This is a genomic window from Chromobacterium sp. CV08 (assembly GCF_051129845.1).
GTDB lineage: Bacteria > Pseudomonadota > Gammaproteobacteria > Burkholderiales > Chromobacteriaceae > Chromobacterium.
On sequence record NZ_CP150453.1, the window covers coordinates 2,417,421 to 2,475,091 of the forward strand.

General features: G+C 68.7%; 42 protein-coding genes (2 of these 42 cut by a window edge). 18 read left to right on the forward strand and 24 right to left on the reverse strand.

All coding sequences use genetic code 11. The features are described 5' to 3' along the window. From WNM05_RS11355 to WNM05_RS11380, 6 genes are all read left to right on the forward strand, one after another. Window positions 1-5,296, forward strand: the 3' portion of a protein-coding gene (locus tag WNM05_RS11355) for an amino acid adenylation domain-containing protein (protein ID WP_434635108.1). 1,151 nt of this gene lie to the left of the window's left edge; only the last 5,296 of its 6,447 coding nucleotides appear in the window; its start codon lies off the left edge, out of view; it ends in the stop codon at window positions 5,294-5,296. Window positions 5,297-5,316: 20 nt separating this feature from the next. Further along, window positions 5,317-15,138, forward strand: coding sequence for an amino acid adenylation domain-containing protein (locus tag WNM05_RS11360; protein WP_434635109.1), 9,822 nt, complete (start codon window positions 5,317-5,319; stop codon window positions 15,136-15,138). Continuing rightward, window positions 15,135-19,334, forward strand: coding sequence for a non-ribosomal peptide synthetase (locus WNM05_RS11365; protein WP_434626621.1), 4,200 nt, complete (start codon window positions 15,135-15,137; stop codon window positions 19,332-19,334). The genes WNM05_RS11360 and WNM05_RS11365 overlap by 4 nt, the downstream gene beginning before the upstream one ends. A gap of 355 nt (window positions 19,335-19,689) precedes the next feature. Continuing rightward, window positions 19,690-20,349 carry a hypothetical protein gene (locus WNM05_RS11370; protein ID WP_434626624.1) on the forward strand — a complete coding sequence of 220 codons (660 nt, stop codon included), beginning with the start codon at window positions 19,690-19,692 and terminating at the stop codon, window positions 20,347-20,349. A gap of 8 nt (window positions 20,350-20,357) precedes the next feature. After that, entirely contained in the window at window positions 20,358-20,795 is a 438-nt protein-coding gene (locus tag WNM05_RS11375; protein WP_434626626.1) for a hypothetical protein, read from the forward strand. 103 nt (window positions 20,796-20,898) lie between these two features. Beyond that, window positions 20,899-22,272, forward strand: coding sequence for an MFS transporter (locus tag WNM05_RS11380; RefSeq protein WP_434626629.1), 1,374 nt, complete (start codon window positions 20,899-20,901; stop codon window positions 22,270-22,272). Window positions 22,273-22,277: 5 nt separating this feature from the next. Here the strand turns inward: WNM05_RS11380 and WNM05_RS11385 are convergent, their stop codons facing one another. Further along, window positions 22,278-23,072 carry a siderophore-interacting protein gene (locus tag WNM05_RS11385; RefSeq protein ID WP_434626632.1) on the reverse strand — a complete coding sequence of 265 codons (795 nt, stop codon included), beginning with the start codon at window positions 23,070-23,072 and terminating at the stop codon, window positions 22,278-22,280. Next, complete coding sequence (locus tag WNM05_RS11390; RefSeq protein WP_434626635.1) at window positions 23,069-23,683, reverse strand: PadR family transcriptional regulator; 615 nt, start codon at window positions 23,681-23,683, stop codon at window positions 23,069-23,071. Before WNM05_RS11390 ends, WNM05_RS11385 begins: the two co-directional genes overlap by 4 nt. Before the next feature lie 207 nt (window positions 23,684-23,890). Here WNM05_RS11390 and WNM05_RS11395 point away from each other — a divergent pair, with 207 nt between their 5' ends. Then, window positions 23,891-25,525: a methyl-accepting chemotaxis protein gene (locus tag WNM05_RS11395; RefSeq protein ID WP_434626638.1), complete on the forward strand. Its 1,635-nt coding sequence runs from the start codon at window positions 23,891-23,893 to the stop codon at window positions 25,523-25,525. Between the two features lie 22 nt (window positions 25,526-25,547). Here WNM05_RS11395 and WNM05_RS11400 read toward each other — a convergent pair whose 3' ends face one another. Then, a complete protein-coding gene (locus WNM05_RS11400; RefSeq protein WP_434626640.1) occupies window positions 25,548-25,901 on the reverse strand; it encodes a CZB domain-containing protein in 354 nt (117 codons plus the stop codon). 195 nt (window positions 25,902-26,096) lie between these two features. Further along, complete coding sequence (locus WNM05_RS11405) at window positions 26,097-28,133, reverse strand: site-specific recombinase (RefSeq protein ID WP_434626643.1); 2,037 nt, start codon at window positions 28,131-28,133, stop codon at window positions 26,097-26,099. A gap of 179 nt (window positions 28,134-28,312) precedes the next feature. Here WNM05_RS11405 and WNM05_RS11410 point away from each other — a divergent pair, with 179 nt between their 5' ends. The 3 genes from WNM05_RS11410 to WNM05_RS11420 are packed head-to-tail and all read left to right on the forward strand — an operon-like array spanning window position 28,313 to window position 30,262. Next, window positions 28,313-28,909 carry a TetR/AcrR family transcriptional regulator gene (locus WNM05_RS11410; protein ID WP_434626646.1) on the forward strand — a complete coding sequence of 199 codons (597 nt, stop codon included), beginning with the start codon at window positions 28,313-28,315 and terminating at the stop codon, window positions 28,907-28,909. Between the two features lie 28 nt (window positions 28,910-28,937). Further along, a complete protein-coding gene (locus WNM05_RS11415) occupies window positions 28,938-29,450 on the forward strand; it encodes a DUF4442 domain-containing protein (RefSeq protein WP_434626648.1) in 513 nt (170 codons plus the stop codon). Then, complete coding sequence (locus tag WNM05_RS11420) at window positions 29,447-30,262, forward strand: crotonase/enoyl-CoA hydratase family protein (protein WP_434626650.1); 816 nt, start codon at window positions 29,447-29,449, stop codon at window positions 30,260-30,262. Before WNM05_RS11415 ends, WNM05_RS11420 begins: the two co-directional genes overlap by 4 nt. A gap of 62 nt (window positions 30,263-30,324) precedes the next feature. Here the strand turns inward: WNM05_RS11420 and WNM05_RS11425 are convergent, their stop codons facing one another. The 5 genes from WNM05_RS11425 to WNM05_RS11445 all read right to left on the reverse strand — a co-directional run bounded on the left by WNM05_RS11425 (window position 30,325) and on the right by WNM05_RS11445 (window position 37,759). Beyond that, entirely contained in the window at window positions 30,325-31,533 is a 1,209-nt protein-coding gene (locus WNM05_RS11425; RefSeq protein WP_434626653.1) for a branched-chain amino acid ABC transporter substrate-binding protein, read from the reverse strand. A gap of 287 nt (window positions 31,534-31,820) precedes the next feature. Beyond that, a complete protein-coding gene (hemH, locus tag WNM05_RS11430; protein WP_434626655.1) occupies window positions 31,821-32,909 on the reverse strand; it encodes a ferrochelatase in 1,089 nt (362 codons plus the stop codon). Between the two features lie 49 nt (window positions 32,910-32,958). Further along, complete coding sequence (locus WNM05_RS11435) at window positions 32,959-35,259, reverse strand: DNA translocase FtsK (RefSeq protein WP_434626658.1); 2,301 nt, start codon at window positions 35,257-35,259, stop codon at window positions 32,959-32,961. Window positions 35,260-35,318: 59 nt separating this feature from the next. After that, entirely contained in the window at window positions 35,319-36,422 is a 1,104-nt protein-coding gene (locus WNM05_RS11440) for an anhydro-N-acetylmuramic acid kinase (RefSeq protein WP_434626660.1), read from the reverse strand. Then, complete coding sequence (locus WNM05_RS11445) at window positions 36,422-37,759, reverse strand: M23 family metallopeptidase (RefSeq protein ID WP_434626663.1); 1,338 nt, start codon at window positions 37,757-37,759, stop codon at window positions 36,422-36,424. Before WNM05_RS11445 ends, WNM05_RS11440 begins: the two co-directional genes overlap by 1 nt. A 196-nt stretch (window positions 37,760-37,955) precedes the next feature. Here WNM05_RS11445 and WNM05_RS11450 point away from each other — a divergent pair, with 196 nt between their 5' ends. From WNM05_RS11450 to WNM05_RS11480, 7 genes are all read left to right on the forward strand, one after another. Next, window positions 37,956-38,954: a hypothetical protein gene (locus WNM05_RS11450; RefSeq protein WP_434626665.1), complete on the forward strand. Its 999-nt coding sequence runs from the start codon at window positions 37,956-37,958 to the stop codon at window positions 38,952-38,954. Between the two features lie 6 nt (window positions 38,955-38,960). Beyond that, the gene (recJ, locus tag WNM05_RS11455) at window positions 38,961-40,649 is read left to right on the forward strand and encodes a single-stranded-DNA-specific exonuclease RecJ (RefSeq protein ID WP_434626668.1); all 1,689 of its coding nucleotides are present in this window, start codon (window positions 38,961-38,963) and stop codon (window positions 40,647-40,649) included. Between the two features lie 4 nt (window positions 40,650-40,653). Beyond that, window positions 40,654-41,202 (forward strand): AAA family ATPase, encoded by a 549-nt coding sequence (locus WNM05_RS11460; protein ID WP_434626671.1) that lies wholly within the window; start codon window positions 40,654-40,656, stop codon window positions 41,200-41,202. Between the two features lie 36 nt (window positions 41,203-41,238). Beyond that, on the forward strand, window positions 41,239-42,792 hold the full coding sequence (gene rmuC / locus WNM05_RS11465) for a DNA recombination protein RmuC (protein WP_434626673.1): 1,554 nt from the start codon (window positions 41,239-41,241) through the stop codon (window positions 42,790-42,792). A gap of 61 nt (window positions 42,793-42,853) precedes the next feature. Next, window positions 42,854-43,114: a hypothetical protein gene (locus WNM05_RS11470; RefSeq protein WP_434626675.1), complete on the forward strand. Its 261-nt coding sequence runs from the start codon at window positions 42,854-42,856 to the stop codon at window positions 43,112-43,114. Window positions 43,115-43,294: 180 nt separating this feature from the next. Then, window positions 43,295-44,305: a BMP family lipoprotein gene (locus tag WNM05_RS11475; protein ID WP_434626677.1), complete on the forward strand. Its 1,011-nt coding sequence runs from the start codon at window positions 43,295-43,297 to the stop codon at window positions 44,303-44,305. Window positions 44,306-44,441: 136 nt separating this feature from the next. After that, entirely contained in the window at window positions 44,442-44,795 is a 354-nt protein-coding gene (locus WNM05_RS11480; RefSeq protein ID WP_434626679.1) for a hypothetical protein, read from the forward strand. Window positions 44,796-44,846: 51 nt separating this feature from the next. On the opposite strand, the gene WNM05_RS11485 is transcribed toward WNM05_RS11480, so the two are convergent. From WNM05_RS11485 to WNM05_RS11555, 15 genes are all read right to left on the reverse strand, one after another. After that, a complete protein-coding gene (locus tag WNM05_RS11485; RefSeq protein ID WP_434626680.1) occupies window positions 44,847-46,112 on the reverse strand; it encodes an Hsp70 family protein in 1,266 nt (421 codons plus the stop codon). Window positions 46,113-46,191: 79 nt separating this feature from the next. Next, window positions 46,192-47,271 carry a tyrosine-type recombinase/integrase gene (locus tag WNM05_RS11490; RefSeq protein WP_434626682.1) on the reverse strand — a complete coding sequence of 360 codons (1,080 nt, stop codon included), beginning with the start codon at window positions 47,269-47,271 and terminating at the stop codon, window positions 46,192-46,194. Window positions 47,272-47,344: 73 nt separating this feature from the next. Continuing rightward, on the reverse strand, window positions 47,345-48,805 hold the full coding sequence (locus tag WNM05_RS11495; RefSeq protein WP_434626684.1) for a GDL motif peptide-associated radical SAM/SPASM maturase: 1,461 nt from the start codon (window positions 48,803-48,805) through the stop codon (window positions 47,345-47,347). A gap of 58 nt (window positions 48,806-48,863) precedes the next feature. Then, on the reverse strand, window positions 48,864-49,484 hold the full coding sequence (locus WNM05_RS11500) for a DUF1842 domain-containing protein (protein ID WP_434626687.1): 621 nt from the start codon (window positions 49,482-49,484) through the stop codon (window positions 48,864-48,866). A gap of 37 nt (window positions 49,485-49,521) precedes the next feature. Further along, window positions 49,522-50,154, reverse strand: a complete 633-nt coding sequence (locus WNM05_RS11505) for a DUF1842 domain-containing protein (RefSeq protein ID WP_434626689.1) — start codon at window positions 50,152-50,154, stop codon at window positions 49,522-49,524. Between the two features lie 33 nt (window positions 50,155-50,187). Continuing rightward, window positions 50,188-50,367 (reverse strand): DUF1843 domain-containing protein, encoded by a 180-nt coding sequence (locus WNM05_RS11510; RefSeq protein WP_434626691.1) that lies wholly within the window; start codon window positions 50,365-50,367, stop codon window positions 50,188-50,190. A 184-nt stretch (window positions 50,368-50,551) separates the two neighbouring features. Further along, on the reverse strand, window positions 50,552-51,004 hold the full coding sequence (locus tag WNM05_RS11515) for a hypothetical protein (RefSeq protein ID WP_434626693.1): 453 nt from the start codon (window positions 51,002-51,004) through the stop codon (window positions 50,552-50,554). Then, entirely contained in the window at window positions 51,001-51,711 is a 711-nt protein-coding gene (locus tag WNM05_RS11520; RefSeq protein ID WP_434626695.1) for a hypothetical protein, read from the reverse strand. The genes WNM05_RS11515 and WNM05_RS11520 overlap by 4 nt, the downstream gene beginning before the upstream one ends. Further along, window positions 51,668-52,249 (reverse strand): type III secretion apparatus protein OrgA/MxiK, encoded by a 582-nt coding sequence (locus tag WNM05_RS11525; RefSeq protein ID WP_434626697.1) that lies wholly within the window; start codon window positions 52,247-52,249, stop codon window positions 51,668-51,670. Before WNM05_RS11525 ends, WNM05_RS11520 begins: the two co-directional genes overlap by 44 nt. Then, window positions 52,242-52,976: an EscJ/YscJ/HrcJ family type III secretion inner membrane ring protein gene (locus WNM05_RS11530; protein WP_434626699.1), complete on the reverse strand. Its 735-nt coding sequence runs from the start codon at window positions 52,974-52,976 to the stop codon at window positions 52,242-52,244. The genes WNM05_RS11525 and WNM05_RS11530 overlap by 8 nt, the downstream gene beginning before the upstream one ends. Further along, window positions 52,973-53,275, reverse strand: a complete 303-nt coding sequence (sctI, locus tag WNM05_RS11535; protein WP_434626701.1) for a type III secretion system inner rod subunit SctI — start codon at window positions 53,273-53,275, stop codon at window positions 52,973-52,975. The genes WNM05_RS11530 and sctI overlap by 4 nt, the downstream gene beginning before the upstream one ends. 46 nt (window positions 53,276-53,321) lie before the next feature. After that, entirely contained in the window at window positions 53,322-53,573 is a 252-nt protein-coding gene (locus WNM05_RS11540; protein WP_434626704.1) for a type III secretion system needle complex protein, read from the reverse strand. Between the two features lie 17 nt (window positions 53,574-53,590). Next, entirely contained in the window at window positions 53,591-54,757 is a 1,167-nt protein-coding gene (locus WNM05_RS11545) for a PrgH/EprH family type III secretion apparatus protein (protein ID WP_434626706.1), read from the reverse strand. Between the two features lie 175 nt (window positions 54,758-54,932). Further along, window positions 54,933-55,373, reverse strand: a complete 441-nt coding sequence (gene iagB, locus WNM05_RS11550) for a type III secretion system invasion protein IagB (protein ID WP_434626708.1) — start codon at window positions 55,371-55,373, stop codon at window positions 54,933-54,935. Continuing rightward, a complete protein-coding gene (locus WNM05_RS11555) occupies window positions 55,370-57,055 on the reverse strand; it encodes a HilA/EilA family virulence transcriptional regulator (RefSeq protein WP_434626710.1) in 1,686 nt (561 codons plus the stop codon). Before WNM05_RS11555 ends, iagB begins: the two co-directional genes overlap by 4 nt. A gap of 503 nt (window positions 57,056-57,558) precedes the next feature. Here WNM05_RS11555 and WNM05_RS11560 point away from each other — a divergent pair. After that, window positions 57,559-57,671, forward strand: partial view of a hypothetical protein gene (locus WNM05_RS11560; RefSeq protein ID WP_434626713.1) — the 5' end (the start) only. Its footprint extends 262 nt past the window's final position; only the first 113 of its 375 coding nucleotides appear in the window; it begins with the start codon at window positions 57,559-57,561; the stop codon falls past the right edge of the window.

The window sequence follows — 57,671 nt, forward strand, 5'->3', positions numbered from 1 at the left end:
CCCGGCCTCAGGCGACGCCGATGTGCCGCTGATGGTGGACGTGTTGTCGGTGGGCGGGCGCATCCGTTGCTACTTCCGCTATGACACGGCGGTGCTCGACGGGGAGATGGTGCAGCAGCTGGTCCGGCACTATTTCGCCTTGCTGGAGGCGTTCGCGGCCGACGACGAGCAAGCGGTGGGCGGCTTGTCGCTGCTCAGCCCGCAGGAGCGCGAACAGGTATTGCGCGGTTTCAACGCCACCGAGCGGGATTTCCCGCGGCAGGCGCTGATCCATCAACTGATCGAGGAGCAGGCGGCCAGGCGGCCCGACGCGCCGGCGGTCGAGCATGCCGGGCAGACGCTGAGCTACGGCGAGCTGAACCGCCGCGCCAACCGGCTGGCGCGGCATCTGCGCCTGCAGGGCGTCAGAGGCGACGATGCGGTGGCGCTATGCGCCAGGCGCAGCCTGGACATGGTGGTCGGTCTGCTGGCCATCCTGAAGTCGGGCGCCGCCTATGTGCCGCTCGATACCGCCTATCCGGCCGACCGGCTGGCCTATATGCTCGGCGACTGCAAGCCGGCGCTGGTCCTGGTCGACGACGAGGGGCAGGCCATTCTGGAGCCGGTCGGCGGCGCGGCGCGGATGATCAATATGGCGCGGCAGGCGCCGGCCTGGGCCGCGCTGTCCGGCGACGATCCGGCCTGCCTGCATCTCGATGCCGGCAATCTGGCCTACGTGATCTACACCTCGGGCTCCACCGGCAATCCCAAGGGCGTGATGATAGAGCATCGCGGCCTGGTCAACTATGTGCTGGACGCCATCCGCTGGTTCGAACTGACGCCGGCCGATCGCGTGCTGCAGCAGAATTCGCTGAATTTCGATCTGTCGCTGGAGGAGATGCTGCCGGCGCTGGCGTCCGGCGCCTGCCTGGTGCTGGCGACCGAGCTGTTCGGCACCGCCGAGCCTGGCGCCCATCGCAAGCAGGCGATCAGCTTCGTGCACATGACCGCCGCGCACTGGCACACGCTGATCGGCCAATGGAGCGCGGAGCCGCTGCAGGCCTTGCTCTATCTGGAAAACGTGCGGCTGATCAATGTCACCGGCGACGCCTTGTCGGCGCAGAAGGTCAGGGCCTGGGAGGCGATCCGGCCCGAGCACGCCGGGCTGATCAACACCTACGGTCCGACCGAGGCGACGGTTTCCTGCACCGCCACCCGGCTGCAGGGGGAGTCGGACGCCGTCAACGTCACCATAGGCAAGCCGTTCGCCAATACCCGCATGTACATACTCGACAGCCGGCTGCAGCCGGTGCCGCCGGGCGTGGCAGGCGAACTCTATATCGCAGGGGTGCAGGTCGGCCGCGGCTATCTGAACCGGCCGGACCTGAGCGCCGAGCGTTTCCTGTCCGACCCGTTCGACGCCGGCGCGGACGCCCGGATGTACAAGACCGGCGACCTGGGTCGCTGGCTGCCGGACGGCAGCATCGAATACCTGGGCCGCAACGACTTCCAGGTGAAGATACGCGGCTTCCGCATCGAATTGGGCGAGATCGAGGCCAGGCTCGCCGCCTGCGCCGGCGTCAAGGAGGCCACGGTGCTGGTCAGGGAGGACGCGCCGGGAGACAAGCGGCTGGTGGCCTATCTGACGGCGCGGCCGGGCGCGGCGCCGGACGCGGCGGCGCTGCGGACCGAACTGGCCAAGGATCTGGCCGAATACATGATACCGAGCGCCTTCGTCGTGCTGGACGCCTTCCCGCTGACGCCGAACGGCAAGTTGGACCGCAAGGCGCTGCCGGCGCCGGACGGCGCGCAGCTGTCCGGCCGCGAGTACGCGGCGCCGCAGGGCGAGACGGAGGAGGCGCTAGCGGCGATCTGGAGCGCGCTCTTGAACGTCGAGCGTGTCGGCCGCCACGACAACTTCTTCGAGCTGGGCGGCCATTCGCTGCTGGCGGTGCAGTTGCTGGAGAAGATGCGCCAGGCCGGCCTGCGCGGCGACATCCGCCAGCTGTTCGGCGCGGCCGACCTGGCGGCGCTGGCGGCCGGTCTGGGCGGCGGCGGCGACGAGGTGGCGGTGCCGGCCAACGGCATTCCGGCGGAGGGCTGCGCGGCGATCACGCCGGCGATGCTGCCGCTGGTGTCGCTGGACCAGGCGCAGATAGACCGCATCGCCGACGGCGTCGCCGGCGGCATGGCCAATATCCAGGACATCTATCCGCTGGCGCCGCTGCAGGAGGGGATTCTGTTCCATCATCTGCTGGAAAGCGAAGGCGATTCCTATCTGGTGCCGACCACCTTCCGCCTGGCCAGCCGCGGCCATCTGCATCGCTTCGTCGAGGCCCTGCAGCAAGTGACGGACCGGCACGACATCCTGCGCACGGCGATACAGTGGCGCGACCTGCCGGAACCGGTGCAGGTGGTATGGCGCGAGGCGCCGGTGGCGGCAGCGGTGGAGACGGTGGCGCTGGACCCGGCCGACGGCCCGCTGGACGCGCAACTGGAACGGCGTTACGACCCGCGGCGGATGCGGCTGGACGTGACGCGGGCGCCGCTGCTGCGGGCCGTCGTCGCGGAGGAGGCCAGCGGAGAATGCTGGCTGCGGCTGCTGGCCCACCACCTGATCATGGACAACACCGGTTTGGCCGTCCTGTTGGCCGAGATCGGGCAGATCCTGTCCGGCCGCGGCGACGCGCTGCCGCCGGCCTTGCCGTTCCGGAACTTCGTCGCGCAGGCGCGGCTGGGCGTCGGCGCGGCCGAGCACGAGGCCTACTTCCGCGGGGAATTGGGCGACGTCGACGAACCGACGCTGGCCTTCGGCCTGCAAGGAGGCGGCGAGTTGGACGAGAGCCGGCTACGGCTGCCGGCCGCATTGACCGACAGTCTGCGGCGGCAGGCGCGGAGGCTGGGCGTCGGCGTGGCCAGCCTGATCCACCTGGCCTGGGGGCGGCTGCTGGCGCGGGCCTCGGGCCGGGACACCGTGGTGTTCGGCACGGTCTTGTTCGGCAGGCTGCAGGGCGGGGTCGGGGCCGACCGGGCGCTCGGGCTCTTCATCAACACCTTGCCGCTGAAGCTGGAGCTGGGCGCGGCCAGCGTCGATGAGGCGGCGCGGCGGACGCAGCAGGCGCTGACGCGGCTGCTGCGGCACGAGCACGCGCCGCTGGCGCTGGCGCAACGCTGCAGCCAGGTGGCGTCCCCGCAGCCCTTGTTCAACGCCTTGCTCAATTACCGCCACGCGGAGGCGGGCGAGTCGGCGCAGGCGCTGTGGGACGGCGTCGAGGCGCTGCCGGGCGGGGAGAGGAGCAGCTACCCGCTGACGCTGTCGGTGGACGACTTCGGCGACGCCGGCCTGGCCTTGCAGGCGCAGGTGTCGCCCGCTGTCGGCGCGGAGCGGATCTGCGCGCAGATGGCGCGTACGCTGACGGCGCTGGCCGAGGCGCTGGAAGCCGGCGGAGGCATGGCGGCGCGCACGCTGGAAGTGCTGCCGGAGGCGGAGAAGCGCCTGCTGCTGGAAGATTTCAACGCGGCGCCGACGCCGTATCCGGACGATGCGCTGATCCACCAGCTGTTCGAGGCGCAGGCGGCGGCGCGGCCGGACGCGCCGGCGCTGCTCGACGGCGACGAGACGCTGAGCTACGGCGAGCTGAACCGCCGCGCCAACCGGCTGGCGCACAAGCTGGCGGCGCTGGGCGTGCGCGCAGGCGAGTGCGTCGCGCTGAACCTGCCGCGCGGGGCCGGCCTGCTGACCGCGGTGCTGGGCGTGTTGAAGGCCGGCGCCGTCTATATGCCGCTGGACGATGTGCTGAGCCTGGAGCGGCAGGAACTGATGCTGTCGGACAGCGGCGCCCGCCTGCTGCTGGACGCGGCCTGGCTGAAGAGCGCCGCCCTGGAATCGCAGCCGGACGGCAATCCGGCCGTGGCCGGGGACAGCAGCCAGCCTGCCTATCTGATGTACACCTCCGGCTCCACCGGCCAGCCCAAGGGCGTGCTGGTGCCGCACCGCGGCATCAGCCGCCTGGTGTGCGACAACGGCTACGCCGACTTCGGCGCCGACGACCGCATCGCCTGGGCGGCCAATCCGGCCTTCGACGCCAGCACGCTGGAGATCTGGGCCGCGCTGGCGCACGGCGGCCAGCTGGTGGCGATAGACCGCGACACCCTGCTCGACGTGCGCCGGCTCGGCGACGCGCTGCGCCGCCATCGCGTCAGCGTGCTGTGGCTGACGGCCGGCCTGTTCCACCAGCACGCGGACGGTCTTTGCGAGGCCTTCGGCGGCCTGCGCTACCTGCTGCTCGGCGGCGACGTGCTGGACCCGCGCGTCGTCGCCCGGGTGATGCGCGACCATCCGCCGAGGCATCTGCTGAACTGCTACGGTCCGACCGAGACCACCACCTTCGCGTTGACGCACGAGGTGGGGCCCGATGTCGACGATGGCGCGCCGCTTCCGCTGGGCCGGCCCATCGCCAACACCACCGTCCACGTGCTGGACGCCGACGGCCAGCTGGCGCCGCTGGGCGTGGTCGGCGAAATCCACATCGGCGGGCCGGGCGTGGCGCTCGGCTATCTGAAGCGGCCGGAGCTGACCGACGAGCGTTTCATCGCCGACCCGTTCAGCGCCGACGCCGACGCGCGGCTGTACAAGACCGGCGACCTGGGACGCTGGCTGCCGGACGGCAGCATCGAATACCTGGGCCGGACCGACTTCCAGGTGAAGATACGCGGCTTCCGGGTCGAGCCGGGCGAGATCGAGGCCAGGCTGGCGGCCTGCGCCGGCGTCAGGGAGGCGGCGGTGCTGGCGCGCGAGGACGCGCCGGGCGACAAGCGGCTGGTGGCCTACCTGACGGCGCAGCCGGGCGCGGCGCCTGACGCGGCGGCGCTGCGCGCCGAATTGGCGCGCGACCTCGCCGATTACATGGTGCCAGGCGCCTTCGTGGTGTTGGACGCCTTCCCGCTGACGCCGAACGGCAAGCTGGACCGCAAGGCGCTGCCGGCGCCGCACGGCGCGCAGCTGACGAGCCGAGAGTACGAGGCGCCGCAGGGCGAGACGGAGGAGGCGCTGGCGGCGATCTGGAGCGCGCTGTTGAACGTCGAGCGCGTCGGCCGCCACGACAACTTCTTCGAGCTGGGCGGCCATTCCTTGCTGGCGGTGCAGCTGCTGACGCGGGTGCGGGAGGCTTTCGACGTCGACCTGCCGATGTCGCAGCTGTTCAGCCACCCGACGATAGCCTTGTTCGAGGAATGCGTGATCGACGCCCAATTGCTGCAGTTCGACGCCGAATCGCTGCAGGCCCTGCGTGAAACCGAGCTGACTCTGGAATCCTGAAAGAATTGAAAGTCCCGACAATGAATAATAAAGACATCGCTTCCCTGTCTCTGGAAGAACGCAAACGCCTGCTGGAGCGGGCCAAGGCTTCGAAACTGCAGAAATCGGCCGCGCCGGAATCCGCGCCGCTGAGCGCCGGCCAGCATGGCGACGCCGCCGCGCTGTCGTTCGCGCAGCAGCGCTTCTGGTTCCTGTCCCGGCTGGACGGCGGCAGCCGGGCCTACCATATCCACGGCGGCCTGAGGCTCAGCGGCGAGCTGGACCGCGAGGCGCTGGCGCGGGCGCTGGCCGACGTGGTGGACCGCCACCAGGCGCTGCGCGCCCGCTTCGTCGACGAGGACGGCCGGGCGACGCAGCAGTTCGCGCCGCCGGGAACGATCGCCGCGCTGGCCTTCGAGGACCTGAGACAGCAGGCGGATCCCGAGCAGGCCTGCCGGGAGCGGGCCGAGCGCGAGGCGGCGCAGAGCTTCGATCTGCGGCGCGGTCCGCTGATCCGCGGGCGCCTGCTGCAACTGGCCGAGCGGGAGCACGTGCTGCTGTTGACGCTGCACCACATCGTCGCCGACGGCTGGTCAATGGGCATCCTGGTCGGCGAACTGAGCGCGTGCTACGCGGCCAGGCGCGGCGGGACGCCGCCGGCATTGCCGCCGCTGCCGGTACAGTATGCCGATTACGCGGCATGGCAGCGGGCGTGGATGGAAAAGGACGCCGCGCGGGAACAGGCCGCCTACTGGAAGGCGGCGCTGGCCGGCGCCCCTGCCTTGCTGGAGCTGCCGCACGACAAGGCGAGGCCGGCCCAGCAACAGTTCGCCGGCGGCAGCGTCGCCGTCGATCTGGACCAGGAAGTCAGCGAGCGGCTGCGCCGCTTCTGCCTGCGCCATGGCGTCACGCCGTTCATGGTCCTGCTGTCCAGTTGGGCCCTGCTGCTGGCCCGCCTGTCCGGACAGGACGACGTCGTCGTCGGCACGCCGGTGGCGGGGCGGAACCGCAGCGAGTTCGAGCCGCTGATCGGCTTGTTCGTCAACACCTTGCCGCTCAGGCTGCAGACCGGCGGCTGGCGCGATGCCGCGGGCTGGCTGGGCCACGTCAAACAACGGGTGCTGGAATCGCAGCGGCACGCCGACCTGCCGTTCGACCAGATCGTCGAGGCCGTCAAGCCGCCGCGCAGCCTGGCCTACAGTCCGCTGTTCCAGACCATTTTCTCGTGGCAGAACACGCCGCCCGGCCAGTTGTCGCTGCCGGGCGTGGACTGGCGGGAACTGCCGGCGCAGTGGTCGGAATCGCAGGTGGATCTGGAGCTGCACCTGCGGGAGAGCGAGGGCCGCATCGTCGGCCGCATCGTGTTCGCCGCTTCCTTGTTCGAGCCGGCCACGGTCGAGCGTTATGGCCGGTATTGGCGGAAGCTGTTGCAAGGCATGCTGGACGACGACGGCGTCGCCCCCGGCCGGATAGCCATGCTGCCGGACGCGGAGAGGCGGCTGCTGCTGGACGACTTCAATGCGACGGCGGCGCCGTATCCGGAGCAGGCGCTGGTCCATCAGCTGTTCGAGGCGCAGGCCGCCGAGCGGCCGGACGCGCCGGCGCTCTACAGCGGCGACGAGACGCTGAGCTACTGCGAACTGAACCGCCGCGCCAACCGGCTGGCGCATCGGCTGATCGCGCTGGGCGTCGGCCCGGACGCGCGCGTCGCGCTGTGCCTGGAGCGCGGCGTCGACATGGTGGCGGCGCTGCTGGCGGTGCTGAAGGCCGGCGGCGCCTATGTGCCGCTGGACCCGAGCTATCCGGCCGAGCGGCTGGCCTATATGCTGGACGACAGCGCGCCGCGCGTGGTGCTGAGCCAGCATTCGCTGCAGGCGCTGACGGCCGGCGGCGAGCGGACGGTCCTGCTGCTGGACGACGAGGCCGAGCGGGCGCGGCAGGCGGCCTTGCCGGACGGGAATCCGGCGGTGGTGGGCCTGGGCAATCGCCACGCCGCCTACGTGATCTACACCTCCGGCTCCACCGGCCGGCCCAAGGGCGTCGTCAACGAGCACCGCGGCGTCGTCAACCGGCTTTGGTGGGCGCAGGACGCCTACCGGCTGCGGGCCGACGACCTGGTGCTGCAGAAGACGCCGTTCGGCTTCGACGTGTCGGTGTGGGAGTTCTTCCTGCCGCTGCTGGCCGGCGCCCAATTGCTGATGGCGCGTCCGGAAGGCCACAAGGACCCGCAGTATCTGCGCCAGCTGATCGAAAGCCGCGGCGTCACCATGCTGCACTTCGTGCCGTCGATGCTGCAGGCCTTCGTCAGCCTGACGCCGGCCGGCAGCTGCCCGTCGCTGCGGCGCATCCTGTGCAGCGGCGAGGCGCTGCCGCACGCCTTGCAGGAGCAGTGCCTGCGGCACTTCCCGCACAGCGAGCTGCACAATCTGTACGGGCCGACCGAGGCGGCGATCGACGTCACCGCCTGGCCGTGCGTCTCCGATCCGTCGCGCCACTTCGTGCCTATCGGCAAGCCGATCGCCAATATCCGCATGTACGTCCTCGACAGCCAGCTGCAGCCGACGCCGCTGGGCGTGGCCGGCGAAATCCACATCGGCGGCGTCGGCGTGGCGCGCGGCTATCTGAACCGCCCGGAGCTGACGGCCGAGCGCTTCATCGCCGACCCGTTCAGCGCCGACGCCGACGCGCGTTTGTACAAGACCGGCGACCTGGGACGCTGGCTGCCGGACGGCAGCATCGAATACCTGGGCCGCAACGACTTCCAGGTGAAGCTGCGCGGCTTCCGCATCGAATTGGGCGAGATCGAGGCCAGGCTGGCGGCCTGCGCCGGCGTCAGGGAGGCGGCGGTGCTGGCGCGCGAGGACGCGCCGGGCGACAAGCGGCTGGTGGCCTATCTGACGGCGCGGCCGGACGCGGCGCCGGACGCGGCGGCGCTGCGGACCGAGCTGGCCAAGGATCTGGCCGAATACATGATACCGAGCGCCTTCGTCGTGCTGGACGCCTTCCCGCTGACGCCGAACGGCAAGCTGGACCGCAAGGCGCTGCCGGCGCCGGACGGCGCGCAGCTGACGAGCCGCGAGTACGCGGCGCCGCAGGGCGAGGCGGAAGAGGCACTGGCGAATATCTGGAGCGCGCTGTTGAACGTCGAGCGCGTCGGCCGCCACGACAACTTCTTCGAGCTGGGCGGCCATTCGCTGCTGGCGGTGCAGCTGGTCGAGCGGATGCGCCAGGCCGGCCTGCATTGCGACATCCGCCAGCTGTTCGGCGCGTCCGACCTGGCGGCGCTGGCGGCCGGTCTGGGCGGCGGCGACGAGGTGGCGGTGCCGGCCAACGGCATTCCGGCGGAAGGCTGCGCGGCGATCACGCCGGCGATGCTGCCGCTGGTGGCGCTGGAGCAGACGCAGCTAGACCGCATCGCCGACGGCGTCGCCGGCGGCATGGCCAATATCCAGGACATCTACCCGCTGGCGCCGCTGCAGGAGGGGATACTGTTCCACCATCTGCTCGGCGGCGAAGGCGACGCCTACCTGCTGTCGTGCCTGATGGCCTTCGACAGCGGCGAGCGGCTGCAAGGCTTCGTCGCGGCGCTGCAGCAGGTGGTGGCGCGGCACGACATCCTGCGCACGGCGATACAGTGGCGCGACCTGCCGGAACCGGTGCAGGTGGTGTGGCGTCAGGCGCCGGTGGCGGTGGAGACGGTGGCGCTGGACCCAGCCGACGGTCCGGTGGGCGCGCAACTGGAACGGCGCTACGACCCGCGGCGGACGCGGCTGGACGTGACGCGGGCGCCGCTGCTGCGCGGCTACGCCGCCGCTGATCCGGCCGACGGCCGCCATTACCTGCAACTGCTGTTCCACCACCTGGCGATAGACCAGACTTCCTTGAGCCAGATGCTGCAAGAGGTGCGCCAACTGCAGCGCGGCGATGCCGAACTGGCGCCGTCGCTGCCGTTCCGCAACTTCGTCGCGCAGGCGCGGCTGGGCATCGGCGCGGCCGAGCACGAGGCCTACTTCCGCGCCGAGCTGGGCGAGATCGACGAGCCGACGGCGGCCTTCGGCTTGCAGGACAACCGCGGCGACGGCGGCGGGCTGGACGAGAGCCGGCTGCGCTTGCCGGCCGAACTGACGGATCGTCTCCGGCGGCAGGCGCGGCGCTTGGGCGTCAGCGTGGCCAGCCTGGCCCACCTGGCCTGGGGGCGGCTGCTGGCGCGGGCCTCGGGCCGGAACACGGTGGTGTTCGGCACGGTCTTGTTCGGCCGGCTGCAGGGCGGGGCCGGCGCCGACCGGGCGCTGGGTCTGTTCATCAACACCTTGCCGCTGAAGCTGGAACTGGGCGGGGCCAGCGTCGATGAGGCGGCGAAACAGACCCAGCAGGCGCTGACGCGGCTGCTGCGGCACGAGCACGCGCCGCTGGCGCTGGCGCAGCGCTGCAGCGGCGTGGCGGCACCGCTGCCCTTGTTCAGCGCGCTGTTGAACTACCGGCACGGCAGCGACGGCGACGAGCGCGAGATCGCCGGCGACGGCATCACGGTGCTGGCCGACCAGAGCCGCACCAATTATCCGCTGACGATGTCGGTGGACGACTTCGGCGATGCGGGGCTAGCCTTGCAGGCCCAGGTGCCGGCGACGGTCGGCGCGGCGCGCGTCTGCGCGCAGATGGAGCGCACGCTGACGGCGCTGGCCGACGCGCTGGAGGCCGGCGGCGGGGAATCGGTGAGCACGCTGGAGGTGTTGCCGAACGGGGAAAGACATCTGCTGCTGGACGTTTTCAATGCGACGGCGGCGCCGTATCCGGAGCAGGCGCTGGTCCATCAGCTGTTCGAGGCGCAGGCCGCCGAGCGGCCGGACGCGCCGGCGCTCTACAGCGGCGACGAGACGCTGAGCTACGGCGAACTGAACCGCCGCGCCAACCGGCTGGCGCATCGGCTGATCGCGCTGGGCGTCGGCCCGGACGCGCGCGTCGCGCTGTGCCTGGAACGTGGCGTCGACATGGTGGCGGCGCTGTTGGGCGTCTTGAAGGCCGGCGGCGCCTATGTGCCGCTGGACCCGAGCTATCCGGCCGAGCGGCTGGCCTATATGCTGGACGACAGCGCGCCGCGCGTGGTGCTGAGCCAGCATTCGCTGCAGGCGCTGACGGCCGGCGGCGAGCGGACGGTCCTGCTGCTGGACGACGAGGCCGAGCGGGCGCGGCAGGCGGCCTTGCCGGACGGGAATCCGGCGGTGGTGGGCCTGGGCAATCGCCACGCCGCCTACGTGATCTACACCTCCGGCTCCACCGGCCGGCCCAAGGGCGTCGTCAACGAGCACCGCGGCGTCGTCAACCGGCTTTGGTGGGCGCAGGACGCCTACCGGCTGCGGGCCGACGACCTGGTGCTGCAGAAGACGCCGTTCGGCTTCGACGTGTCGGTGTGGGAGTTCTTCCTGCCGCTGCTGGCCGGCGCCCAATTGCTGATGGCGCGCCCGGAAGGCCACAAGGATCCGCAATATCTGCGCCAGCTGATCGAAAGCCGCGGCGTCACCATGCTGCACTTCGTGCCGTCGATGCTGCAGGCCTTCGTCAGCCTGACGCCGGCCGGCAGCTGCCCGTCGCTGCGGCGCATCCTGTGCAGCGGCGAGGCGCTGCCGCACGCCTTGCAGGAGCAGTGCCTGCGGCACTTCCCGCACAGCGAGCTGCACAATCTGTACGGGCCGACCGAGGCGGCGATCGACGTCACCGCCTGGCCGTGCGTCTCCGATCCGTCGCGCCACTTCGTGCCTATCGGCAAGCCGATCGCCAATATCCGCATGTACGTCCTCGACAGCCAGCTGCAGCCGACGCCGCTGGGCGTGGCCGGCGAAATCCACATCGGCGGCGTCGGCGTGGCGCGCGGCTATCTGAACCGCCCGGAGCTGACGGCCGAGCGCTTCATCGCCGACCCGTTCAGCGCCGACGCCGACGCGCGTTTGTACAAGACCGGCGACCTGGGACGCTGGCTGCCGGACGGCAGCATCGAATACCTGGGCCGCAACGACTTCCAGGTGAAGCTGCGCGGCTTCCGCATCGAATTGGGCGAGATCGAGGCCAGGCTGGCCGCCTGCGCCGGCGTCAGGGAGGCGGCGGTGCTGGCGCGCGAGGACGCGCCGGGCGACAAGCGGCTGGTGGCCTATCTGACGGCGCGGCCGGACGCGGCGCCGGACGCGGCGGCGCTGCGGACCGAGCTGGCGAAGGATCTGGCCGAATACATGATACCGAGCGCCTTCGTCGTGCTGGACGCCTTCCCGCTGACGCCGAACGGCAAGCTGGACCGCAAGGCGCTGCCGGCGCCGGACGGCGCGCAGCTGACGAGCCGCGAGTACGCGGCGCCGCAGGGCGAGGCGGAAGAGGCACTGGCGAATATCTGGAGCGCGCTGTTGAACGTCGAGCGCGTCGGCCGCCACGACAACTTCTTCGAGCTGGGCGGCCATTCGCTGCTGGCGGTGCAGCTGGTCGAGCGGATGCGCCAGGCCGGCCTGCATTGCGACATCCGCCAGCTGTTCGGCGCGTCCGACCTGGCGGCGCTGGCGGCCGGTCTGGGCGGCGGCGGCGACGAGGTGGCGGTGCCGGCCAACGGCATTCCGGCGGAGGGCTGCGCGGCGATCACGCCGGCGATGCTGCCGCTGGTGGCGCTGGAGCAGACGCAGCTAGACCGCATCGCCGACGGCGTCGCCGGCGGCATGGCCAATATCCAGGACATCTACCCGCTGGCGCCGCTGCAGGAGGGGATACTGTTCCACCATCTGCTCGGCGGCGAAGGCGACGCCTACCTGCTGTCGTGCCTGATGGCCTTCGACAGCGGCGAGCGGCTGCAAGGCTTCGTCGCGGCGCTGCAGCAGGTGGTGGCGCGGCACGACATCCTGCGCACGGCGATACAGTGGCGCGACCTGCCGGAACCGGTGCAGGTGGTGTGGCGTCAGGCGCCGGTGGCGGTGGAGACGGTGGCGCTGGACCCGGCCGACGGTCCGGTGGGCGCGCAGCTGGAACGGCGCTACGACCCGCGGCGGACGCGGCTGGACGTGACGCGGGCGCCGCTGCTGCGCGGCTACGTGGCCGCCGATCCGGCCGACGGCCGCCATTACCTGCAACTGCTGTTCCATCATCTGGCGGTCGACCACGCGACGCTGGAATTGCTGCTTCAGGAAGTCCGTCAGCTGCAGCGCGGCGATGCCGAACTGGCGCCGTCGCTGCCGTTCCGCAACTTCGTCGCGCAGGCGCGGCTGGGCATCGGCGCGGCCGAGCACGAGGCCTACTTCCGCGGAGAATTGGGCGAGATCGACGAGCCGACGGCGGCCTTCGGCTTGCAGGACAACCGCGGCGACGGCGGCGGGCTGGACGAGAGCCGGCTGCGCTTGCCGTCCGAACTGACGGATCGTCTCCGGCGGCAGGCGCGGCGCTTGGGCGTCAGCGTGGCCAGCCTGGCTCACCTGGCCTGGGGGCGGCTGCTGGCGCGGGCCTCGGGCCGGAACGCCGTGGTGTTCGGCACGGTCTTGTTCGGCCGGCTGCAGGGCGGGGCCGGGGCCGACCGGGCGCTGGGTCTGTTCATCAACACCTTGCCGCTGAAGCTGTCGTTTGACGGACTCGGCGTAGAGGAGGCGGCGCGGCGGACGCAGCAGGCGCTGACGCGGCTGCTGCGGCACGAGCACGCGCCGCTGGCGCTGGCGCAGCGCTGCAGCCAGGTGGCGGCGCCGCTACCGCTGTTCAGCGCCTTGCTCAACTATCGGCACAGCACCGAGGATGAGGCCGGCCTGCCGGGATGGGAGGGCATAGAAGTCCTGGGCGGAGAGGAGAGGAGCAACTATCCGCTGACGATGTCGGTGGACGACTTCGGCGACGCCGGCCTGGCCTTGCAGGCCCAGGTGCCGGCGACGGTCGGCGCGGCGCGCGTCTGCGCGCAGATGGAGCGTACGCTGACGTCGCTGGCCGACGCGCTGGAAGCCGGCGGCGGCATGGCGGCGCGCGCGCTGGAAGTGTTGCCGGACGCCGAGAAGCGCTTGTTGCTGGACGAGTTCAACGCGGCTTCGGTGCCATATCCGGACGATGTGCTGATCCACCAGTTGTTCGAGGCGCAGGCCGCCGAACGGCCGGACGCGCCGGCGCTGCTGTACGGCGACGAGGCGCTGAGTTACGGCGAATTGAATCGCCGCGCCAACCGGCTGGCGCATCGGCTGATCGCGCTGGGCGTCGGTCCGGACGACAAGGTGGCGCTGTGCCTGGAGCGGAGCGTCGATATCGTGGCGGCGCTGCTGGGCGTCTTGAAGGCCGGCGGCGCCTATGTGCCGCTGGACCCGAGCTATCCGGCCGAACGGCTGGCCTATATGCTGGACGACAGCGCGCCCAAGGCGGTGCTGACCCAGGCTTCGCTGCGGGCGCTGAGCGCCGGCGGCGACCGGGCGGTCGTGCTGCTGGACGAGGAGGCGGAGCGGCTGGCGGCCTTGCCGGCCGGCAACCCGCGGGTGGCCGGCCTGAACAGCCGCCATCCGGCCTATGTGATCTACACCTCCGGCTCCACCGGCCGGCCCAAGGGCGTGGTCTGCGCGCATTACGGCGTCGTCCATCTGATGCGTTCTCTGTCCGGCATCTGGCCGATGACGCCGGACAGCCGGGTGCTGCAGTTCGCCTCCTTCAGCTTCGATGCCAGCGTCTGGGAGTACGCCGGCGCGCTATCCAGCGGCGCGGCCTTGTGCCTGGCCACGCGCGAGGAGCGGATGCCGGGCGGGGCCTTGCAGGACACGCTGCGCCGCTTCCGCATCAGCCACACGCTATTGCCGTCGTCGGCCTTGAAGATGATGGACCCGGCGGCGATAGGCTACCGCATCGAGAACCTGCTGGTCGGCGGCGAAGCCTGCCCGGTGGCCCTGGCCGAATCGTGGGCCCGGGTACACCGGCTGTTCAATGTCTACGGGCCGACCGAAAGCACCATTTACGCCACCTATCACCGCTGCCGTACCGACCAGGCCGGCGTCTTGCCGATAGGCAAGCCGCTGCCGAACATCCGCGCCTACATCCTGGACGCCGATCTGCAGCCGGTCCCGCTGGGCGTGGCCGGTGAAATCCACATCGGCGGACCGGGCGTGACGCACGGCTATCTGAACCGGCCGGGGCTGAGCGCCCAGCGCTTCGTCGCCGACCCGTACGGCGGCGAGACCGGCGCGCGGCTGTACAAGACCGGCGACCTGGGGCGATGGCTGCCGGACGGCAGCATCGAATACCTGGGCCGCAACGACTTCCAGGTGAAGATACGCGGCTTCCGCATCGAGTTGGGCGAGATCGAGGCCAAGCTCGCCGCCTGCGCCGGCGTGACGGAGGCGGTGGTGCTGGCGCGCGAGGACGCGTCGGGCGACAAGCGGCTGGTGGCCTATCTGACGGCGCGGCCGGACGCGGCGCTGAACGCGGCGGTGCTGCGGGCCGAGCTGGCCAGGGAGCTGACCGAGTACATGGTGCCGAGCGCCTTCGTCGTGCTGGACGCCTTCCCGCTGACGCCGAACGGCAAGCTGGACCGCAAGGCGCTGCCGGCGCCGGACGGCGCGCAGCTGACGAGCCGCGAGTACGTTCCGCCGCTGGGCGAGACGGAGGCGAAACTGGCGGCGATCTGGCGCGCGCTCTTGGGCGTCGAGCGCGTCGGCCGCCACGACAACTTCTTCGAGCTGGGCGGCCACTCTTTGCTGGCGGTGCGCCTGGTGGAGCAAATGCGCCAGGCCGGCCTGCGCTGCGACATCCGCCAGCTGTTCGGCGCGGCCGACCTGGCGGCGCTGGCGGAGGCGATCGCGACGGACGGCGCGGCGGACCAGGACTGGTTCGCCGAATCGGACCAAGGCCCGAAGGGCGATATCGAGGAGCTCGTGCTATGAGCGTGGCCTATCTGGCATTGGAGCTGTCCCGCAACGCCATCGAGCTCGGCCTGTCCGACGACAGCGGCAATCTGGTGATACGCGGAGAGAAACAGCGGCTGACCCCGGCCTTGCTGGGGCAGTTGAAGGAAAGCAAGTCCGAACTGCTCGCCAGCCTGGGCAGCGGCGAGTACGCTGAGCTGACGGGGAACTTGGCGCTGACGGCCAGCAGCCTCAGGCGCTTCGGACTGGAGCTGGACCGTTCGCAGTGGAACGGCGTTTGCGCCGGCGTCGCCGGCGGCCTGGGCAATATCCAGGACATCTATCCGCTGGCGCCGCTGCAGGAGGGCATCCTGTTCCACCATCTGCTCGGCGGCGAAGGCGACGCCTACCTGCTGTCCTCGCTGATGGCCTTCGACAGCGGCGAGCGGCTGCAAGGCTTCGTCGCGGCGTTGCAGCAGGTGGTGGCGCGGCACGACATCCTGCGCACGGCGATACAGTGGCAGGGCCTGCCGGAACCGGTGCAGGTGGTGTGGCGTCAGGCGCCGGTGGCGGTGGAGACGGTGGCGCTGGACCCGGCCGACGGTCCGCCGGCGGCGCAGCTGGCGCAACGCTACGACCCGCGGCGGACGCGGCTGGACGTGACGCGGGCGCCGCTGCTGCGCGGCTACGCGGCCGCCGATCCGGCCGACGGCCGCCATTACCTGCAACTGCTGTTCCACCACCTGGTGGTCGACCATACCTCGCTGGACATCCTGATGGCCGAGATTCGGGATATCCAGGCCGGTCTCGGCGACGCGCTGCCGCCGTCGCTGCCGTTCCGCAACTTCGTCGCGCAGGCGCGGCTGGGCGTCGGCGCGGCCGAGCACGAGGCCTACTTCCGCGCCGAGCTGGGCGAGATCGACGAACCGACGGCGGCCTTCGGCTTGCAGGGCAACCGCGGCGACGGCGACGGGCTGGACGAGAGCCGGCTGCGCTTGCCGGCCGAGCTGACGGATCGCCTCCGGCGGCAGGCGCGGCGCTTGGGCGTCAGCGTGGCCAGCCTGGCGCACCTGGCCTGGGGGCGGCTGCTGGCGCGGGCCTCGGGCCGGGACACGGTGGTGTTCGGCACGGTCTTGTTCGGCCGGCTGCAGGGCGGGGCCGGCGCCGACCGGGCGCTGGGCCTGTTCATCAACACCTTGCCGCTGAAGCTGTCGTTTGACGGGCTCGGCGTAGAGGAGGCGGCGCGGCGGACGCAGCAGGCGCTGACGCGGCTGTTGCGGCACGAGCACGCGTCGCTGGCGCTGGCGCAGCGCTGCAGCCAGGTGGCGCCGCCGCTGCCCTTGTTCAGTTCGGTGCTGAACTACCGCCACGGCGAAGAAGCTGGCGCCGGAAGCGGCCTGGACGGCGTGGCCGAGATGGCCGGCGAGGAAAGGACCAATTACCCGCTGACGCTGTCGGTGGACGATTTCGGCGATGCAGGCCTGGCGCTGAAGGCGCAGGTGTCCGCATCGGTCGGCGCGGCGCGGATCTGCGCGCAGATGGAGCGTACGTTGACGTCGCTGGCCGACGCGCTGGAAGCCGGCGGCGGCATGGCGGCGCGCGCGCTGGAAGTGCTGCCGGACGCCGAGAAGCGTTTGTTGCTGGACGAGTTCAACGCGGCGGCGGCGCCGTATTCGGAATCGGCTGAGCGGGCCTTGATCCACCAGCTGTTCGAGGCGCAGGCCGCCGAACGGCCGGACGCGCCAGCGCTGCTGTACGGCGACGAGGCGCTGAGCTACGGCGAATTGAACCGTCGCGCCAACCGGCTGGCGCATCGGCTGATCGCGTTGGGCGTCGGCCCGGACGACAGGGTGGCGCTGTGCCTGGCGCGCGGCGTCGACATGGTGGCGGCGCTGCTGGCGGTGCTGAAGGCCGGCGGCGCCTATGTGCCGCTGGACCCGAGCTATCCGGCCGAGCGGCTGGCCTATATGCTGGACGACAGCGCGCCCAAGGTCGTGCTGACCCAGGCTTCGCTGCGGGCGCTGACGGCCGGCGACCGGGCGGTCGTGCTGCTGGACGAGGAGGCGGAGCGACTGGCGGCCTTGCCGGCCGGCAATCCGCGGGTGGCGGGCCTGAACAGCCGCCATCCGGCCTATGTGATCTACACCTCCGGCTCCACCGGCCGGCCCAAGGGCGTGGTCTGCGCGCATTACGGCGTCGTCCATCTGATGCGCTCGCAGGCCGAAATCTTGCAGCTGGGGCCGGACAGCCGGGTACTGCAGTTCGCCTCCTTCAGCTTCGATGCCAGCGTCTGGGAGCACGCCAGCGCGCTATCCAGCGGCGCGGCCCTGTGCCTGGCCACGCGCGAGGAGCGGATGCCGGGCGAGGCGCTGCTGGGCACGCTGCGCCGCTTCCGCATCAGCCATGCCTTGTTGCCGTCGTCGGCCTTGACGATGATGGACCCGGCGGCGGTGGGCTACCGCATCGACAATCTGCTGGTCGGCGGCGAAGCCTGCCCGGTGGCCCTGGCCGAGGCCTGGGCCGGGGCGCACGGGCTGTTCAATGCCTATGGGCCGACGGAGGGGACGGTATATGCGACGCTGCATCGCTGCCGAACCGAGCAGGGCGGCGTCTTGCCGATAGGCAAGCCGCTGCCGAATTGTCGAGTCTACATCCTGGACGCCGAGCTGCAGCCCGCGCCGCTGGGCGTGGCCGGCGAAATCCACATCGGCGGGCCGGGCGTGGCGCGCGGCTATCTGAACCGACCGGAACTGACGGCCGGGCGCTTCGTCGCCGATCCGTACGGCGACGAGGCCGGCGCGCGGCTGTACAAGACCGGCGACCTGGGACGCTGGCTGCCGGACGGCAGCATCGAATACCTGGGCCGCAACGACTTCCAGGTGAAGATACGCGGCTTCCGCATCGAGTTGGGCGAGATCGAGGCCAGGCTGGCCGCCTGCGCCGGCGTCAGGGAGGCGGCGGTGCTGGCGCGCGAGGACGCGCCGGGCGACAAGCGGCTGGTGGCCTATCTGACGGCGCGGCCGGACGCGGCGCCGGACGCGGCGGCGCTGCGGACCGAGCTGGCGAACGATCTGGCCGAATACATGATACCGAGCGCCTTCGTCGTGCTGGACGCCTTCCCGCTGACGCCGAACGGCAAGCTGGACCGCAAGGCGCTACCGGCGCCGGACGGCGCGCAGCTGTCCGGCCGCGAGTATGTCGCGCCGCAGGGCGAGACGGAGGAGGCGCTGGCGAATATCTGGAGCGCGCTGTTGAACGTCGAGCGCGTCGGCCGTCACGACAACTTCTTCGAGCTGGGCGGCCACTCGCTGCTGGCGGTGTCCATGGTGGCCAGGGCGGCCCGCCAGCTGGGCGCCGGCCTGGCCTTGCGGCAGGTCTATCAGGCCGCCGATCTGCGGGAACTGGCCGCGATGATCCGTCCCGACGCCGATGCCGACGGCGCGGTGGAACTGCGCGGCGGCGACGGCGTTCCGCTATTCCTGCTGCACGAGGTCTATGGCGGCATCGCCTATGCGCAGAATCTGGCCGGCCATTTGGCCGGGGACTTCCCGATTTACGCGCTGCCGGCCGGAGACTGGGGCCGCGACAACCGGGGAGGCGGCATCGCGGAGCTGGCCGCCGCGCATATCGAACGGATCCGGCGCATCCAGCCGCAGGGGCCATACCGTTTGGCCGGCTGGTCGGTCGGCGGATCGATCGCGCATGCGATGGCGGCGCTGCTGCAGGAACAGGGGGAGACCGTCTCCTTCCTCGGCCTGATCGACAGCTGCGGCGACTACGCGCCGCAACGGCGGATGCTGGAGAGCAGGCTGGCGCGCGAGCGCGATCAGGATATCGGCCTGCTTTTCCTGATGCTGGAAATGGAGTTCGGCTTCGACGAGGACAAGCTGGCGCGCCTGCGTGAACTGCCCGGCATAGACCCGATGATAGCGGAGACGCTGTTGCGGACCGGCTGGGGCAAGGGGCTGACGGTGGACGAGGTCAAGGCGATGCTGGCGACGCAGGCCGCCATCTTCCGGTCCGCGATCGCGTACCGCCCGCGGCCCTTGGCCGCCGCGCCGGTATTGTACGGCGCCTCGGCCTCGCTGGCGCAGCGCCTGGACCAGCCGTGGCGGGAATTACAGGGCGAGTCGCTGTCGGTGCGTCCGATTGCCGGCGATCACCACAGCATTCTCGAACAGCCGGCGATTGCCGGATTGGCGCGGGAAATATCGCGTAATCTGCTTCCGGCTTAAATGGAAACATGCCGGGCGGCAACGACGCCCGGCCATTATGTTTTGATGATAATTGTTCTACTGGGAATATTATTTTGCGCGATGCGGTATTTTTCCAAAAATATTCTCCGGCCGGTAGAATCATTGCCCGGTATCGCAGCGGGAGAAGGATTTGAGTGTTAATGGGTTTTCTCGATGGACGCAGGGCCTGATCGGCGGTGGAATCGCGGCGGTTTTTATCGCGGCGGTCGCGGCGCCGGCAAGCAATGGGCGCGCCTATTCGGTTTTGCATGATGGCGAAAAAGCGTTTCGAAACCATCACGCATTGGCGCCCGACGCCGTGTTCCGTTATCGATTGTTTTTACAGGACGCCAGGGTGAAGGCTGCCGATCTGGGCTTGAACGTCGTGGCCAGGGGATGGCGGCAGAGCATCGCGCTGGACAGGCGGCTGGCTTTCGCCCTGCCGGCGCTGCCGGCGGAAAGGGAGGCGACGGCCGAGCTCGTCGCCGCGCCTGCGGTGCAGAACCTGAACTGGCGGCCCGAGGTGCTGACGCCGGGCGGCGCGGCCGGGACCCGCCGGCTCGGCGACCTGCGGCTGGAGTGCCTGGTCGATGCACAGAGCCATCTGAACAATCTCGATGGCGAAAAGCTGGATTGCGCGCCGAAGTCGGCCGAGGAGGTGCGCTGCATCGACGATATGAAAACCTGCGCCCGCTACGCGCCGGTGGCGGTGGGGCAGGTGATCTGGAACGGCATCAAGAATATGGCGCAATTGAAAGTGGACGCCGATCCTTATTCCGAAAAATCGTTCAGTTATCTATTCATCGCCGATAGGCCGGTTTTTTCGATCACCCTGCAGCAGGGCAGCCGGCGCCAGGTTTTGCCGACGTCCTGGTTATACGGCAGTCCGTTGAAACGCAGCCCGTTTTTTTCCTGGCCTTATCCGAGGGAGTATTTCTATTCGCTGCCATTGGGTGACGCCTCGTGGTCGAATGACGCGCTGGTGGTTTTCGAGTACATGAATGTTTCCGAATGAGAAATAGGATGCGCAGACTGATTGGCGATGGAAAAAGAACGGCGGGGCTCGTCAAACTATTCGTCTTGTCGTCGGCGATAGGGTTGCCGGCCTGCTCTACGGTCGGAAACGAGAAGCTGGCCGACGTCGACGAGGCCTATGTCCGGCGCGTGCTGGCCGACGGAAGCGGCGGCAAGCGCGACATCGTCGCGGCCCTGGGCCAGCCGCAGGACAAGATACGGTTCGACGGCGGCGGCGAGGTCTGGGTGTTCAGCTTCCGGAAATACACCCCGAAACCGCAGAACTTCGTCAATGTCGGCAGCCTGTTCGGCGGGCAGAGCAATTACGACAAGGAGCTGGTGATGCTGTTCGACGCGCGCGGCGCGGTCAGGCAGTGGAAGCTGTCGTCCAGCGAGCAGGACCAGTCGACCGGGCTGATGAACCAGCCATTGCCGAAAGTGGAATGAGGCCGGCCGTCGAAACCTTCAATTTGCGATTGGACATGATGCGAAAATCGAAACACGCGGGGGTCGTCGCGACAGACGGCGCGACGCGGCCGGAGACGCGGGCATGAGGGCGGCCGTCGAGGCTTTTCGTCAATTGGGCCGGCCCTTCGTCTGCCTTTGGCTGGGAGAGGTCGTCACCGCGCTGGGCAGCGTGCTGCTGCAGTTCGCGCTGGGGGTGTGGATCTATCAGGAGACCGGTTCGGCCGAGCAGTTTTCGCTGGCGCTGTTCAGCGGCATGCTGCCGGCCCTGCTGCTGCTGCCGCTGGCCGGCGCCTGCGCCGACCTGTTCGACCGCCGCGCGGTCCTGATAGGCTGCGACCTGGTCTTGCTGGCGCTGGTTCTGACGCTGGCCGCGCTCGCCTGGAGCGGCGGCCTGCGGGTGCCGGCGATGGTGGCGCTGAGCAGCCTGGCCTCGTTGACCTATACCTTCCGGCGGCCCAGCTATCAGGTGGCGCTCAGCCTGCTGCTGCCGCAGCGCCGGCTCAGCCAGGCCAACGGCTTGCGGATGCTGGGGGAGAGTTCGGTGCAGTTCGCCGGCCCGATGCTGGCCGGCGCGCTGATGGCGCGGCACGGAATCGGCGGGGTGATGCTGCTGGAGGTGGCGCTGATCCTGTGCGCCACCGCGCTGGTATTGGCGGCCTTGGCCGGCATCGGCCGGGATGCGCCGCCGCCGGAGGCCGCCGGCCGGACCTGGGGCGCGGTGTGGCGACATTGCCGCAGCGGCGTCGCGGCGACGCTGGCGTATATGGGCAGGCAGGCGGAGATGCGGGCGCTGCTGATCTATATGTTGCTGCAGACGTCGCTGGTGGCGCTGGTTTCCAGCATGCTGACGCCGATGGTGCTGGCCGGACACGACAGCGGCGTGCTGGGCGGGGTGATGAGCAGCGCCGCCGTCGGCGCGATCATCGGCAGCGCGCTGGTGGTGGTCTGGAATCCGCAGCGGCGGCTGATGCGCACCGTGCTGCTGGCCGATCTGGCGCTGGCGGTGTGCGTGGCGGCGATGGGCTGGGTCCAGACGCCGCTGTCGTGGTCGGGCATGGCCTGCCTGGCGATGCTGGCCGGCAATGTGTCCAGCAGCTGCCTGCTCAGCCTGTGGATGAGCCATACGCCGCTGGAGCGGCGCGGTAGCCTGTTCAGCCTGCTCGGCGCGATCAATATCGGCGTCGTCGCACTGACCTTGCTGGCCGGCGGCGTGCTGGTCGAGCGGGTGCTGGAGCCCGGCATGATGCCGGGCGGCGCGTTGGCCGGATTGACCGGCGGCTGGCTGGGCGAAGGCAAGGGGAGGGGCATCGCCCTGTTGTTCGTGCTATGCGGCCTGGCCTGCATGGCGGTGGCGCTCGGCGCGCTGCGCTTCGTCAGGCTGGACAGGCTGGACGAGGCGGCGCGCGCCGGCGACGAAGCCGCGCCGCCACTGGCCGCGGCGGGGCGCGAAGGCTGAGGCGCTCAGTCGGAGATGCTTTCGTGCGAGCCGGCGTCGCCTCGCTTCCAGTAGCCGGCCACCCGCATCCTGTCCTTGTCCACGCCTCGGGCCAGCAGCCGCTTGTGCAGCGGGCGCATCTCGCCGCTTTCTCCGGCGGCCCAGACATAGCCGGCGCCGGCCGGCAGCGGCGTCTGTTCGACGGCCTGCAGCAGATCCTGGCCCAGGTCGCGGCGGCGCCAGACGATTTCGATGCCGGACGGCGCCGTCAACGGCAGCCGGCACGCCTCGTCGTCGACCAGGATCCAGGCCTGGCCGCGCGCGTCGGCCGGCAACTCCTCCAGGCGGCGGGCGATGGCCGGCAAGGCCGACTCGTCGCCGATCAGCCAGTGCCAGTCGAAGCCGGTCGGCACCACGCGCGAGCCGCGCGGACCGCCTATGCCCAGCATATCGCCGACCTTGGCGTTCAGCGCCCAGTCGGCGGCGACGCCGCCGGCATGGACGACGAAGTCTATGTCCAGTTCGCCGGCGGCCGCGTCGTAGCGGCGCGGCGTGTAGTCGCGCATCTGCGGCTTCGGCCGGTCCGGCGGGAAGCTGATGCCGCCGTCTCCGACGGTCGGCGTCGCCGGCTGCCGTTCGCCGGGTTCCGGGAAGAACAGCTTGATGTGGTCGTCGAAGGAGGCGGATACGAAGCCGGCCAGATCGTCGCCGGTGAAGGTCAGGCGCAGCATCGTCGGCGACAGCCGGGCGATGCGGACGATTTGCAGCAGGCGGAAGCGCAGCGGATGGCGCAGTTTTTGTACGGCGAGATCGGTATTCAATTCTGACTCCTTGGGTCCGGTTGACAGGACACAGGCTGGGTTTCGCCGAGAATTTCGGCGGTGGCGCGTTGCAGGATGGCGGCGATGCGGTTCTGTTCGGCGGCGTCGGCGTTGTCGCGCAGCAGCAGCGTCCGTTTCAGCGCGCGGCGCGCCTCTATCATTTCCCGGGTCCAGCCGGCGGCGCCTTCGTCGCCGATTTCCTCCCCGGCATAGGCGCGGCGGGCCAGTTCCATCTTGCGTCCGATATGGGCGAGCTTGGCCAGCATCAGCTCGGCGCGCTCGCGCTGCAGGTCCAGCTCGCGGCGGCCGGCCTCGGCGATAGAATAGCGCTTGCGGTTGCCGGCAGGCTCCACCGTGACCTGTCCGACTTCCTCCAGATAGGTCAGCGCCGGATAGACCATGCCCGGGCTGGGGCTGTAATAGCCGTTGGAGCGGGCGGCCAGTTCCTTGATCAGTTCGTAGCCGTGGCTGGCCTGTTCGGCGATCAGCGCCAGCAACAGCAGCTGCAGGTCGTCGGCGCTGAACTTGCGGCCGCGGCCCAGCTCGCCGTCGTCGCCGTGATGGCCGTGGCGGCGGCCGGCGCCGCGATGATCGTGATGTCTGCGATGCATGGTCGTCTCCGAAGATTTATGTCTTAAGATATATATCTAAAGATATGGTGTCAAGCTGGAACGGCGCCGCGGCGACGGCTGTCGGGTGGATCTACTGTGACGATAGTCAAAAAGCAATGATTTTGATCAATAAAATGACATTCAAATATTGAAACTAAATAATCAGATGCGCTATCGTTGGCGGTTTCTTACAAACCGGACGAAGCCATGGCGAAAACCCTTTCCTTGAAGCTGCGCCTGCTGCTGCAGACAGCAAGCGCCATCGCGCTGGTATGCGTGCTGGGCGCCTTGCTGACGCAGACCCTGCGGCAGCAGATGTTGTCCGACCGCCGCGACCAGGTGCGCACCCAGGTGGAGAACGCCGCCAGCCTGGTGGCGCTGCACGAGGAGGAGGCCGCGACCGGCCTGGTGCCCGAGGCCGAGGCGCGGCGGCGGGCCTTGCAGGAATTGGCGCGGCTGCGCTTCGACGGCGACGAGTACTTCTTCGTGCTGGACCGCGATCTGAAATGGCTGGCCCACGGCATGAACCCGAAGCTGGTCGGCAAGGACATGCACAGCGTCCGGGATCCGGCCGGCACCGATATGGGCCGCCTGTTCGACGACGCCCTGCGCCAGGGCGGCGGCCGGGGGTTCGCGCAATATGTGTGGGACAAGCCGGGCGCGGCCGGGCCGCAGCCCAAGCTGGCCTATTTCAGCAGCAGCGCGCGCTGGGGCTGGGTGATCGGCACCGGACTGTACCTGGACGACATCAACGCGGTGCTGTGGAAGCAGGTGATGGGCGTGGCCGCGCAACTGCTGCTGTTCATGGCGGTGACGCTGTCGCTGGGATGGTGGGTATATCGCAGCGTGATGCGCGAGCTCGGCGCCGAGCCGTCGGAAGCCGCGGCCATCGTGCGCGAGATCGCGGCCGGCAAGCTGGACCGCGAGATCCGGCTGCCGAAGGGCGGCGGCGACAGCCTGCTGGCGCACCTCCGGGAAATGCAGGGGCAGCTGCGCCGGCTGGTCGGCGAGATCATCCGCGACGCCGAGGAGCTGGGGCGGTTGAACGCCGACGTGGTGGATGGCGCGCGCATGGTGGCCGACAACTCCCAGGGCCAGAGCGAGGGCGCGGCGGCGATGGCGGCCTCGGTGGAGCAACTGACGGTCAGCATCAGCCATATCGCCCGCCACGCGATGGACGCGCGCGAGGTGTCGCAGGATTCCGGCCAGTTGTCCGAGACCGGCAGCCAGGTGATCGCGCGGGCGGTGACGGAGATGCAGGGCATCAGCGCCACGGTGGACCTGACCGAGGCGGCGATCGCCGAGCTGGCGGCCAAGACCTCCACCATTTCCAGCATCATGCAGGTGATCAAGGACATCGCCGACCAGACCAATCTGCTGGCCTTGAACGCGGCGATAGAGGCCGCGCGCGCCGGCGAGACCGGCAGGGGTTTCGCGGTGGTGGCGGACGAGGTGCGCAAGCTGTCCGAACGCACGGCGCAGGCCACGGAAAAGACCGCGGCGATGATAGCCGAGATCCAGGCCAGTTCGGACCTGTCCCGGCAGAACATGAGCGAGACGGTGTCCAGGGTCAAGGCCGGCCTGCAGCTGGCCGAGCAGGGCGGGGACCTGATCCAGCAGATCCAGGGCAGCGCCAGCCAGGTGGTCCGGGTGGTCAACGACATTTCGCACGCGCTGCAGGAGCAGGGCACGGCCAGCCAGGACATCGCCCGCCACGTCGAGCAGATCGCCCAGGTGGCTTCCGGCAACGCGGTGGCCGCCACCCAGGCTTCGCACAGCGTTCAGCGCATAGACGAGGTGACCGGCAATCTGCGCTCCTCGGTGGCGCAGTTCCAGGTCTGAGCGCGGCGGCGGGCGCCGCCGTTCAGGGTTGGCCGGTCTGCTGGTGCAATTGCGCCAGCGCGGCGGCCAGCGCGCTGGAGGCGACCGAGTAGGCGCTGTCCTCCAGCGCCTGCTCGGCCTGTTCGAACTGCTTGTCGTCTATCATCCGCGCGATGCGGCCGGCTTCGCGGTGGAACATCGCGTGGCGGCTGACGCAGGTCTGGAACATGCTCAGGCCGCCGTAGCGGCTCTGGCCGGGGCCGTGCAGCCAGCGGCCGAGCTCGCAGCAGTCGTCGCGGCTTATGCTGTCCACATCCATCGCCTCCTGCCTGAATATCGCCTCCCTGAAACGGTTCTTCCATTCTTCATGCCTGAGCAATGCCTGTTCCAAATCCATGCCTGTCTCTATCCAAACCGTTCAATCGCCCGCGGCGGCCGTGTTGCGCATATGCCTGCGGGGAAAAATAAGCAGCCGCAATATTTGTTATTGTGTGAACTGTCTTATTAGCGCTTTTGACAGATTAGATGAGGCATGCGGTTTTCGCCAGCGGCGGCGCGGGGAGGCCGCCGCCGCGCCGCATGGCCGTTCCGCTCAGCCGCGACCCTCGTCCGCCGGCGTCTCTGCGGCGGGCGCCGGCTCGGGCGGCGGGGGCAGGAAGAAGCTCAGCGGCCGGCGCAGGAAGCGTCCGGCCAGTTCCGGAATCAGCGGCAGCAGCAGCGAGCCGGACAGCTTGCGCGAGCGCAGCGCCACCCACAGCGCCAGGAAGAAGCTGACGCCCAGGTTGACCAGGCCGATCAGCATGACGCCGGCGAAACCGAGCAGCACGACGGACAGCGGCACCTGAAAATCCAGCGCCACGCTGGCGAAGGCCAGATTGGCCGACGAGAAGGTGATGTGGCGTATGTCCAGCGGCAGGCCCAGTATCGTGCCTATGGTCCCGGTCAGGCCGAGGAACATGCCGAAATAGAAATTGCCCGCCAGCGCGCCCAGATTGTGCTCGATATAGCGGCCCAGCCGGTGGGCGCGGTTCTCGCCGAGCACCCGCTGCAACAACCGGTGGCCGGCGATCCGCTCCGGGATGCGGCGGTAGATCGCCTTGTTGTCGTAATAGCCGGCGATCAGCCCGGACAGGAACAGGAAGACCCCGGCGATGGCGGCGTGCGGCAGCGCCAGGCTGTGGATGGGGTCGATCTCGTGCAGCAGCTTGTGCGCCTTGGCGGCGTCGACCACCGGCGCGCCGAACAGCGCGTGCCATCCCAGCGCGATCAGCGCCGCCGTCGGTATCGCCAGCGCCACATTGCCGACGATGGCGACGAACTGGGTGCGCGCCACCTTGACGATCAGCTCGGCCAGATCCTCCAGCTGTTTCTTGCGGCCGTGCCGTTCGTGCAGCGCCGCGGCCAGCCGCGCCGCCGTCATCGCCGGCTGCTTGGTGGCGATGGTGTAGTGCAGGATCTGCACGATGATGAAGCCTATCGCGTAGTTCAGGCCGAAGGCGACCCCCTCCCACAGCAGCGGCAGATGGCCGCGCGCCAGCAGCAGCTTGATCAGCGCCATGAAGCCGACGATGAAGCCGGCGCCCATCGCCGCCTTGCCCATCTTGGACCAGTCGCGGCGGTCCTCGGCGATATAGTGCTCGCCGTGGCGGCCGGCGTGCTCGGTCACCTGCAGCGCCAACAGCTCGGTATTGGACTTGAACAGGTCGCGCAGGCTGTACTTGCGGTTTTCGGCGCGGGCGAAGTCGGTCAGCAGCCGGAACAGCTCCGGCCGGCTCGCCGGATCGTGCTCGGGCGCCAGCAGCTCCAGCAGCGCGCGCAGCCGCGCGATGCTCTGTGCCAAGCGCAGGCCGTGGTAGGTCAGGCTGACCGAGATGCCGTAACGCGCGGCGTTCTTGCGCACCTTGGCCAGGATGGCCTCGCATTGTTCCAGCAGCACCAGCACCTGTTTTTCGTCTTCAGTCGGGGCCGTGCCGTCGATCAGCGCCTGGTGGTAGCCGTCGACATAGCGCTGGACCTCGGCGTTCAGGTGCATGAAGGGCGAGGCGAAGCGTTCGACCTCCGGGCATACCCGGACCAGTTCCGGCTCCAGCCCGATGGCGGTGATGCGGGCCGACAGCACCTGCACCGACTCCAGCAGCTGCAGCCGCGTGTGGCGTTCGCTGTCCTGGCGCGGCGCCTCGCTCCAGGCCAGCGCGCGCCACAGCGCGTGCCAGGTGGCGTCGGGCACGGCGGCCAGCCAACGGTAATCGTGGCGGTGGCAGAACAGCAGGCCGAAGCGGTCGCGCAGCGAGTCGGGATTGTAGGGCATAGGCAGCGCCCGCTCGCCCAGCCGTCGCAGCAGCGTGGTGCCGAAGCCGTCGTTGGCCAGTATGCCGGCTTCGGTGTACAGCGGAATCTGCCGGCTTTCGGCCAGCAGCGTGCACAGCGTCTGGCGCAGCGCCTGGCGGTAGTCGGGATGGTGCTCCAGCAGGAAGGACAGGGCTTGCAGATTGACGGTGGCCTGCTGAGGCGGCTGGCGCTCGTCGGGGCGCAGCGCGGCGACCAGCGCCGCCAGCGTCTCGGTGTGGCCGGGGTCGCGGCACAGCTGTCGCAATGCGGTTTCCAGGGCGGGCACGGAATGTTCGGTCATGGCTTACCAGGATGGGCGCGCCTGGCCGGCGCGCGGGTTGGAAAAGGGCTTGTTGTCATTTTAGGGCTTGCCGGCGCGATTGGGCGAGTCGAGCCGCTCGACGCCAGGCGGAAAAGGGAGGCGCGGCCGCGCGGGCGGCGGCGATTGACACCTTACTAACCAGTAAGTAGAGTGGCCCGATGCATAATGGTTCCGACAGCAAGAACGATACCCGCAAACGCATCCTCGACCTGGCCGAGGAGCTGTTGCTGACGCGCGGTTTCAACGGCTTCAGCTATCAGCACATCAGCAGCGCGCTGGGCGTGCGCAACGCGGCCATCCACTACCACTTCCCGAAGAAGAACGATCTGGGCGTGGCGCTGATTCAACGCTATCGCCGCCGCTTCCAGCGTTTCATCGAGCAGCAGGCGGAATGGGACGCGTCGCGGCGGCTGGAGAGTTATTTCGGCCTGTCGGACCAGTATTACCAGCAACGCAAGCAGATTTGCCCCAGCGGCATCCTCAGCACCGAATTCCAGACCCTGCCGGACGATATGCGGCAGGAGGCGGCCGCCTTCATCGACGAGATGAGGCAGTGGGCGGTGGCCATCGTGCGACAGGGCCGCGACAGCGGCCAGATGGATTATGCCGGCACGCCGGAGGCCGTCGGCATGATGCTGTTTTCGGCGCTTCAGGGGGGCTTGCAGCTGGCGCGCATAGACGAGGAGGCCTTGCCGTTGCTGAAGCGGCAGGTGAGGGTGACGCTGGGGCTGGACCCGTCACCCGGCCAACCATAGCAAACGAGAATAATAGAGGGGCTTGACCATGGAGTACCGCAAGAACAGCATGAGCCGCATCGCCGACAAGGTGGGCCGTCTGCCCGTCGCCTGGCGCAGCACGGTGCTGTCTATGATGTTCGGCAAGATCGTTCCGTTCCTGTCCACCGCCGGCCTGCGTTTCGAGGAGGTCGGCCACCATCGGCTGAGCGTCTCCATCCGCAACCGCAAGAAGGTGCAGAACCATATCCGCGGCGTGCACGCGGCGGCGATGGCGCTGCTGGCCGAGACCTCGACCGGCTTCGTCGTCGGCATGAACATGCCGGACGACAAGCTGATGCTGCTGAAATCGATGAAGGTCAATTACATCAAGCGCTCGCAGGGCGACATGCGGGCGGTGGCGACGCTGACCCCGCAGCAGATCCAGTCCATGCACGAGCTGGAAAAGGGCGAGGTGCTGGTCGAGGTGCAGGTGACCGACGATTCCGGCGAATCGCCTATCATCTGCGAGATGCTGTGGGCCTGGATTCCCAAGAAACGTCCGGAGGCGACGGCGGCATGATCACCCTGCAAACCCTGAGCGTCGAACTGAACGACAAGGTGGCCCTGCTGCGCTTCAATCGCGGCGACAAGGCCAATTCGCTGAACATGCAGATGTGGCAGGATCTGCGCAGCGCGATGGATTGGGCCGACGGCGAGCCGTCGGTGCGGGCCGTCGTGCTGGCCGGCCACGGCAAGCATTTCTGCGCCGGCATAGACCTGGCGATGCTGGCCGGGCTGCAATCGCAGATCGACGATGCCTGCGAGGCGCGCAAGCGCGACAAGCTGCGGCGGCTGATCCTGGATCTGCAGGACTGCGTCACCAGCCTGGAGCGCTGCCGCAAGCCGGTGATCGCCGCCGTCCACGGCGCCTGCCTCGGCGGCGGCCTCGACATCGCGCTGGCGGCCGACTTCCGCTTCGCCGCGCAGGACGCGGTGTTCGGCGTGCGCGAGATAGACGTCGGCATGGTGGCCGACGTCGGCTCGCTGCAGCGCCTGCCGCGGGTGGTCGGCGAGGGCCTGGCCCGCGAGCTGGCCTTGACCGGCCGCGACATGGTGGCCGACGAGGCGCTGGAGGCCGGCCTGGTCAACCGGGTGCTGCCGGACGCCGACGCCGTGCTGGCGGCGGCGCTGCAGAGCGCCAGGCTGATCGCCGGCAAGTCGCCGCTGGCGGTGCGCGGCAGCAAGGAGGTGCTGAATTACAGCCGCGACCGCAGCGTGGCCGACGGCCTGCAGTTCGTCGCCGGCTGGAACGCGGCGATGCTGATCTCGGAAGACATCCAGAAGGCCGGGATGGCGGCGATGATGAAACAGGAAGTCAGCTTCCGCGATTGAGTCCGCCGCGGCGGAAATGAAAAGAGGCGCCCTGGGCGCCTCTTCGACTTTGCCGGCCGCGCTTACTTGGCTTCGCCGCCGACGGTGGACACCACTTCCCACTTGCCGTTCTTCACCTGGTAGACGGTGACGGCGCCGTTCTTGATGTCGCCCTTGTCGTCAAAGGCGATCTTGCCGGTCACGCCCTGGTAGTCGCTCTTGCCGACTTCCGGCAGATAGACTTTCGGATCGGAGGACTTGGCGCGTTTCATCGCGTCCACCAGCACCATCACGGCGTCGTATTCGAACGGCGCGTAGATCTGCACGTCGGTGTTGAATTCCTTCTTGAACTTCTCGTCGAAGGCCTTGAAGCCGGGCATCTTGTCGCGCGAGATGCCGCAGCTGGACGCGTACTGGCCTTCGGAGGCGTCGCCGGCCAGCTTGATGAATTCCGGCGTCTGCCAGCCGTCGCCGCCCATCAGCTTGGCCTTGATGCCCAGGCGCTGCATCTGCTTGGCCAGCGGGCCGGCCTGCGCGTCCATGCCGCCGTAGAAGACCAGGTCCGGCTGGGTGGCCTTGATCGAGGTCAGGATGGCGTTGAAGTCGGTGGCGGTGTTGTTGGTGAACTCGCGCTTCACCACATTGGCGCCCTTGGCCTTGACCGCGCCCTCGAACTGGTCGGCCAGGCCCTGGCCGTAGGCGGTGCGGTCGTCGATGATGGCGATCTTCTTCGCCTTCAGCTGCCCGGCGGCGAACTCGCCGAGCGCCTTGCCCTGCTGCACGTCGTTGGCGATCACGCGGAAGGTGGTCTTGAAGCCCTGCTTGGTGTAGTCCGGATTGGTCGCGGACGGCGAGATCTGCGGGATGCCGGCGTCGGAGTAGATCTTGGAGGCCGGGATCGTGGTGCCGGAGTTCAGGTGGCCGACGACGCCGACGACGCCGGCGTCGACCAGGCGCTGGGCGACCTGGGTGCCGATCTTCGGGTCGCCCTGGTCGTCTTCGGACACCAGTTCGAACTTGACCTTCTTGCCGCCGATCTCGACGCCCTGGGCGTTCAGATCCTCGATGGCCAGCTTGGCGCCGTATTCATTGTCCTTGCCGAGGTGCGAGATCGGGCCGGACATCGGCGATACCTGGCCGATCTTGACGACGGCGCCGTCGCCGCCGGTGGCGGCAGCCTGGGCCGGAGCGGAGGAGGCGGCCTGTCCCGAGGCCGGCTCGTCCTGTTTGCCGCAGGCCGTCATGGCGATGGCGGCGGTGGCGATCAGGCTGAGGCGAGCGTATTTGTTCATAGAGCGTTCCCCTGTATCTTTTCTGTAGACTTCGATGATCTCTTTAAATAAACCAACAACACCATTAAGCGGCGGTCAGTTGCAACTGATTATGGTAAGCAGTTTGCAACAGTGTCAATGCGGTAAGCGGCCGGTGCAGTGAATATAGGACCTTTATTCGTTTTTTGCGGCAAACAAGTTGAAAACGGGCATGTGGCCAAAATGGCCACATGCCCGTTTTGATTGCTAGTCGTATGATACTAAATGTTTTTTTGAGAAACCGCCCCGGGAGGGACGGCGGCTTGATGTCAGCTGGATGCCCCCTGCAGGCGCGCGCGCGCGGCCCGGGCTGCGCCATCTTGTGCCGGACTCTCCAGCCATCCGGCCAGATTGCTGCAGACGATATCGGCCAGCGCGGCAATCCATTGCGGGTCCTCGTTCAAGCAGGGTATGTAGCGGAATTCGCCACCGCCGCTGCCGAGGAAGCTCTGTTTGCCTTCCATTGCGATTTCCTCCAGCGTTTCCAGGCAATCGCCGACAAAACCGGGGCAGACCACGTCCACCTTGGCCGTTCCGGCCCTGCCCAGTTCTTCCAGCACCTCGCTGGTATACGGCTTCAGCCATTCGGTGCGGCCGAAGCGGCTCTGGAAACTGATGACATATTGATCGGGGCCCAGCTGCAGCGCCTCGGCCAGCAGGCGGCCGGTCTTCAGGCATTCGCAATGATAGGGATCGCCCTTGTCGCGGGTGAAGCGCGGCACGCCGTGGAAGCTCATCACCAGCTTGTCCGGCTGCTGGCCGTCTTGCCAGTGCCTGCGTATTTGCGCCGCCAGCGCGGCGATGTAGCCGGCGTCGTCGTGGAAGTGGCGCACTGCGCGGACTTCCGGCATATTGCGCAGCCGCGTCAGCACGCGGAAGGCCTCGTCGAGCGCGCTCGCGCTGGACGAGGCGGCATATTGAGGGTACAGCGGCAACAGCAGCAGCCTTTCGACGCCTTGCTCGCGCATCCGGCCCATCACGCTCTCTATCGACGGATTGCCGTAGCGCATCGCGTAATCGACGAGCAGCTCCCGGCGGCCCATTTCGTCCAGCCGGCTTTTCAGCAGCCTGGCCTGGTCGCGGGTATGCGTCAGCAGCGGCGAGCCTTCCCGCGTCCAGATCGCGGCGTATTTCTTCGCCGACTGCTTCGGGCGGGTGTTCAGGATGATGCCGTTCAGGATCAGCCACCACGGCAGCCGCGGAATCTCGATGACGCGGGGGTCGGACAGGAATTGTTTCAGATACGGGCGCAGCGCGCCGGCGGTCGGCGCGTCGGGCGTGCCCAGATTGATCAGCAGGACGCCGGTTCTGGGCGCGTAGTCGTGGCGGAAAGCCGGTTCGGGCAGATAGCGGGGCATGGCCATCCTCGGGATGCGGGTTGGCGGGGCGCCGGCGGCGCCCCCGGATTCAGTCTTCGCGGGCGGGCGCCAGCACGGTGCGGTTGCCGTTGCTCTCCATCGACGACACCAGGCCGGCGGCCTCCATCTGCTCTATCAGCCGCGCGGCGCGGTTGTAGCCTATGCGCAGATGGCGCTGCACCGACGAGATCGAGGCCTTGCGGGTCTTGACCACGATGGCGACGGCCTCGTCGTACAAGGGGTCGGCCTCGCCGTCCGACTCGCCGTCCAGGCCGGAGGTCGAGGCGCCGTCGTCGCCGTCGGCCTGGCCGCTGAGGATGCCCTCGATGTAGTTGGGCTCGCCGGTGGTCTTCAGGAATTCGACCACGTGGTGCACTTCCTCGTCGGAGACGAAGGCGCCGTGCACGCGGTTCGGGTAGCCGGTGCCCGGCGGCAGGTAGAGCATGTCGCCCTGGCCCAGCAGCGCTTCGGCGCCCATCTGGTCCAGGATGGTGCGGCTGTCTATCTTGCTGGACACCTGGAAGGCGATGCGGGTCGGGATGTTGGCCTTGATCAGGCCGGTGATCACGTCCACCGACGGCCGCTGCGTCGCCAGGATCAGGTGGATGCCGGCGGCGCGGGCCTTCTGCGCCAGGCGGGCGATCAGCTCCTCTATCTTCTTGCCGGCCACCATCATCAGGTCGGCCAGCTCGTCTATCACCACCACCACCAGCGGCAGCGTGTCGAGCGGCTCCGGCGTTTCCGGCGTCAGGCTGAACGGATTGGGAATCTTCTCGCCGGCCTTGTCGGCGTCCTTTATCTTCTGGTTGAAGCCGGCCAGATTGCGCACGCCGAGCTTGGACATCAGCTTGTAGCGGCGCTCCATTTCGCCGACGCACCAGTTCAGCGCGTTGGCGGCCTGCTTCATGTCGGTCACCACCGGCGCCAGCAGGTGCGGGATGCCCTCGTAAATCGACAGCTCCAGCATCTTCGGGTCCACCATGATCAGCCGCACTTCCTGCGGCGTCGCCTTGTAAAGCAGCGACAGGATCATCGCGTTGATCGCCACCGACTTGCCGGAGCCGGTGGTGCCGGCCACCAGCACGTGCGGCATCTTGGCCAGGTCGGCCGACACCGGCTGGCCGGCGATGTCCTTGCCCAGCGCCATCGTCAGCCTCGAGGCCATGTTCTGGTAGCCGTCGGAGCCTATGATCTCGGTCAGGCGGACGATCTGCCGCTTCGGATTCGGCAGCTCCAGGCCCATATAGGTCTTGCCCGGTATCGTTTCGACCACCCGGATCGATACCAGCGACAGCGCGCGAGCCAGGTCCTTCATCAGGTTGACGATCTGCGCGCCCTTGACGCCGACCGCCGGCTCAATCTCGTAGCGGGTGATCACCGGACCCGGATAGGCGGCGATCACCTTGACGTCGACGCCGAAGTCGGCGAGCTTGCGCTCGATCAGCCTGGACGTGTATTCCACCGTTTCCTGCGACACCGGCTCCTGCTGCTCCTTGGGCGCGTCCAGCAGGCTCAGGCCGGGCAGGGCGGCGTCCTTCGGGTCGGAGAACAGCGATTGCTGCACCGGCTTCTGCGCCTTGACCGATACCGGCACCTCCAGCACCGGGGGCTCGATGCGCACCGGCGTCGTCTCTTCTATCTTCTTCTTGGCGACCGACACCTTCTCCTCGCGCTTCTGCGCGGTTTCCTTGCCGATCTCGCGGTCCTTCCTGGCCTGCCAGCCCTGCCACAGACGGACCGCGCCGTCCTCCAGCGCGCCGCCTATCTTCTCCATCAGGTCCAGCCAGGACAGGCCGGTGAACAGCGAGAAGCCGATGGCGGACAGCACGCCCAGCAGCAGGTAGGCGCCGGACAGGCCGAGGCCGCGGGAGAAGCCCTTGCCGATGAAGTGGCCCAGCATGCCGCCGGCTTCCAGCGGCAGCGTCACCGCCTTGCCCTGCAGCACGATGGCCTCGAAGCTGGCGCTGGACAGCAGCAGCAGGAAGAAGCCGCCGACGGCGGCGGCGGTGATCGGATTGAACTTGAAGCCCAGCGTCTCTATGCGACGGTAGCCCCAGCCTATCGCGACCAGGCAGAACACCACCAGCCACCAGGCGGAGAAGCCGAACACGTACAGCAGCATGTCGGACAGCCAGGCGCCGAAAGCGCCGCCGTAATTGCGGACGGTCGGGTCGGACGAGCTGTGGGACCAGGACGGGTCGAGCGGGGAATAGCTGGCCAGCACCAATACCAGATAGACCGCCGCCACCGCCATCAGCAGCCACCACGCTTCGCGAAGCAGGGCGGACAGCTGCGGCGGCAGCGAGGTCTGGTTGTTCTTGACTACGGCTTTGCGCTTGAAAAATCGCATTTTTTGCATATTTGGCTATGACAGCAGCTGATTATAGCCTGATGCGCTGCATTTCACCTCTATCGCGGATACAGCGCGCCCAGGATCCGCGGGCCTTGCGCGCCGGTGACCTCCGGCAGGTTGCCCGACTCGCGCCGGTCGAAGCGCCAGCCCAGCCAGGCGAAGGCGACGGCCTCGATCAGTTGGGCGGGCAGGCCCAGCGCCTCGATCGCGGCGATGCGCTGGCCGGACAGCAGGCGGCCGATCTCGGCCATCAGCGCGCCGTTGCGCGCGCCGCCGCCGCAGACGTAGACCGCCTGGTTGTCCGGACAGTGCCGCAAGATCGCGTCGGCGATCGCGCGGGCGCTGAGGGCCAGCAGCGTCGCCTGGACGTCCTGCGGCGCCGGCGCGGCCGGGAGCGCAGCGAGGTGCCCCTCCAGCCAGGCGTCGTCGAACAGGTCGCGGCCGGTGCTCTTCGGCGGCGGCTGCCGCAGATACGGCTCGTCCAGCATCGCGGCCAGCAGCTGCGGATGCGCGCGGCCGCCGGCGGCCCAGCGGCCGTCGTCGTCGTAGGGCCGGCCGGTGTGGCGGCGGCACCAGGCGTCCATCAGCATATTGCCGGGGCCGCAGTCGAAACCTATCGCCGGCAGGCCGCGGTGCAGCCGCGCCAGATTGCTGATGCCGCCGATGTTGACGATCACGCGGCGCTCGTCCGGGCTGGAGAACACGCTTTGCTGGAAAGCCGGCACCAGCGGGGCGCCGTGGCCGCCGGCGGCGACGTCGCGGCTGCGGAAGTCGGCGATCACGTCGATGCCGGACAGCTCGGCCAGCCGCGCCATATTGCCTATCTGTATCGTGTAGCCGGCGTGCGGCGCGTGGCGCACGGTCTGGCCGTGGCAGGCGACGGCGCGGATCTGCGCGGGGCTGAGGCCGGCTTTTTCCAGCAGCTCGCGCCCGGCGCGGGCATAGATTTCGGCCAGCCGGTTGCCGAGGCGCGCGCCGCGGTCCAGCTCGTCGCCGCCGCGCGGCTGCAGCGCCAGGATCTCGGCGCGCACCTCGTCGGGGTAGGGCAGCGCGTGGTCGGCCAGCAGCTCGGGGCGGCCGGCGGCGTCGAAACGCACCAGGGCGGCGTCGACGCCGTCCAGGCTGGTGCCGGACATCATTCCAATATACAGGTCTGTCATCAATCGATCTGGGCAATGTTGGCCGGGATGCTCTGCAGCAGGTTCAGCCGCGCGCTCAGCACCTGCTTCCTGGCGTCGAAGCGCGCGAGCTGGGTTTTGTCCAGGCCCGGCGTGGGTAGGGCGTTGGTGGCCGGGTCCACCGGCTGGTCGTTGACCCGCACTTCGAAATGCAGGTGGGCGCCGGTGGAGCGGCCCGTGCTTCCAACATAGCCTATCACATCGCCGGCCTTGACCTTGCCGCCGGCCCGGATGCCCTTGCCGAAGGCGCGCATGTGCGCGTACAGCGTGGTCAGCTTGGGGTTGTGGCGTATCATCACCACGTTGCCGTAGCCGTTCTCGCGCGCCACCTTGACCAGCTCGCCGTCGGCCGGCGCGACGATGGGCGTGCCGGCGCTGGCGGCGTAGTCTATGCCGGAGTGCATGCGCAGCGAGTGCAGGATGGGATGCATGCGCAGGCCGAAGCCCGAGCTGATGCGGGCGCCGCCGACCGGCTGGCGGCTGAAGCCTTTCTTGACCGGCTTGCCCTCGCCGTCGTAATAGGCGCCGCTTTCGCTGTCGTGCGCGAAGTAGAAGGCCTGGTGCAGCCTGCCCGCGCGTTCGATCGACACCGCCAGCAGGTTGCCGCTGGCGATGGAGGTGCCGGCGTAGACCATGGTTTCGTAGACCAGGTTGATGCGGTCGCCCGGTTTCAGGCTGGACAGTTCGAACTGGTCGGAAAACACTTCGGACAGCTGGTTGCGGATGTCGGCCGGCACGCGGGCGGCGGCCAGTTCGGCGGCGGCGCCGCGCTTCAGCGTGATCGAGCGCACGGTTTCCACGCTTTCCGCGGCCACCGGATCGGCGCTGGCCTGCCACTTGCCGTCGCGCTTCTCCAGCGCCACCAGCAATTGTTCGCCGTTGTCGTCGTCCTGCAGGAAGCGCAGGCCGAACAGCTCGCCGGCGTCGTTGGTCTGCACCGTCAGCGTGGCGCCGACCTTCAGCTTCAGCAGCTTCTTGGCCTGCGGACTGTCGCCGTACAGCAGCTCGCGAACCTCGGCGCCGCCGATGCCGACGCGGTTCAGCACCCGCGCGACGGTGTCGCCGCGCTTGATCGATTCGTCGCGCCAGTAGCGGGTCCGGCTGTCGACGAAGCGGAATTCCGGCAGCGCCAGCCGTTCGATCACCTGTTGTTGCTGAATCTGCTCGGGCTGCGTCTCCTTGGCGCCGTTGGCGACGGCGAAGGCGGTGGCTGTGCCGAGCAGCGGCAGGCAGGCGGCGACGCCGAGCCAGCTCAGATGGTGGTTGACCAGCCGATTGGCGCATTTTTGCGGGATGTGTAGCAGTTTGCGATAATCCATCATTTTTCCGGGCAGGCTCGCGCCTGCCTATGCAAAATAGTGATCAGGATCCGGCGCGGCCATGCGCCAAACTCATGTTTTGTTTGGCGGGCGGCGCGATAGTTCCGACGCAAGCGAGCAGTTTGCCGCAGAACGGCGCGCGCGCCAAATGCGCATCGGCCAAAATGACCGGTATCCCAACCCATCTGGCAAGACTATGAAACTGACGCTGTTGATACCCGGCTTGTGCTGGCTGGACGCCGATGACGGCGGCGAAGTGGGGAAGGGGCTTAAGCTGCCGGCCTTGCAGCGATTGCTGGGCCGGGGGCGGCTGCTGCGGCGCGAGCAGAGCCATTCCGCCTGCCTGGCGCGGCTGTGGGGCGGAGAGGCCGCCGGCCTGGCGAGGCTGGCCGCGGCCGAGGCCGGCCTGGACGCCGCCGATGGCGACTGGCTGCTGGCCGATCCGGTGCACCTGCGGGTGGACCGCGACCGCGCGCTGCTGGCCGACGTCGGCGTGATGCGGCTGGACCGGGACGAGGCGAACGGCCTCGCCGACGCGCTGAACCGTCATTTCGGCGAGGACGGGCTGCGCTTCCATCCGCTGCGCCCCGGACGCTGGCTGCTGCACAGCGCCGAGCCGTTGACGGCGCGCTTCGCGCCGCTGTGGGACGTGGTCGGCGAGGACATCAACCGCCATCTGCCCCAGGGCGATGGCGGCCTGGCCTGGAGCCGCATGCTGAACGAGTTGCAGATGCTGCTGTACACCCAGCCCATCAACGACGCGCGCGAGGCGCGCGGCGAGCTGGCCGTCAACAGCGTGTGGCTGTGGGGCGAGGGCGAGCCGGGGGACTGGCGCGCGCCGGCGCCGAGGCTGCTGGCCGACGACGAAACGCTGCATCTGTTGGCGGCGCGCGCCGGCATGCGCGTCGAGGCGGCGCCGTTCGCCTTCGACGGCCTGGAGCCCGGCGACGATTGCCTGCTGGCGCTGGACGCGCTGCAGGCGGCTGCGCAATACCGCGACGCCTGGGGCTGGCGCGAGGGGCTGGAACGGCTGGAGCGCGACTGGTTCGCGCCGCTGCTGCTGGCGCTGCGCCGGCGCAGCCTGGAGAGGCTGACGCTGATCGCCACCGGTCCGGCCGGCTTCGAGCTGACGCTGACGCCGGCCGATTTGTGGAAATTCTGGAAACGCGCGCTGCCGACGGCGGCGCTGTATTGAGAGACCATGTCGCAGATTCTTACCCGTGAAGCGCCGGCCGAGCTGCAGCAGAGGCTGCTCGGCCAGGGGCTGAGCCCGCTGCAGGCGCGGCTGTACGCCGCCCGCGGCATCGCCGACAGCGGCGAGCTGGACTATGGCCTGAAGGGCCTGCTGCCTTTTCAGCAACTGAAGAATGCCGAGGCGATGGCCGTCCGCCTGGCCGACGCCATCGCCGCCGGCCAGCGGCTGCTGGTCGTCGCCGACTACGACGCCGACGGCGCCACCGCCTGCGCGGTGGCGGTGAAGGGCTTGTCCATGCTGGGCGCGACGATAGACTTCATCGTGCCCAACCGCTTCGAATACGGCTACGGCCTGACGCCGGAGATCGTCGAACTGGCGGCGCGCAAGCGGCCCGACATCATTGTCACCGTCGACAACGGCATCGCCAGCGTCGCCGGCGTCGACGCGGCGAAGGCGCTGGGCATCGAGGTGCTGGTGACCGACCACCACCTGCCCGGCGACACGCTGCCGGACGCGCTGATCGTCAATCCGAACCAGCCCGGCTGCGCCTTCCCGTCGAAGAACCTGGCCGGCGTCGGCGTGATGTTCTACGTGCTGATGGCGCTGCGCGCGGAAATGCGCCGGCGCGGCGCGTTCGATGAAAAGACCCAGCCGAATCTGGGCGAGCTCTTGGACCTGGTGGCGCTGGGCACGGTGGCCGACGTGGTCAGGCTGGACCGCAACAACCGCACGCTGGTCGAGAACGGCCTGAGGCGGATGCGTGCCGGCAGGATGGCGCCGGGCATCGCCGCGCTGTTCCGCGTCGCCGGCCGCGCCCATCACAAGGCCAATACCTTCGATCTCGGCTTCACGCTGGGGCCGCGGCTGAACGCCGCCGGCCGGCTGGACGACATGAGCCTGGGCATCGCCTGCCTGCTGTCCGGCAGCGAGGAGCCGGCGATGCGGCTGGCCCAGGAGCTGGACAAGCTGAACCGCGAGCGGCGCAGCATAGAGCACGGCATGCAGGACGAGGCGATGGCGGCGCTGTCCGGCATAGACGCCGGCAATCGCTACACGCTGACCCTCTACCGCGACGACTGGCACCAGGGCGTCGTCGGCATCGTCGCCTCGCGGCTGAAGGAGCGCTTCCACCGGCCGGTCATCGTGTTCGCGCCGGGCGACGAAGGCGAGATCAAGGGGTCGGGCCGCTCGATTCCCGGCTTCCACCTGCGCGACGCGCTGGACCTGGTCTACAAGCGCCATCCGGGCCTGATCCTGAAGTTCGGCGGCCACGCGATGGCGGCAGGCCTGAGCCTGGACGAGGCCCGTTTCGCCGAGTTCCAGCAGGCTTTCGAGGCGGTGGCGCGCCAATTGATGGACGAGGCGCAGCTGACCCGGACGATAGAGACCGACGGCAGCCTGCCCGCGCGCGAGCTGAACCTGCAGCTGGCCGAGACGCTGGCCGCCGAGGTGTGGGGGCAGGGCTTCCCGGTGCCTTACTTCCACGACCAGTTCAGCGTGGTGAACCAGAAGCTGGTCGGCGACAAGCATCTGAAATTGAGGCTGGCGCGCGACGGCTGCGAGTTCGACGCGATGCTGTTCAACCACGCCGACTGGCTGCCGGACCGCATCCAGGCGGTCTACCAGCTGATCGCCAACGAGTGGCAGGGCCGCAAGGAGCTGCAGGTCTATCTGCAGCACTGGGCGGCGGCCTGACGATATGGGCGAGGGCGCGCAAGCTGAATTGCTGGTCTTGACCGGCGGACCGGGAGCCGGCAAGACGTCCTTGTTGACGACCTTGCGGCGGATGGGCTACCCGTCGCTGGACGAGGCCGGCCGGGCGATCATTCAGGACCAGCGGCGGATAGGCGGGAATGCGCTGCCGTGGGTGGATCCGCGTGCGTTCGCCGAGCAGATGCTGGGATGGGACATGCGCAATTTCCGCATTGCGGAGCGCGAGGCGGGCCCGGTGCTTCTGGATCGAGGCATTCCGGACGTCATCGGCTATCTGGAGTTGTCGGGGCTGCCGGTCCCGGCGCATATGGAAAAGGCGGCTGGCGTTTTTCGCTATGACAAGATTTTCCTGCTGCGTCCCTGGCCCGAGATTTTCGTCCAGGACCGGGAGCGGCGGCAGACTTTGGCCGAGGCCGAGCGCACTTGCGAAGCGATGGAGCGCGCATACGCCCGTCTGGGATACTCGTTGATCGAAGTGCCGCGAGGCTCGCTCGAACAGCGGGCAGCTTTTGTGATCGGCCGGATCGGCGCCTGACGGCGGGCCGGGGTCGAAATAAGTGAGGTATCGTTGATGGAAATGTTGGTGATCGGCCTGCTGCTGGGCCTGCTCGGCGGCGGCGCCGCGGCCTGGGCCGCCAGAGGCCGGAGCGTCAGGGAACTGGAGGTTTTGCGGCAACAGGCGGCGGGGCTGCAGGCGCAGCTGGACGCGCAGCGGCTGCAACTGGACGACGCCAGAAGCCGCGAGCAGGAGGCGGGCAGGGCCTTGCAGGCGCAGAGCCAGCAGCTGGCCGAGGCCCAGACCCAGCTCGGCGCCTATATCGCCCGCGCCCAGCGGGTGCCGGAGCTGGAGAAGCAGCTGCAGGAGCGGGAGCAGGCGCTGGCCGCGTCGCAGCGGGAGCTGCGCGAGATGGCGGCGCAGCTGGCCGCGCGTGAGGAGCAGGGCCGGGTGCTGGAGACGCTGGAGGCGCGCAGCCTGGGCCAGGGCCAGGAAATCGTCCGCCTGAGCGCGCGCGAGCAGGAGCTGGCCACCCAGCTGGACAACGAGCGCCGGCAGAGCCAGGAAAAGCTGGCCTTGCTGATGGAGGCGCGCCAGACCTTGTCCGACCAGTTCAAGGCGCTGGCCGGCGATATCCTGGAAGAGAAGTCCAAGCGCTTCACCGAGCAGAACCAGCAGAACCTGGGCACGCTGCTGAATCCGCTGCACGAGCGCATCCAGAATTTCGGCAAGCTGGTGCAGGACACCTACGACAAGGACAGCAAGGAGCGGCTGACGCTGGAGACCGAGCTGAAGCGGCTGCAGGAGCTGAACACCCGGCTCGGCGACGACGCGGTCGCGCTGACCAATGCGCTGACCGGCGCCAGCAGCAAGGCGCAGGGCACCTGGGGCGAGATGGTGCTGGAGAAGGTGCTGGAAACCTCGGGCCTGACGAAGGACCGCGAGTACCGGGTGCAGGTGTCGGACATCCTGGAAACCGACGACGGCGGCAAGCGCTACCAGCCGGACGTGGTGATAGACCTGCCGGAAGGCAAGCAGCTGGTCGTCGACTCCAAGGTGTCGCTGAACGCCTATGTCCGCTATACCGCCGCCGACGGCGACGCCGCGCGCGAGGCCGAGCTGAAGGGGCATATCGCCGCGATACGCGCGCATATCCGCTCCTTGTCGGAAAAGCGCTACCAGGACCTGTACAAGTTGAACACGCTGGACTTCGTCTTCATGTTCATCCCGGTGGAGCCGGCCTATCTGCTGGCGGTGCAGCACGATATGAGCCTGTTCAACGAGGCCTTCGAGCGCCGCATCATGATAGTCGGCCCGAGCACGCTGCTGGCCACGCTGCGCACCGTCGCCAGCATCTGGCGCTACGAGTACCAGAACCAGAACGCCCAGGAGATCGCGCGCCAGGGCGGGGCGATGTACGACAAGTTCGCCGGCTTCGTCGCCAATATGGAAAAGCTGGGCAAGCAGCTGGACAGCGGCCGCGACACCTTCGCCGACGCGATGAAGCAGCTGTCCAGCGGCCGCGGCAATCTGATGAGCAGCGCCGAGAGGCTGCGCAAGCTGGGCATACGCAACAACAAGCAGCTGGCGGCGCCGCTGCAGCTGGAAGAGGACGGCGAGGAGTCCTGAGAGCCTGTCCAAAGTCTTTTTGCGGCATCTGAGGCGGCGACCCGCGCGTACGCGTTTCGAAGTGTCGCTGATCGGCATCGACAAGCAGGGGCGCTGGCATGCCAGTCAGCCGTCCAACTTCCTGTCCAACGCCGACGACCCCGTCCGGATCGTGCTGCGCCAGTCGGGGCAGGGCCTGGCCCTGGTGCCCGGCGGGCGTTCGGACCCGTTGCGCACCGCCGCCGACGCCGGTCTGTGCCGAAGCGCCGTCTTGCCGGGCGGGCGACAAGCTTTTGCGACATTCTCATGTATATTTGTTTACACGAGGGGTGGCGCTGGGTAGAATTTCGCCGCTTCAATAGGCCCATTGCAAGCGCCGCCCTCGGGCGGCGCTTCGCATATGGTCTTCACTCCGACCATCGCGCTCCTGGGGAGCCTGCGGCGCGTTGCGGTCCTGCTTGAAGCGCCGGCCCGGCTTTCGGCCTGGCCGAGACATCTCTCACAACTACTACTAGAAAAGCTGATGAAAATGACTTTTGCGATCAAGACCGCAGGATGCGCCGTAGCCGCCGCCCTGCTCGCCGGCCCCGCGCTGGCCAAGGACTTCAATGTGGCCGTGGTCTACGACCAGGCCGGCAAGTTCGACAAGAGCTTCAACGAAGCGGCCTATAACGGCGCCGAACGCTTCAAGAAAGAGTTCAAGATCAATTACCGCGAAGGTCAGCCCAGCAACGACGCGCAGAAGGAGCAAGTGCTGCGCAATATGGCGCGCAAGGGCGCCGACCTGGTAGTAGCCGTGGGCTTCGCCTACACCCAGTCGATCGAGACCGTGGCCAAGGAATTCCCGAACACCAAGTTCACGCTGGTGGATTCGGTTGCCAAGGGCGCCAATGTGCAGAGCATCGCCTTCAAGGAGCAGGAAGGCTCCTTCCTGGTCGGCATGGCCGCCGCGCTGAAGTCCAAGACCGGCAAGGTCGGCTATCTGGGCGGCATGGACGTCCCGCTGATCCGCGCCTTCGGCTGCGGCTACGCCCAGGGCGCCCGCTATGTGAACCCGAAGGCCGTGGTGCTGCAGAACATGCTGGGCACCACCCACACCGCCTTCAACGATCCGTCGCGCGGCAACGAGCTGGCCAAGAGCCAGTTCGATCGCGGCGCCGACGTGATCTTCGCCGCGGCGGCGCTGTCCAACGTCGGCGTGATCCAGGCGGCCAAGGCTTCCGGCAAGTACTATATCGGCGTCGACAGCAATCAGAACTACATGCAGCCGGGCACGGTGCTGACCTCGATGGTCAAGCGCGTGGACAACGCCGTGTACGAGACGATGCGCGACGCCAAGGACGGCGCCTGGAAGCCCAGCGTCAAGCTGATGGGCCTGAAGGAAAACGGCGTGGACTGGGCGCTGGACAAGTACAACCGCGCGCTGATCACGCCGGAGATGGAGAAGAAGATCGTCGCCGCGCGCAAGGACATCATCGCCGGCAAGATCAAGGTGGTCGACTATCGCGCCGCCAACAGCTGCCCGGTGAACTGAGCGCCGGCGGCCTGTACGATGCGACCCCCGCAGCCGCGGGGGTTTTTCTTTGCGCCGGCCCGGCGCGGGCCTGCGCAAACGGCGGCTTTATGGTATTCTTGCGCCCCCTCGTCCAGACGTGACCCGTCACCCATCGATGAAAGACCCCTGCGATCACTACACCTACGACCTGATAGGCGGCACCCAGAAGAAGCCGGGCCGCAAGCCGCTGGGCGAGCGCGCGATGACGGTGGCCGAACGCAAGCGCCGCAGCCGGGAGCTGCGCCGCAACCGCCTGCAGGAGCTGTCGGTGACGGTGGAGCTGAGCCGCGACGCACAGAAGTCGCTGGACAAGATGATAGAGTGGTGGGGCGTCAGCAAGAAGGAGGCGATCAACCGCGCGCTGACGATAGCCTGCCAGTCGCAGACCGGGCGCACCGGCACGCTGTTCGGCTTCGACCCGCCTCCCCAGCCGGCGGCCAAGCCGCCGCGACGCAAGCCGCAGCCGTGATCGAACGAAAAAACGCCGCGTGACGCGGCGTTTTCATTGGCGGCGACGGCCTCAGCCGTAACGTTTCTTCGCTTCGATGGCCAGGCCGCAGCCTATGCTGCCGAACAGATTGCCTTCGACGTGGCGGGCGTTCGGCAGCAGCGCGCGTATGCCGTCGCGCAGCGCCGGCACGCCGCTGGAACCGCCGGTGAAGAACACGGTGTCTATCGCCCCGGCCTGCAGTCCGGCGTCGGAGAGCAGCCGGCCGACGGTGGCGCCGACACGGTCCAGCAGCGGGGCGATGCTGGTCTCGAAATCGCCGCGGCCCAGCTCGCAATGCAGGCCGCGCTCGATGTAGTCCAGCGCCAGCGCATGGCGGTCGCGATCCGACAGCGCGATCTTGGCCGCCTCGACGTCCATCGCCAGGCGGTGGCCGGCGCGTTGCTGGATCAGCTGGAACAAGCGGTCCAGCTTGTTCGGCTCGGCGGCGTCGCGGTGCACGTCCTGCAAGTCGGCCCAGGCCTTGCGTGTGTAGGCGAAGTTGATCGTGTGCCAGGTCGCCAGGTTGAAATACTGGCTGGACGGCATCTCGGCGTTGTTGCGCAGCCGGGTCTTGAAGCCGAACAGCGGCATCACGCCGTGCAGGCTCAGCTGGCGGTCGAAGTCCGTGCCGCCGATGTGGACGCCGCCGGTGGCCAGGATGTCGTCGCGGCGCTCGTCGCGCGCGCGGCGCTCCGGCGACAGCCGGATCAGCGTGAAGTCCGAGGTGCCGCCGCCGATGTCGACGATCAGCGCCAATTCCTCCTTGTCGACGCCGGCCTCGTAGTCGAAGGCGGCGGCGATAGGCTCCAGCTGGAAGGAGATGTCCTTGAAACCGACCTGGCGGGCGATGTCGGCCAGCGTGTCCTCGGCCAGGCGGTCGGCCTGAGGATTGTCGTCGACGAACTGCACCGGACGGCCCAGCACCACCTGCTCGAAGGCGCGGCCGGCGCCGGCCTCGGCGCGCAGCTTCAATTCCTGGATGAACAGCTTCAGCAGGTAGCGGAACGGCAGCGCCTTGCCCTGGACCTCGGTCTGGCCGTCTATCAGGCTGGAGCCTAGCAGGCTCTTCAGCGAGCGCATCAGCCGGCCATCGTAGCCGTCCATATACTCGGCCAGCGCGGCGCGCCCGAAGCGGGAGTGGTCTTCCTCGTAGTTGAAGAAGACGACGGACGGCAGCGTGATCTTGCCGTCTTCCAGCGACAGCAGCGTGTCGTGGCCGGGGTGCAGCCAGCCCACGGTCGAGTTGGAGGTGCCGAAGTCGATGCCGCAGGCGCGGGCGGCGGTTTGGGTCGTCATTCGGGCATCTCCTTGAAATTTGAGGAGGCGCGATGGTACGCGGAATGACGGCGAAAGGGAAGGGTCGCGACAGTCGCCGCTACTCGCTCCGGTCCAGCTTGTGTAGCCGGCTGGCCTGGTGGCGGGCGTCCTCCTCGCTGTGCAGATAGCGGCGCGTGGTCTGGATGCTGGCGTGGCGCAGGTTCTGGCTGACCAGCAGCAGCGGGACGCCGGCCTCGAGCTGGTGGCTGGCGGCGGTATGGCGCAGCCAGTGGGTGGTGGCGTGGCGCAGGCTCTCGCGCAACGCGTCGTCGGGCGCGCTTTGCTCGGCCAGCGCGAAGATCTGCTTGCAGATCAGGTAGACGGCCTTGTCCGACAGCGGCTCGGTCCGGCCCTTGGCGCCGACGCGGCAGATCAGCGGCGTCTCCTCGCCGGCGGCAGGCTGGGCGGCCAGGCCCAGGCTGCGGCGATAGCGTCCCAGCGCGTCCATCCACTCGTCGGACAGCGGGATGCGGGCGGCGACGCCGCCTTTGCCGACCACGTCCCACCACCAGTTGCCGTTGCGGCGCGAGAGATCGGCGCAACGGGCCGCGGCGGCCTCGGCGCGGCGGGCGCCGCTGAGGTAGAGCAGCGTGAACAGCCAGCGCGCGCGTTCGGCGTGCAGGACCTGGCGCGCGGTGTCGCGCGGCAGCGCGTCCAGCGTGGCCTGCAGATGGCGCCAGCAGGCGGCATCGAAAAAGCGCTCCATCTGCCGCTGCGGCGGCTTGCGGCCGCGGCGCAGCAGCCGGAACGGATTGCCGTTCAGATAGCCGGCGTCGTTCAGATAGCCGAACAGCGCGCCGAGCACGGTCTGGCTGTGTTCGACGCTGGCCGGCGCCAGCGGCTTGCTGAACGGCTTCCACTCCGGATGGCTGCGCGGGCGCGCCGGGCCTATCCAGCGTTCGGCCGGGTGCGGCGAGGCGAGGAAGCGGCGGTAGTCCAGCACGTCCTCGCGGCGGACTTGCGCCAGCGTCTGTCCGCGCTCGGCCAGCCACAGCAGCAGCCGCTCCGCCTCCTTGCGGTAGCCGGCCAGCGTGGCCGGCCGGTCGGCGTGCTCGGCCAGCCAGGTCAGCACCGCCTGGGCGTCGGAACGGGCCTGGATCAGCGGGGCGGAAGCGGGGCGGAGGAGGTCGGGCAACATGGCGGGGCCGGGGTATGGGTCCCGGCCATTGTAACGGAATCGGCGCTCCGCTTCGCGGTCGCGGCGCGACCGCTCAGGCGTCCAGGCCCAGCAGCCGGCGCAGATTGTCGACGATCCGCTGCCGACGCATCTCGTCGCGCCGGTATGCTTCGTCGGCTGCGGCGACGTCGGCGCCGCAGTGCGGACAGGTGTGCTCATGCGGCTGGATGTATTGCTCGCAGCCGCGGCACAGCGCCAGCGTGGCCGGTGGCGTGCCGGTCTCCGGCGACGGCTTGCCGCGGTTTTTCCAGGCCAGCTCGATCACCTGGCCGCTGCGGCTGATCTGGCCGACCACCTTGCCGGTGGCGATTTCCTCGGTGACCAGGTCGAAGCGGCCGACGGCGAACGAGGCCGGGCCGGCGTCCTGCAGCTTGACGATGCGTTCGCGCAGGCCGCGCTTCTGCAATTCCAGCGCGCGGTAGTGACAGTAGGGATTGTTGCCGGGCTTGCCCAGCAGCGAATGCGAGGTCCAGGTGCAGCCGCCGCGGCAGACGTCGTTGTAGTAGCAGCCGCGGCAATAGCCCCACAGATCGTCGACCGAGCGCAGCCGGCCGAAGTGCATGCCCTCGCTGTAGTGCCAGATGTCCTCCAGCTTCATGTCGCGGACGTTGCCGCCGGAAAAACCGACGGTGGCCAGCGACGGACAGCCCTTGACGGTGCCGTCGGCCTCCAGCGCCATCACGGTCTGGCCGGCGGCGCAGCCGGTCCAGTGCACGCGCTCGTCGCCGAAGCCGCGCCACAGGCGCTCGTACGGGCCGTAGTAGCCGATATTGTTGCCGACCGTCATCAGCAGGCCGCGCTCCCTGCCTTCGCGGTAGAGCCGCGCCAGCAGCGGCATCAGTTCTAGCAGGCGATACGGTTGCAGCAAGAGCTGGTCGTTGTCGACGGCATTGCCCATCGCCACCGTCAGCTGGATCTGCCAGTGGCTGGCGCCCAGTTCTATGATGTGCTCCATCAGCTGCGGCAGATCGGCCATCGTCGCCGCGCCTATCTGGGTGTTGACGCTGACGGCGAGGCCGGCGGCGCGGGCGCGCCGCAGCGCGTCGCTGGCCTTGTCGAAGGAGCCCGGCACATTGCGCAGCATGTCGTGCAGCGGGGCCAGGCCGTCCAGCGACACGCCGACGCCGTTCAGGCCGGCGTCCACCGCCGCCTGCAGCTTGGCCGGCGTCAGGTTGCGGCCGCCGGTCTGGACGGCGCAGTAGATGCCGTGTCCGCGTATCGCCCGTATCAGCCGGGTCCAGTCCTTGCGCAGATAGGCTTCGCCGCCGATCAGCGTGATTTCCCGCGTGCCCAGGGCCGCCAGCGAATCTATCACCTGCAGGCATTCGTCGGTGGACAGCTCGTCGGGCCGCCGGTGCCCGGCGCGCGAGCCGCAGTGCAGGCATTTCAGGTCGCAGGCCAACGTGATTTCCCAGACGATGTGCACCGGGGTGTAGCGGCGGAAATCGTCGGCGTCGAGGTAGCGGGCGGGGCGGACGGCGGGGCTGTCTAGCATCGCTGGGGCTTTCGGATGGGGGTCCGGCGGCGCCGGACCCGTTGGCGGGAGGCGGGGCTCAGCCTTGCTGCTGTTCGAGCCGCTTGATCTCGGCCTGCAGCTGGCTCAGGCCGTCGCGGATCTTGCTTTCCTGCTCCAGCTGGGCCTCGGCCTGGCCGGCCAGGCTTTTCAGCGCGGCGAGATTGCCGCCGCCGCGCGCCTGCTGCAGCGCCGCCGCGTACAGCGGTATCGGGTGCTGGTGGTGGGGCGGCGGCAGCGCGGAGGCGGAACCGGAGGCGCTTTCGCGCTTGTCCTCGCTCACCGTCGCGTGCTGCACCTTGTGCCAGACGCCGTTGTCGTAGTAGCTGTAACTGGCGAAGCCCTGCGTCCAGTCGGCGTTCAGCAGGCCTTGCAGATGGAAGGTCTCGGCGATCTGGCTGATCGGCGAGCTCGGGCTGCCGGCCAGCGTCAGCGCGATGTGGTTTTCCGTCGACTTGTCCAGCTTGGGCTGGCTGTAGTCGCCCCAGACGTGGGCGCTGAATTGCAGCGCCGGATTCGTGGCCTGGAAGACGCGGGCGGTGCCGAACACCTTCTTGTCCGGCGTCTGCACCACCAGGTCCAGGTGGAGCACCGGGGCGCCGATGGCCGGCGTCGCGACGATGAGGCGGGTGTGGAACAAACCGACTGAGGATGCTGACATGTGCTGCTCCTTGCGATGGTTTGAGTGGCGGTCGCGGCTAGCGGCCTTCCAGTTTCTGGATTTCCGCCTTCAGCGCCGCCAGCTCGGTGCGCAGCTGCGGGTGGCTGTCCAGCTGTTGCTGCGCCAGCGCGGCCAGCGATTTCATCTGGGACAGGTCGCCGCTGGCGAGGGCCTGGTGGATGGGCACGCCGTACAGCGGCACCACGTGGCTGCCGGCCGGGATGGCCGGGCCGGGCCCTTGCTGCGGACGGTAGCGGGACTGCAGCTCGCGGTTCAGCTCGGCCGGCACGTTCTCAAGCGACACCCAGTGCTTCTGGTGTTCGTCGTAGTAGCTGTAGTTGGCGATGCCGCGCTGCCAGTCCCGCTCCAGCACCAGATGGAGCTTGAAGTTGACGGCGGAATTGGCGTGAGGGCCGCCGTGATTGCCCTGGGCGGTCAGCAGGATGCGGCCTTCGCTCGGCGGCATCACGGTCAGATAGGTGTACTGGCCCCAGACGTCGGCGTGCACGTCCAGCGGCGGATGGGTGGCCTGGGTGATGTGGGCGGTGCCGGTCGCCTTCTCGGCGGCGCTGTTGATCAGCAGGTTCAGCTGCAGTTTCTGCGCGCCGGACTGGCCGGTGGTGATGATGTAGCCGACCGGAAACAGCGCATCTTGGGTTTGGCCTGACATAGAGCCTCCTGGGAATGAGCGGAGATGAGGGGCCTAGCGCTGCCGGCGCTTGGCGATTTCCTGTTCCAGCTGCGCGATCTTGTGGCCGAGCTCGCTGTGGTATTGCCGGCTCTCGTCCAGCAGTTTCTGCATCTGGGACAGGTCGCCCTTGTCCAGGGCCTGCTGGATGGCGACGCCGTACGGGGGGATGATATGGGTGTGTTGCTGGTTCATGGCTGGTCCTTTCCGGGAGCGGACAGACTGCACGGGAACTGCACGGGCACTGCGCAGCGGATGCGCAGGTGCTTTCTGGTGTAGCAGTTGGCCCGGCTTTCGCCCTGGACTTAAGGACAGGTTTTGACGCGAAGAAGGGGAAGGGGCGCCGTGCCGGAGGGGCTGGGCTGCGGCGGGCGGGGGCTTACCAGTCTTCGAATTCCTGCGGCGTGCCGTCGGACAGCAGCGTGTCCTGCATCCATTTCGTCATCTGGAATTGCAGATTGCCGGTGCCGACCATCACGGCCATCAGTCCCTCGTGCAGCGGGGACTTTTTGTCCACTTCTTTCAGCATGATGCCGAGCGCGTCGCTCTGTTGCTGCAGCGTGGCGAAGGCGACGGTGCCGTCCGGGTGCTGGAAGTCGCGCAGCTGCCGCGCGATGGCGTCGATATAGGCGTCGCGGTCCTGTTGCGAATCCGTGAGCGGAGGGGGCAGGCGGCGCAGCGCCGCGAGCAGGGCCCGCGCCTGCTCGTCGGCGTCGGACTTGGCGGCGGGCAGGTCGGCCGCCGCCGCCGCCAAGCGTTGCGACAGCGGGGTGACGGCGTCGGCGGTCATGCCGGCGCCCCGCGGGGCGGTCGGAGAGAAGGGGGAGATCATGCTTGTTCCTCGATCGGGGGGGCGTCGGTCGCGGATGCCGGAGGCCTCAGCCGCCGTTCCAGCGTCCGCATCAAGGTTTCCAGCGCGGTCGACGACAGGCCGCGACATTCCTGCGGCAACGAGTCCAGGCAGCGCAAGGTCTGTTGCGCGGCCGGCTCCACATACAGTTCGGGCGCGAATTCCGCCGCCTGGTCGGCGCAGCGGATCAGCAGCCTGTCGTCGGCGTGGTAATCGAGCTGCAGGCGGCCGTTCCAGCTGTCGGCCAGCAGCGCCATCAGCCGCTGTTGTTGCGGCCTGGCGTTCTCCGGCAGCATCAGGCGCAGCGTGTCGTCGGTCGGCTCTTGCTCGCGCAGCCATTCGTCCAGCGCCAGCAGCAAGGCGTCAGGATGGTCGGCGGCGGCGCGCAGCATCGCCCGCGCCTCGTCGGCCAGGCGCTCGCGCCATCTGGCGGCCTGCGCCTGACTGTCGGCGAGGTAGGCGGCCACCTGGTCGAGCGCCGTCAGCATGCCGTCCTGATAGCCGTCCCGCCAGGCCTGGCCGCGGACGGCTCCTGCCTGGGCGTCGGCCTCGTCGGTGATCTGACGCGCGCGCCGCCGCGCCGCCCGTTCCAGCTCGGCGGCCCGGCGCGCCGGTTGCAGGCTGGCGCGGCGTATCAGCACGCCTTCAAAGGCCGCCGACGGGGGGAGTGTGGGGATGTCTCTGGGCATATTGTATCGCCAGTGTCAGCAATAGTGGGTCGGGGGCGGCGGCCGCGGCGGTTTCGACGTCCAGTTCGGGCGGGAACAGCAGCGGCAGTCGCTGGCGCAGCGCCGGCGGCATGTCGCCGCTCCAGGCCAGCAGCTGGCCGTAGCCGGCGCGCAGCAGGCACAGATGGGTCAGCGGCGCGCCGGACGCCGCGGCGTCGGCGGGCAGCGGCAGCGCGGCGAACGGGCGGGCCCACTCGGGCAGCCGCAGCAGTCCGCCTTGCCAGCCCAGCGCCGCCCGCCTGGCGTGGCAGCCCATCAGGTAGGCGATCTGCGGCAGCCGCCGCCAGTGCCTGAGCCACGGGCCGGCGTCGCGCGAGGCGCTGGTCGGCCAGTCGGTGTCCAGCCGGTAGCCGGCGATCAGCAGATCGTTGACCGCGGCGCGCTGGCCCCGGCCGAGCAGCGCCGGCGGCAGCCGCAACCGCCGCGGATGCAGATAGCCGAGCGGGTCGAACAGGATGGCGCGCAAGTCCGGTGGCACGGCGTGGCCGCGTTCAGCCATGGCCTGACTCCGGGGCCGGCGGCTTGCCGCCGCGTTGCCGCCACAGCCAGAAGCCGGCGGCGGCCAGCGCGGCGGCGGCCAGCAGCGCCAGCAGCCACAGCGCGCCGCCCGGCTTGGAGGCGGCGGCCGGCGTCGGCGCCTGCTGCTGGGCCTCGTCGCGGCGCGACAGCACCACCGAGATATTGTCGTATTCGACTTCGGCGAAGCTGTTCTTCAGGAAGCGCTTGATATTGTTGATCATCGCGCCGGCGTCGACGTCGCGGTCGTACACCGCCAGCGCCGAGACATGCATAGGCGCCGCCGGCCGGCCGCCTTCGCCGCCGTCGAGGTCGTAGCTGACGTGGACGCGCGCCGACAGGATGCCGTCCATGGTCTGCAGCGACTGCTCCAACCGCTGTTCTATCGCCGAGTACAGCCTGGCCTTTTCGGCGCGCGGCGACGATACCAGCGAGTCGGCCGGGAACATCTGCGCGACCTCCACCCGCGGGCGGGACGGCAGATTGTAGGTCTTCAGCCAGTCGACGGCGGCGGCGAAATCGGGCTGGGCCACGGCGATGCTGAAGCCGGTCTTGCCGCGGTCGGTCTTGGCGGCCTCGATATTGTGCCGCTGCAGCACGGCGATCACTTCATTGGCCTGCTGCTGGTCCAGGCCCTTCAGCAGGTCCTGCTGCTGGCAGCCGGCCAGCAGCAGCGCCAGCAGCGCGGCTTTCAGGCTGGCGCGAATCATGAGCGCAGCAGGCTTTCCACCGCGCCCACGGTCTTGCGGGTCAGCGTGCTGATCATCGAAACCTCCAGATTGTAGTTGGCGGTGCGTTGCTGCAACTGGAACAGCTCGGCCGGGTTGGTGACCAACTCCGGTCGTTCCAGCCGCTGCAGGATGTCGTTCTTTTCGACGTCGGCGGCGACGGCGGTGCGCGAGAAGGTCTGGATCAGCCGGTCTTCCAGCGACACGGTCTGCTGCTCGCCGCGGTCGATGTCGCCGGTTCTGGCCAGCGCTTGCAATGAAGCGGGATCGATGACGCTCATGGCGGGTCTCCGGTGAGGCCGCCGGCGCTCGGGCCGGCGGAAGGGTTTAACGGAAGTTCTGGATGATGGCGGCGTCGATGTCCTTGAACGCCTTCACCGTGTTCGATTGCGCGTTGCGGTACAGGTTGTACTCGGACAGTTTGCTCTGGTACTGCGCCAGCAGCTGGGGGTCGGACGGCTTGTCCTTCAGCGCGGCCAGCGCGTCCTCCACTTGCTTGTGCATGTCTTTGACGCCTTCATCGAACTTGGCGGACTGTTCATCCAGATATCCGCTCCAGGGGAAGTCGATTTTTGCCATGATGGTAGGTCCTTTGGTCAGATTGGCTTGGGAAAGTACCAGTGGCCGTTGTTCAGCTTCACATAGCCCTGGTTGCCGTATTTGAAGGACTTGCCCTTGAGCCAGTCGTCCTTCAGTTCGATGGCGAACTGCACGTAGCGGCCGCCCCATTGGCGGTAGTAGCCGTCGACGAAGCGACGGGCCCGTTCCAGTTCGCCGTCGTCCAGCGCGCCTTCGATGACGAAGGTGACGCTGTCGCGGTGCTCGCTGCGGGAGAAGGGCAGCGCCTGCCGGCCGAGGCCGGCCTCGGCGGCCTGGGCCGCGGCGGCGTCGTCGATGTCGACGATGTCCACCTGGGCGGCGTAGGGCAGCTGGCCCATCAACTGCAGCGACAGCAGCTGGCGCGCCTGGGCGTCCAGCGGCGCGCGCTGCCGGCTGATCCACAACTGCGGCTGGCGCGGATCGTCCAGCTGCAGGCGGTAGTAGGCGAGGCCGGGCCGGGTGTCGGCCAGCCAGCGCGCGATGCGTTCGTTTTCCTGGCCGGGATCCAGCGCCTGGGCCTTGTCGCGGTATTCGCTGCGCAGCAGCGCCTGGGCGGCCCAGGCGCGGGCGCGCATGTCGGCGGAGGCGACGTAGAAGCGCCCGTCGCGGCCGTCCAGCACGCGGAAGCGCTGCGGATCGCCGCCCAGCAGCGTCGACAACTCGGCGGCCTGTCGCTGCGGGCTGTTCCACAGCCACCAGGCGCCGCCCGCCGCCGCCAGCAGCAGCGCCAGCGCCGGCAGCCACAACCAGCCGCGGCGCGCTTGCCGCGCGGCGCCGGCCTCCGGCGGCGGCGGGTCGCCCAGCGCGTCCGGCAGCCAGGCCTGGTGTCGCGGGCGCAGCGCCAGCTGCAGCGCGCCGACGCTCAGCGCCTGGTTGAAGTCGGCGACGCGCGCTTGAGCGTCCTCCGGCCCCAGTTCGCGTATCGAGGCCCGATCGCCATCGACGATCACTTCGAAGTTGACGCCGCCGTGTTCCAGCGGCACGTACAGGGTGTCGGCCGGGAGCTCCGGCGGCGCGCCGCCGCCGTCCAGCGTCCGTTCCGGACCGACCAGGAACAGCGTGCGGCCCTGCGGCAACAGGAATTCGCAGCCGCGCAGCGGGCTGTTTAGCAGGCGGGCCACGACGGCGTCGTGCCCCGGGGTGTGGATGTCTTCTACGGCCATGATGTCTGTACTGATGGAGATGGCGATCGTGCGCCGTTATGGCCACTGTAGCGGCGGCGGCCCGGCAGTTCCTGATGGAAAATCGGCCAATCCTGATGAAGACGCCCGCGGCGGAAAAAAAGATGGCGGCCTGACGCCGTCGCCGGCGGGGCCGCCATGTCAAGGGTGAAGCGAATCAGCGCGCGGTGCGCAGCAACTGGTAGCGTTGCCACACCTGGCGGGCGTAGCGCATGCGCAACTGGCGGCGGCCCGGCGCCGGGCCGGCGTTGTAGGCGCCGACGGCCTCCCAGGAGTAGCCGTAGCGTTTCATCATGTCGGCCAGGATGGAGGCGCCGACCATGACCGACAGGCAGGCGTCGCCGAGCAGGCGCTTCTCGTCTATGCCGAGGGCGCGCAGCCGCGGCAGGTGGACGCTGTTGATCTGCATCAGGCCCAGGTCGCGGCTGCCGTCGCGGTTGCGGCCGACCGCGTCCGGCCTGAGGCCGGACTCCTGCTGGGCGATGGCGTAGAGCAGGTCGGGCTCGATATTGAAGGCGGCGCCTGCGCGGTCCCAGCAGTCGGCGCGGGCGGACAGCGAGCCGAGCAGCAGCGCGGCGCCCAGCGCGATCCCTTTCATGCCGCCTCCGGCAGCTGCGGCTGGTGCAGCTCGGCCAGGCGCGGATCCTGCTGCGAGGCGCGCAGCCACAGATAGCCCTCGGCCTGCAATTGCCGCCACAGGCGCTGAGCGGCCTCCAGGCCGTGCAGTTCCAGGATCAGCGGCAGCAGGCCGGAGCGCACCTGGCGGCAGTCGACGCGCGCCAGGAAGTCCTGGATCTCCTCGCCGGCGGCCTTGCCCTGTCGGCACAGGCGGATGTAACAGCCGTTGACCGCCAGGAGGCCGCATTCCTCGCCGGCGGCGCGCGCGGCGGCGGCCAGCTCCTCGGCCTGGACGTGCTGGCCCTGCAGGGCCAGCAACAGCGCCAGCATGTTCTGCAATACCGGATGCTCCTGGCCGTACTGGCACAGCTGGCGCTTGCCCAGCGCCACGGCCTCGTCCAGGCGGTGGTCGCAATAGGTGAGCCACAGCTTCAGCAGACTGGCGGCGATGCGCGACGGATCGCGCTCCAGGCAGGCGTCCAGCGCCTGCTGCGCCAGGTCCAGGCGGCCGGACAGGAACAGGTGCCAGGCATGGTAGTAGCGGACGTCCAGCGATTCCGGCGCCAGCAGCCGCGCCTGTTCGAACAGCGCCTCGGCGACGGTCTGTTCGCCGCGCAGGCTGCTGAGCAGCGCCAGCAGGCCCAGGGCCTGCGGATTGGCGGCGTCCAGCGCCACCGCCTTGTCCACCGCCTGCTGCGCCTCCGTCAGCGCCAGCCGCTGGTCGAACAGGCCCAGCTGAGCCAGCGCCAGATAGCATTCGGCCAGACTGCAATACGGCAGCGCGCTGCCCGGGGCGTTGCTGGCGCACTGCAGCAGCAGCACCAGCGCCCGGCGCAGGCTGGACGGCGTGTGCCGCTGCATCTCGTGGCGGGCGTTCAGGTAGGTGATGGCCATGTCCAGCGATTCCAGCTGCTGCGAACTGCCCTGGCTCCAGCGCAGACCCGGGATGCGCTGCGGCAATACGCTGGCGAGCCGGCTCTGCAACGCGGCGATGTGCTGGCCGGGGCCGAGCTCTATGCTTTCGTGATGCAGCAATTGGTGGCCGTCGGCGCGCACCAGCTCGACCCGCAGCTGCCAGCCGTCGCCGTTCCGCTGAGCCTGGCCGGCCAGGTAGTAGTCCGGCCGCAGGTGGTCGATCATCGCCATGATGTCGGCGATGTCGCCGCCGGTGCGGGTGATGGTGGCCGGCAGCACGATCAGGCCGAACGGCGAATAGCGCGACAGGCACTGGACCAGCGCGCCGTGCAGCTCCAGCGCGTCCAGCTCGCCGTCGGTGCGGAACGGCAGCACCGCCATCGTGCATTTCTGCGCGGCCGGCGTCGGGCGCGACACCACGGCCACCGGTCGGCAGAAGCGGTAGCCCTTGCCGTAGACGGTGTCGATGTAGCGGTTGCGCTTGTCTTCCAGCAGGATGCGGCGCAGCGCGTAGATGCAACGGGTCAGCGACTCCTCGTTGACGTCGCCGTCGGGCCAGGCCCGGTCCAGCAGCGCATCCTTGCTGACCAGCTCGCCGGCGGCTTCCAGCAGCGTGGTGAGCACGGCCAGTTCCTTCGGAGGCACGCTGATCTGTTGCGCGCGGTGGGTCAGCACGCCGTCGAACTGCAGCACGAAATCGCCGAATACGAATTGTCGATTGATGAAGCCATCGTTGTTTAACGCCATCTTCCTGTTCCTCTTGCGCGCAGCGCGCAACAACCGTACGGACGGGCCGCCGGAGTCGAGTCGGCCCTGGTCGCGCCGGCCGCCCATCCCCCGTGGCGGCGCGTCCTGTCGGCGTGCTTTCTTCTGATAGATATGTGGATGATCTGTCTTGGTTGTTGTCGTTATCGGCACATCATAAAAACGGATAGCGCATGGTACTTATGCTGCCGCGCTGGCGGCTTGCAAAAATCGTTCAGCACCATGGCGAGGACGAACGATCGGCATCTGTTTCTTTGTATTTGAACAGCTTGCTGATAATTCGATCACGAAATATCCAGATTAGAGTTGGAATACTACGCGAGGGACTGCTTGCTACAAATGGGAAAACTCTTAAAAGCGACAAGAACCCGTTGGCGTTTTATGCAAGTCCCGATGCGGGGCTTGCGCTAACTTGGCGCTCATTCGCCAGTCCGTCCGGGCCGGCGCCAACCGTCGTTCCGGCTGTGCCGGGCAGGAGTATCAGCATGGTGAATGGAGTGTCGGGCGCGAGCGACTTGCGCCTGTCGGGGCTGGCTGCCGAGCGGCCGGCGGCGGAACGCACGGCCTTGGGCGCCGGCCTGAGGTCGGCCGACATGGT

Bases quoted from the DNA above. Each gene is read 5' to 3' on its own strand.
- WNM05_RS11360 (WP_434635109.1), top strand. From the start codon at position 5,317: ATGAATAATAAAGACATCGCTTCCCTGTCTCTGGAAGAACGCAAACGC.
- WNM05_RS11365 (WP_434626621.1), top strand. From the start codon at position 15,135: ATGAGCGTGGCCTATCTGGCATTGGAGCTGTCCCGCAACGCCATCGAG.
- WNM05_RS11375 (WP_434626626.1), top strand. From the start codon at position 20,358: ATGCGCAGACTGATTGGCGATGGAAAAAGAACGGCGGGGCTCGTCAAA.
- WNM05_RS11380 (WP_434626629.1), top strand. From the start codon at position 20,899: ATGAGGGCGGCCGTCGAGGCTTTTCGTCAATTGGGCCGGCCCTTCGTC.
- WNM05_RS11390 (WP_434626635.1), bottom strand. From the start codon at position 23,683: ATGCATCGCAGACATCACGATCATCGCGGCGCCGGCCGCCGCCACGGC.
- WNM05_RS11395 (WP_434626638.1), top strand. From the start codon at position 23,891: ATGGCGAAAACCCTTTCCTTGAAGCTGCGCCTGCTGCTGCAGACAGCA.
- WNM05_RS11400 (WP_434626640.1), bottom strand. From the start codon at position 25,901: ATGGATTTGGAACAGGCATTGCTCAGGCATGAAGAATGGAAGAACCGT.
- WNM05_RS11405 (WP_434626643.1), bottom strand. From the start codon at position 28,133: ATGACCGAACATTCCGTGCCCGCCCTGGAAACCGCATTGCGACAGCTG.
- WNM05_RS11410 (WP_434626646.1), top strand. From the start codon at position 28,313: ATGCATAATGGTTCCGACAGCAAGAACGATACCCGCAAACGCATCCTC.
- WNM05_RS11415 (WP_434626648.1), top strand. From the start codon at position 28,938: ATGGAGTACCGCAAGAACAGCATGAGCCGCATCGCCGACAAGGTGGGC.
- WNM05_RS11420 (WP_434626650.1), top strand. From the start codon at position 29,447: ATGATCACCCTGCAAACCCTGAGCGTCGAACTGAACGACAAGGTGGCC.
- WNM05_RS11425 (WP_434626653.1), bottom strand. From the start codon at position 31,533: ATGAACAAATACGCTCGCCTCAGCCTGATCGCCACCGCCGCCATCGCC.
- hemH (WP_434626655.1), bottom strand. From the start codon at position 32,909: ATGCCCCGCTATCTGCCCGAACCGGCTTTCCGCCACGACTACGCGCCC.
- WNM05_RS11435 (WP_434626658.1), bottom strand. From the start codon at position 35,259: ATGCGATTTTTCAAGCGCAAAGCCGTAGTCAAGAACAACCAGACCTCG.
- WNM05_RS11440 (WP_434626660.1), bottom strand. From the start codon at position 36,422: ATGACAGACCTGTATATTGGAATGATGTCCGGCACCAGCCTGGACGGC.
- WNM05_RS11445 (WP_434626663.1), bottom strand. From the start codon at position 37,759: ATGGATTATCGCAAACTGCTACACATCCCGCAAAAATGCGCCAATCGG.
- WNM05_RS11450 (WP_434626665.1), top strand. From the start codon at position 37,956: ATGAAACTGACGCTGTTGATACCCGGCTTGTGCTGGCTGGACGCCGAT.
- recJ (WP_434626668.1), top strand. From the start codon at position 38,961: ATGTCGCAGATTCTTACCCGTGAAGCGCCGGCCGAGCTGCAGCAGAGG.
- WNM05_RS11460 (WP_434626671.1), top strand. From the start codon at position 40,654: ATGGGCGAGGGCGCGCAAGCTGAATTGCTGGTCTTGACCGGCGGACCG.
- rmuC (WP_434626673.1), top strand. From the start codon at position 41,239: ATGGAAATGTTGGTGATCGGCCTGCTGCTGGGCCTGCTCGGCGGCGGC.
- WNM05_RS11475 (WP_434626677.1), top strand. From the start codon at position 43,295: ATGAAAATGACTTTTGCGATCAAGACCGCAGGATGCGCCGTAGCCGCC.
- WNM05_RS11480 (WP_434626679.1), top strand. From the start codon at position 44,442: ATGAAAGACCCCTGCGATCACTACACCTACGACCTGATAGGCGGCACC.
- WNM05_RS11485 (WP_434626680.1), bottom strand. From the start codon at position 46,112: ATGACGACCCAAACCGCCGCCCGCGCCTGCGGCATCGACTTCGGCACC.
- WNM05_RS11490 (WP_434626682.1), bottom strand. From the start codon at position 47,271: ATGTTGCCCGACCTCCTCCGCCCCGCTTCCGCCCCGCTGATCCAGGCC.
- WNM05_RS11495 (WP_434626684.1), bottom strand. From the start codon at position 48,805: ATGCTAGACAGCCCCGCCGTCCGCCCCGCCCGCTACCTCGACGCCGAC.
- WNM05_RS11500 (WP_434626687.1), bottom strand. From the start codon at position 49,484: ATGTCAGCATCCTCAGTCGGTTTGTTCCACACCCGCCTCATCGTCGCG.
- WNM05_RS11505 (WP_434626689.1), bottom strand. From the start codon at position 50,154: ATGTCAGGCCAAACCCAAGATGCGCTGTTTCCGGTCGGCTACATCATC.
- WNM05_RS11510 (WP_434626691.1), bottom strand. From the start codon at position 50,367: ATGAACCAGCAACACACCCATATCATCCCCCCGTACGGCGTCGCCATC.
- WNM05_RS11515 (WP_434626693.1), bottom strand. From the start codon at position 51,004: ATGATCTCCCCCTTCTCTCCGACCGCCCCGCGGGGCGCCGGCATGACC.
- WNM05_RS11520 (WP_434626695.1), bottom strand. From the start codon at position 51,711: ATGCCCAGAGACATCCCCACACTCCCCCCGTCGGCGGCCTTTGAAGGC.
- WNM05_RS11525 (WP_434626697.1), bottom strand. From the start codon at position 52,249: ATGGCTGAACGCGGCCACGCCGTGCCACCGGACTTGCGCGCCATCCTG.
- WNM05_RS11530 (WP_434626699.1), bottom strand. From the start codon at position 52,976: ATGATTCGCGCCAGCCTGAAAGCCGCGCTGCTGGCGCTGCTGCTGGCC.
- sctI (WP_434626701.1), bottom strand. From the start codon at position 53,275: ATGAGCGTCATCGATCCCGCTTCATTGCAAGCGCTGGCCAGAACCGGC.
- WNM05_RS11540 (WP_434626704.1), bottom strand. From the start codon at position 53,573: ATGGCAAAAATCGACTTCCCCTGGAGCGGATATCTGGATGAACAGTCC.
- WNM05_RS11545 (WP_434626706.1), bottom strand. From the start codon at position 54,757: ATGGCCGTAGAAGACATCCACACCCCGGGGCACGACGCCGTCGTGGCC.
- iagB (WP_434626708.1), bottom strand. From the start codon at position 55,373: ATGAAAGGGATCGCGCTGGGCGCCGCGCTGCTGCTCGGCTCGCTGTCC.
- WNM05_RS11555 (WP_434626710.1), bottom strand. From the start codon at position 57,055: ATGGCGTTAAACAACGATGGCTTCATCAATCGACAATTCGTATTCGGC.